The organism is Dysgonomonas sp. 511 (assembly GCF_010501105.1).
Lineage (GTDB): Bacteria > Bacteroidota > Bacteroidia > Bacteroidales > Dysgonomonadaceae > Dysgonomonas.
In genome coordinates, this window is the sequence record NZ_QVMQ01000001.1 from 1 (window position 1) to 57,671 (window position 57,671).

Below are 57,671 nucleotides of genomic sequence, written 5' to 3' on the forward strand. Positions count from 1 at the left end.
GCCTAAATTTGAAACGAGATACAAGAATAATTTCTCCACCAAGAAAATTCATTCTTTGTGGAGAAAACTATGAGGGAATTATTCAGTGAACCCTAATTATACAGCTTATTCTTTAACGGAGATAAACTCTCCTGCAAAATAAAATCGTGTAATTTACTATCTTTGCAAAAGATTCGATAAAAGAAATGCAAAAAAACAAACATATAGACAAAGAAATACAGGATGTAATTTCCGCAAAACTATCGGATAGCATATTCCATACAATATCGGATGTGGCCGATAGTATGCAGCTCGAATGCTATGTAATAGGCGGATATGTACGCGACATATTCCTCTACAGGCAGTCGAAAGACATCGACATCGTTACCGTAGGCAAAGGCATAGAACTCGCCCAGGCTGTAGCTCTGGCATTGGGAAGAAAGGCAAGGCTATCTGTATTCAAGAATTTCGGTACTGCACAAATAAAATACAAGGACACTGAAATAGAGTTTGTAGGTGCGCGAAAAGAATCGTACCAACGCGACTCGCGCAAACCGATAGTGGAAGACGGCACACTGGAAGACGACCAAAACAGGCGCGACTTTACGATAAATGCCCTGGCATTGTGCCTCAACAAAGACCGCTATGGCCAACTGATAGACCCTTTTGGCGGATTGCAGGATATGGAAAAGCTGACGATCCGCACACCGCTCGATCCGGATATTACATTCAGCGACGATCCTTTGCGTATGCTCAGGGCTATACGCTTTTCTTCGCAACTGGGTTTCGATATAGAGCCTGAAACTTTCGATGCCATTGCCCGCAACAAGGAGCGGATAGGAATCATCTCGAAGGAGCGGATTATAGACGAGTTGAATAAGATCGTACTATCGCCAAGGCCATCCGTAGGCTTCCTGCAACTCGACCAAACAGGGTTGCTATCAATCATCTTCCCCGAACTGGTAGCCCTCAAAGGTGCTGAAACGAAGGAAGGAATAGGACACAAAGACAATTTTCACCACTCCCTGATGGTGCTGGACAATATCGCCAAAAAGACAAACGACCTCTGGCTCAGGTGGGCTGCTATTTTGCACGATATTGCCAAGCCTGCAACCAAACGCTTCGACCCGAAAACAGGCTGGACTTTTCACAACCATAACTTCATCGGCGAGAAGATGATTCCGGGAATATTCCGCAAGATGAAACTGCCGCTAAATGAGAAGATGAAATATGTGCAGAAAATGGTAACCCTGCATATGCGCCCGCAGGCTCTTGTAGATGAAGAAATTACCGACTCGGCTGTACGCAGGTTGCTATTCGAGGCGGGAGACGATATAGAAGACCTGATGACGCTTTGCGAAGCCGATATAACATCCAAAAACCCGGCAAAAGTGCAGCGTTATATAAACAACTTCAAGCTAGTGCGCCAAAAGCTGAAAGACATAGAGGAGAAAGACCATATCCGCAATTTCCAACCACCGATAGGCGGGCAGGAGATAATGGATATATTCGGACTTGCTCCCGGATGCGAGGTCGGACGCCTGAAATCGTCTATCAAGGACGCGATACTGGAAGGAACGATTACAAATGATTATGATTCGGCATATGCGTACCTGCTGAAAAAAGCGGAAAAGATAGGGCTAAAACCTGTAAAATAAATAAAATCGACTAATGACTACAAAATCAATTATAGTAGCTGCCGACGAGGCGAATGCAATAGGCAAAGACAACAACCTGCTTTGCCATTTGCCAAACGACCTGAAATATTTTAAAGCAGTCACTAGCGGCTTTCCGGTAATCATGGGACGGAAGACTTTCGAGTCGTTGCCCAAAGGTGCTTTGCCCAACAGGCGGAATATCGTCGTTACACGCAACAAAGGCCTGAAGTTCGAAAACTGCGAAATAGCATCGACCATCGAAGAAGCGATTGAATTATGTAAATACGAAAAGCAAATATTCTTTATCGGTGGCGGCACTATATATAAAGAGGTGATAGATATTGCCGACAATATCTACCTTACCCGCATCCACCACACATTCGGAGGTACAGATACTTTTTTTCCTGAAGTAAATCCTAAAATATGGGAAATAGCTTATAAAGAAGACCATCCGGCTGACCAAAAGCACAAATATGCCTATAGTTTTATCCGTTTCGAGAAAATAAAAGGTTAATATTCTTGCTTATATAAAATAAAGATTCTATTTTTGCAACCCGAAACTGAAGACGAAATAATAACAGAATAATATATAAAGCGATGAAAAGAACTTTTCAACCATCTAACAGAAAGAGAAAAAACAAACATGGTTTTCGCTCAAGAATGGCTACTGCAAACGGACGCAGAGTATTGGCTTCTCGTAGAGGCAAAGGAAGAAAAAAACTAACAGTTTCTGACGAGTACAGCAAATAATCGCCCGTAAAAGATATTTTGCTACAGCAAACGAAGTAAGGATTAACATTAATTCTTACTTTTGTTGTTTATAGCTATAACAAAACTTTATAATATGGAACAACTCCACTGGTTCGACCTTGTTATCCTTATCATCATTGGGCTTACTCTCGTCAGGGGTGCATTTTCGGGATTTATCATGCAGGCTGCCACCCTTTTGGGAGTAATCTTAGGGGCTATTTTTGCAGGCAAGTTATCGGAAATAATAGCACCTAAACTAATGGAACTTGTCAATGCCTCGTCACATATCATCAGTCCGCTTTCCTACATCGTAGCATTTGTATTGATAATGATAGCACTTATATTTGCTGGAAAATTGCTGGAATCGGCTATCGACGCATTAAAAATGACCGCCCTCAACCGTTTGGCAGGGGCTATATTCTGTGCCGTAAAATGGCTTATCGTATTCAGTATAATTTTGAATATAGTTGTGGAGTTTGACCAAAACAGGCAACTGATAAAAGACGATGTGCGCGAGACTTCGGTTTCGTATCCCTATATAATGAAAATAGCGCAAACAGTTATTCCCTATCTGCGCTTCGACGATTATCCCGGATAGAACTTTATTTATCCGAATATTTTTCTACTACCCGCACCAGTTCTTCTTTTTTCACCAGCCCTTTTATGCGCTGTACCTCTTTTCCGTTTTTGTAAACAATGATTGTAGGCAGGGCTTCTATACCCATATCCGAAGCAAACTTCTTGTAGTTTTCCACATTCAGCTTCCCTATCCTCACCGTACCGCTATAGTCTTTGGCAACCTCTTCCAGCACAGGGGCAAGCATACGGCACGGGCGACACCATGCAGCCCAGAAATCGACAAGTACTATACCATTTTTTACCTCACTGCCATAATTGGAGGCCGACAGCGTAACTATTTCGGGCTTCCCCTCCTTTGCTTTAGCTCCTTGTGCGGCCAAAGGCGCAGAAGCGGATAAAAAAAGTATGGCAGACGCCGCAAATACAAATATTTTATTCTTCATAATTACTCTATAATTTTATTCCGGATGCAAATATAACAGCTAAAAAGATATAATAGACTACCCTAAGCCGCTATTTATTCTTTTTTAAAGAGTATAATAAATGAAAATCAACTATTTTTGTGTAACAAAAGGCAAAAACAATTAACAACTGAATGAACCCGGAACCTCAAATACTGGATCTCGATAAAGTTTTAATGGAAAAAGCTCCGGGCGTTTACAGCAAAACGCCCCGTTTCGTTATCAACTACCTGAAACGGAAAATACACCTGGACGAGTTGAACGAAATACTTACCATCTATGCCGGCAAGTACGGAGTAGATTTTATGACAGCAGTAGTCGGCTACTTCGGGCTTACATTAAAGGTTGAAGGACTAGAAAATATTCCGCAAGACGGACGCTATATATTTGCATCGAACCACCCGCTTGGAGGGCTCGACGGCATATGCCTGTCTGCCATACTAGGCGAACGGTACGACAAGAAAATAAAATATGTGGTCAACGATGTACTCTATTTCATCCGCAACCTACAACCTATATTCCTGCCTGTAAACAAATACGGACGGCAAACCAAAGCTGCTACAGCGATGTCGCAAGCTGCATACCAATCGGACGAACAGATTATAACCTTTCCCGCCGGGCTCTGCTCGCGCAAGGAGAACGGGGAAGTATACGACCTGCCGTGGCAAAAAAACTTCATACTAAAAGCCATTGAGCACAAGCGGGATATAGTTCCCATATACTTCGATGCCAAAAACTCGAATTTCTTTTATAGATTTGCAAACATAAGGAAACGGTTGGGCATTAAGTTCAATGTAGAATTGGTCTTCCTGCCCGACGAAATGTTCAAAAACAAGGGGCAGACCTTTACTGTAACCTTTGGCAAACCTATTCCATATACAACCTTCGACAACTCGAAAGACGCCCGGCAATGGGCTGATTTTGTAAAGGAACAGGCATACAACTTAAAAAATAAAACCAATCGATAGATGGAAACAATAATAGCCCCTGTTGATAAAAATATACTGAAAGCCGAACTGACAAAGGATAAATTCCTGAGACATACCAACAAGGCCAACAATGAGATTTACATAATCACGCATCACAACGCGCCAAACACCATGCGCGAGATAGGCCGGCTACGCGAAATAGCATTCCGCTACTATGGCGGAGGAACAGGCAAGTCGACCGACATCGACGAATACGACATAATGGACAATCCATACAAGCAACTCATTGTGTGGAACCCCGAAGCGGAAGAAATACTGGGAGGATACCGCTTTATATGCGGCCCCGATATCCGTTTCGACGAAAATGGAGAACCGATACTAGCCACCTCGCACCTGTTCAAGTTTTCCGACAGGTTTATAAAAGAATACCTGCCATACACATTCGAGTTGGGAAGGTCGTTCGTTACGCTCGAATACCAATCTACACGCGCCGGATCGAAAGGCATATTTGCCCTCGACAACCTGTGGGACGGGCTGGGCGCATTGTCTGTAGCCGATCCTTCGATGAAATATTTCTTCGGCAAGGTAACAATGTACGACACCTACAACACCGATGCCCGCGATATGATCCTTTATTTCCTCAGCAAGTATTTCCCCGACCACGAACGGCTTGTATGGCCCAAGCAGGAACTACAGATGGCAACAGACAAAAGGCAACTGTCGCGGCTGTTCAATGGCGAGACATTTAAAGTAGACTATAAAATACTGAATACAGCCGTCCGCAAATTGGGGCTCAACATTCCGCCTCTGGTAAATGCCTATATGAGCCTCTCGCCCCAGATGAAGATGTTTGGGACTGCCGTCAACGATGAGTTTGGCAATGTAGAAGAAACAGGCATCCTTATCAATAAGGACGAAATACTGGAAGAGAAAAAGAAACGGCACATAGAATCATACCTAAGGGATAAACCATCGAAACGTTTCCTGAAAAGGCTTCGCCAGATGGTAAACTGGAGCTGGAGCACATACGAAAACAGACCTAAAAAGAAAAAAAATGAAGGCTTATTTAGAATCACCCGTCGGAGTGATAGAAATAGAGGAGAATGACGGATATATAACATCTGTAATTTTTGTTGAAAAACGGCCTCAGCAAGAAAACCCTGAAAATGCGATACTGGACAAAGCCATTACGCAGCTACAGGAGTACTTTGCCGGCAACAGGAAACACTTCGAACTACCACTGAAACAACCGGGAACTGCATTTCAGCAAAAAGCATGGAACTACCTATCCACCATCCCCTACGGGGAAACCGTTTCGTACAAAACCGAAGCAATCGCGATAGGCTCGCCACGAGGGTCGAGAGCCGTAGGTTCTGCCAACGGCAAGAACAAACTTGTAATTGTTGTACCTTGCCACCGCGTAATAAACGAAAACGGCGAACTGGGCGGTTTTGCCTACGACATGGATATAAAACGCCACCTGCTGGAAATGGAGAAACATTATAATAAGAATATATAATGCTCGACCTATCGAAATACAATATCATACTCGCATCCAATTCGCCCCGCCGCAAGGAACTGCTAAACGGGCTGGATATAACATACGAAGTAAAAACACTGCCCGATATAGACGAATCGTACCCACCCTATCTGGAAACAAAAGACATTGCCGCTTATATAGCGCAAAAGAAAGCAAATGCCTATTGCAGCCAGATGCAGGATAACACATTGCTCATAACAGCCGACACGATAGTCGTACTCGACAATAAAGTCTACGGCAAGCCTGCAGATGAAGCTGAAGCCTGCCGGATGCTACGCGACCTGTCGGGAAAAACCCATCAGGTATCGACTGGCGTTTGCATAACTACGAAGAATAAGCAGTCGGTATTCAGCGTATCCTCCGATGTGCGTTTTGCCCACCTCGAAGACGAAGAAATAGAATATTATGTAAAGAAATATAAGCCTTTCGACAAGGCCGGAGCCTATGGCGTTCAGGAGTGGATAGGCTATGTTGCCGTAGAATATATATCCGGCTCTTATTTCAATATCATGGGGCTGCCCGTACAACGGCTGTATCAGGAATTGAAGAAGTTCTGATAAATCCCTATCTTTACCCGAATGAAAATAGTCGAAAACAATAGAACCTTGCTGCGCTACCTGTTTATTGTAGCAGCATTGGTTATTGTTTGCGGCTCGCTTGTCATCTCACACTTTCTGGTAAAAGACCTCTCGAAAGAAGAGCGCAATAAGATTGAAATTTGGGCTGAGGCAACCAAAGAAATGGCAAGCAACAGCGAGAGCTCCAACATGAATCTGGTAATACATATACTTACCGGCAACACAACCATACCTGTTATACTATACGACAAAAAGATAGATTACTTCACCTCCGTAAATATCAACCTGCCCGAAACTGACGAACAGGATTTCCTGAGGCAAAAAGCCCAATCATTCAGCAAAAAGCATGAACCCATCGCCATCGAGGTGGAAGAAATAGACCAGTATGTTTATTACGACGATTCGTACACGCTCAAACGCTTGCAAATGTACCCATACATTCAGGTTGGGGTATTGTTGATATTTATGATCACAGCATTTTTTGCCCTGTTCACCACCATGAGGATGGAACAAGACCGGCTCTGGGTAGGCCTTTCGAAAGAAACAGCACACCAACTGGGCACACCCATTTCGTCGCTGATGGCATGGATGGAATACCTGAAACTGAAAGATACGGACAAAGACATCGTTTCGGACATGGAAAAAGATGTGGGCCGCTTGGAAATGATATCCGACAGGTTTTCCAAAATAGGCTCTGTACCTTCTCTGGAAAAGAAAAATATTGCAGACGTCGTACAGCAAAGCGTGACTTATCTCGAAAAAAGAATATCGAAGAAAGTCAATATCGAATTGATATTCCCATCAGCCCCCATATATTCCAATATAAGCGAATCGCTGGTAAGCTGGGTGATAGAAAACCTGACTAAGAATGCAGTAGATGCCATGGAAGGACAAGGCGAAATCACCTACCACCTCTACCTGAAAGATGATACCATTTACCTCGAAATAAACGACACAGGCAAGGGACTGCCTAAATCGAAATTCAAAACCATCTTCAATCCCGGCTATACCACCAAAACACGCGGGTGGGGGCTCGGGCTATCATTAGCCAAACGCATCATAGAATCGTATCACGAGGGGAAAATATATGTAAAAGACTCGCAAATCGGCGCGGGAACTACTTTTTGCATTGAATTAAAAAATGCAAAATAGAATAAATCAATAATATATTATTTATACGGTTGGGATATATTCCCTATTTTTGTCGCAATTTGTCTAAACATTAACAAACATACACTATTTTATGACTAAGTTTTCAAGAGCTTTTTGGGTTGCAAATTCTGTGGAATTACTCGAAAGGCTGGCCTACTATGCGGTATTTATTGTAATAACCCTATACCTTTCCAATGTCTGGGGATTCTCGGATATAGAAGCCGGAGTTATTTCCGGTCTATTTTCCGCTTCATTGTATCTATTACCGACATTTACAGGAGCCTATGCCGACAAGATCGGCTTCCGTTCATCTATCATCTTAGCATTTACCCTGCTCACATTAGGCTATGCCGGACTGGGTATATTGCCCACCCTGCTGCAAAGTTCGGGACTGGTAAGCTATAGCATGACCACTACATTTACAGGGCTCGAAGACAGTCACCTCAGATGGAGTATTGCCCCTGTCCTTGTCCTGCTTGTGATAGGCGGCGCATTTATCAAAGCTGTAATATCGGGCACTGTAGCCCGCGAAACCACTTCCGAAAACCGTGCGCGGGGCTATTCCATCTTCTACATGATGGTAAACATCGGTGCATTTACCGGAAAAACCGTTGTAGACCCTCTACGCCGCAGCATGGGCGACGAAGGGTTGGTGTACCTCAACTTCTTTTCGGCAACAATGACTTTGCTGGCACTGGTTGCCGTACTCTTTTTCTACAAATCGGTAAAAACCGAAGGTCAGGGCAAAAGTTTCTCCGAAATAGGAAAAGCATTGCTGAAAGTATGTATGAACGGACGCCTCATTGCCCTGATATTAATCATAAGCGGGTTTTGGATGATACAAAGCCAACTGTATGCCACCATGCCCAAATACGTAATCCGCCTGATAGGCCAGGATGCCTCGCCGGGGTGGTATGCCAATGTAAATCCGCTGGTAGTCTTCCTGTGCGTAAATCTGGTGACTACTATTATGAAGAAATATACGGCTCTCAATTCGATGATGATAGGTATGCTTATAATACCCTTTTCGGCGCTTGTGATGTCGTTCGGCAACCTGTTTGGCGAAGAAAGCATACTTGGGTTGCACCCGGTAGCTTTTATGATGGTGATAGGTATTGCTATGCAGGCATTGGCAGAATGCTTTATATCGCCACGTTTCCTCGAATATTTCTCTTTGCAATCGCCTAAGGGAGAAGAAGGTTTATACTTAGGATTCAGCCACCTCCATTCGTTCTTCTCATACCTCTTTGCTTTCGGGCTTTCGGGTTTCCTTCTGGAAAAATACTGTCCCGATCCCCGCAATTTTGCATCAAAGGCAGAATATGCCGTTGCTACCGAACATGCACACTATATATGGTATGTATTTGTCGGCATCGGACTGGTTTCGGCTATAGCTTTGGTTATATACGGACAAGTAGTAAAACGGCTGGATGCAAAGAAAGTGGAAGCTTAGACACTCATCCACAATGATTTTACAATTGAAGAAGGCTGCCTAAAAAGTAATTTTTGATTTCTTTTTGATACCATTAATCGACTTTTCAGACAGCCTTCCTCTTTTTTCAGGAATGATTTGCCATTTTTCGAAACTTTGGACGACAAAATAACCCCTACGAGTTTATTAATCCCCAAACATCCGGCACAATACTTTTCAGAAGCAGGATAAAAGAAAGTTTCGCACAAACCCCATCCTTTTATTATCATATACGCGCTATTTTTTATATTTTTACATCGCAATTTCGAAAAAGCATTTTTAAGTATATGGCAGAAGAAGATATCAAACTACCCGAAGTAAATTATTCCGACGATGATATAAAAACCCTCGACTGGCAGGAGCATATCCGTCGTCGCCCTGGGATGTATATAGGTAAACTTGGCGATGGCACATCGGCCGACGATGGTATCTATGTATTACTGAAAGAAGTCCTCGACAACTCTATCGACGAGTATATGATGGGATTCGGTAAGACTATAGAAGTCACAATAGCCGACGGTGCGATCACGGTACGCGACCACGGGCGTGGGGTACCCCTCGGCAAAGTAAAAGATGTATCGTCGAAAATGAATACCGGGGCAAAATACGATTCCAAAGCATTCAAGAAGTCGGTAGGGTTGAACGGTGTCGGCATCAAAGCTGTCAACGCCCTGTCATCACGTTTCTACATACAAAGTTTCCGCGAAGGACAGACTGCTTCCGTCGAATATTCGAAAGCTATGGTAACCGCCGAGAATACCGTGCAGCCTACATCCGAAAAAAACGGAACGCTGATAGAGTTCATACCCGACGAAACTATTTTTATCAACTATAATTTCAGGGACGACTATGTAGAAAGCCTGCTGAAAAATTATGTGTTCCTGAATACCGGATTGACAATCGTTTACAACGGCAAAAAGTTCTTTTCGAAAAACGGGCTTGCCGACCTGCTCAACGAGAATATGACATCCGACCCGCTATATCCGATTATTCACCTCAAAGATGAAGATATAGAGGTAGTCATCACCCATACCGACCAGTATGGCGAAGAATACTACTCATTCGTAAACGGGCAGCATACCACACAGGGAGGAACCCACCAATCTGCTTTCCGCGAATCGCTGTCACGCGTAATAAAGGAATACTATACCAAGAATTTCGACTATGCCGATATACGCAGCGGAATAGTGGCGGCTATCAGCGTAAAGGTGGAAGAACCCGTATTCGAGTCGCAGACCAAAACGAAACTGGGATCGAAAGATATGGGTCCCGGAGGCCCTTCGGTTCAGAAATTTATAGGCGACTTCTTAAAAAAAGAACTGGACAACTACCTGCATAAGAATGCCGAAACATCGGAAATACTATTAAAAAAGATACTCGATTCGGAAAAGGAGCGCAAAGCCATTGCCGGAGTTACGAAACTGGCTCGCGAACGGGCTAAGAAAGCCAACCTTCACAACAAAAAGTTACGCGACTGCCGCATACACTACAACGATAGCAAGGGCGACAATCTCGACGATACCAGCATATTCATCACCGAGGGAGACTCGGCCAGCGGTTCTATTACCAAAAGCCGCAACCCAAACCTGCAAGCAGTATTCAGCCTTAGGGGAAAACCGCTGAACAGTTTTGGGCTTACCAAGAAGATCGTTTACGAGAATGAAGAATTTAACTTGTTGCAAGCAGCCCTGAACATTGAAGACGGGCTTGATAACCTGCGTTACAACAAGATAATAATAGCCACCGATGCCGACACCGACGGTATGCACATCCGGTTGCTGCTGCTAACGTTCTTCTTGCAGTTTTTCCCCGACCTGATAAAGAAAAACCACGTCTATATATTGCAAACCCCGCTTTTCCGTGTACGCAACAAGAAAGAAACGATCTATTGTTATACGGAGGAAGAACGCTTGTCTGCAATCAGCAAACTGGGTGCGAACCCCGAGATTACCCGGTTTAAAGGACTTGGAGAAATATCACCGGACGAGTTCCGCCATTTTATAGGGAAGGATATCCGCCTCGACAGGGTTTCGATGAAGAAGGAGGATTCTGTAAGCAATATGCTCAATTTCTATATGGGCAAGAACACGCCCGAAAGACAAGAGTTTATTATTGACAATCTGGTAGTGGAGGAAGATGACATTTAGTGCTTTGCCTGCATTAATCTGAAATTATAAACAAGCAATTAATAATGTTATAAAAAGGGTAACACCGGGCAATTTTGTTCCCAATCATTTATCTATATAGAGCCCCCTAAATCCCCGAAAGGGACTTTTGGGCAAAGCCGCAAAAAAGGGAAAAAAGTAACAATGATAAAACAGGCGAAAATGTGTTACTTTTGTTACTTTTTCCACCTCGCTCCCCGCTCTCGCCAAAGGGAGAGAAGGCTGCAAGCCATGACAAGAGAAAAAAAGTAACTCAACAAAACATGGAAAAATGTGTTACATGTGTTACTTTTTGGAGAGGTACAAATTACAATACAATATATGAACAACAATCCTAACGCAATTATACTTATTTCTTCGCCCGACCAACCGGGCCTGGTAGCTGCCGTAACCGACTTTATCAACGTCAACGGCGGTAATATTATCAATCTGGAGCAGCATGTCGACAAGCAAGAGAATGCCTTCTTTATGCGCATAGAATGGGATTTGACAAATTTCATCATTCCCCGCGAAAAGATCAGCGATTACTTCCAGACGATGTATGCCAACAAATATGATATGACATTCCGCCTCTACTTCAACGATTATACCCCGCGTATGGCCGTTTTCGTATCCAAGATGTCGCATTGCCTGTTCGATATACTGGCTCGCTACACTGCCGGAGAGTGGAATGTGGAAATCCCTTTGATAATAAGCAACCACGAAGACCTGCGATGGGTAGCCGAAAAGTTTGGCATCGAATACCATGTATTGAAACTAAACAAGAATAATAAAGACGAAATTGAAGCCAGGCAAATGGCTCTTCTGAAAGAGAAAGAGATAGATTTCATCGTCCTGGCGCGTTATATGCAGATATTGACAGACAGCTTCATCGAGGCTTATCCCAATAAGATAATCAATATACACCACTCTTTCCTTCCCGCATTCGTGGGTGCAAAACCATACCACGCTGCATTCGAAAGAGGTGTGAAAATAATCGGGGCAACAAGCCACTATGTAACCGCAGAGCTTGATGCCGGCCCGATTATAGAACAGGATATCACCCGCATAAGCCATCGCGACAGCATCAGCGACCTTGTGCACAAAGGGCAAGATTTGGAGAAGATTGTCTTATCCCATGCCATAGAATATCATCTCGGCCGGCGGGTTTTGGTATATAAAAATAAGACAATCCTGTTTTCTTGAAGAAAAGTGTTATAAAATATAGTGCAACAGGCACTTTATTAGCGGTGTTTTCTTACTTTTGTAAACGAGAAAAGCAAACCTTGAAAAACAATTAACTTATAATATTAATTTAAATATCGCCTTATGTTTAAAAATCATCCGAAGGGTCTGTTAGCCGCTTCATTGTCTAATATGGGAGAGCGTTTCGGCTTCTATATTATGATGGCAATCCTCACCCTATTCCTCATGTCGAAATTCGGGCTAGACAAATCAAATGCAGGAATAATCTATTCCGTATTTTACTTCTCCATATACGCCCTAGCCTTAGTGGGAGGGCTTATAGCCGACAAAACCAAAAAGTATAAAAGCACTATCCAGGTAGGTATTGTACTGATGGCTGTCGGTTATCTTCTTATCGCCATTCCAACCCCTACCCCTGTTCCAAATTTAGGATTATACCTTACACTTACTTGCCTTGGCTTATTTGTGATCGCTTTTGGCAACGGGTTGTTCAAAGGAAACCTGCAAGCGCTGGTAGGACAAATGTACGACAACGAAGAGTATGGAAAAATGAGGGATTCCGGTTTCTCCTTATTCTATATGTTTATCAATATAGGTGCAATATTCGCACCCCTCATTGCAGTAGGTGTCCGCAACTGGTGGCTCAAAATCAACGGATTTGTATATAACCCCGACCTTCCGGCTCTTTGCCATCAACACTTGGGTGGAACGCTTTCGGGCGACGCAGCAGAAAGATATACAACCCTGGCCTCGGAAGTGAGCCTTAACGGAGGAGCTGCTGATTTAACGGCTTTTGCCAATGAATACCTGGGCGTATTCAACACTGGTTTCCACTATGCCTTTGGGGTGGCCATTGTTGCCATGCTTATATCTTTTATAATTTACTCTATCAATAAGAAACGCTTCCCAGACCCGGCACTAAAGAAAGCTGTAGCAAAGGTTGATTCTGTTGGAACACAAACAGAAGAAAAAGTAATGGATCCGTCGGAAGTAAAGCAACGCCTTTATGCTTTGTTTGCAGTATTTGCTGTTGTTATTTTCTTCTGGTTCTCATTCCACCAAAACGGGCTGACCCTGACATATTTCGCGAATGAATATACAGACCTGAGCAAAATGAAGCTGGATTTGTTCGGACTGGTTACCTTGGAAGGTGCAGAATTGTTCCAATCCTTCAATCCGCTGTTTGTAGTATTCCTTACCCCCGTAGTACTTGCTGTGTTCGGATGGCTTCGCGCTAAAGGTAAAGAACCTTCCGCTCCGAAGAAAATTGCTATCGGTATGGGTATCGCCGCACTGGCTTATGTGGTTATGACGATAGGTTCTCTTGGGCTTCCTCTCAACTCGGAAGTAAAAGCAATGGGAGGATTGGCTGATGCCGCGCGCGTAACCCCGTTCCTGCTGATAGGTACATATCTGATTTTGACTATAGCCGAGCTGTTTATCAGCCCATTGGGCATCTCGTTCGTATCGAAGGTTGCACCTCCTCAATACCAGGGCATCATGCAAGGTTGCTGGCTGGGAGCTACAGCATTGGGCAACCAACTCCTGTTTATCGGAGCTATATTATACGAAAACATTCCGATCTGGGCTACGTGGGTCGTATTCGTTGCAGCCTGCTGCGTGTCCATGTTTACGATGCTGTTCATGCTGAAATGGCTCGAAAGAATTACGAAGTAGAAATATAAGAAACACTATAAACCGGCCCTGAACAACAACATTTTCAGGGCTGGCTTGTTATTAGAGTGACAATAAGCCAAGAAAAGAATCCGTAGCCTTAGGCGTCGGATATACACATTTATCAAAAAATCTTATCTTTGCGTCCAATATTTATTTCAACTATAAAACTATGAGGAAAACACTCATTATCATCCTGCTACTATCTTTCTCTGCAACAGCCATAAAATCGCAAGGATACGACAAGAATTGCTATTTTGGCTTTTCGTTCGAAGTCAGCCAGAACAAAAACTGGGGATTCGGCGAACTAATCATTACCGATGTTACCCCCAACTCGCCTGCCGAAAAAGCAGGGGTGAAGGTCAACGATATCATCATGGAGATAAACGGTAAAGCTACATACCTGCGCGATAACCAGACTATTGCAAACTGGCTGTTCGACGATATGTATGCGCCTACAGCGAAGTTTACCATCCGCAATATGAATACATACTTCAAGGAATATACACTGAACAGAGAATGTATTGCTATAGGGTCGATAAGCGAGCGCGATCTCTCCCGCATCTTTTCGTTCTACAGCCTCGAAGATACCAACGAACGAAACTTCTACCTTCCACTAGCCATAGAACCCGATAAGGATGTAGAGTTTACCGACTACCACTCGTTCGATTTCTACCTGGCCAAAGGAGAAGAAGTGCCGCCGATAGATGCAAAAATAACAGCCCTGCTCGAACAAGAATTATTGGCAAAAGGACTAGTACGCGATACCACCGATCCGGATATGCTGGTGCAGGTTTATTACAGCTATGTACCAAACCCACGGTTTACGGCATTGGTCAACCCCAGCTACTCATCATCTACATGGCGCTACGACAGCGACAAGAAAAGGATGGTAGAACTACCTATATTCGGGCAAAACGAACCGAATACCGAAACGGCCGCCCAGTTCATTGTAGAATATGGCTTTAGCATATACGACCGTAAATATATAGACACCACAAAACTGACACAAATATGGGATTGCAACATTACCGACTATCTGGCTTCGCGCTATCCGCTAGACAGGTATGTGGAGTTTCATACTCCATTGATGTTAAAGCAGTTCCCTTATTCAAACTCAAAGATCGGAGCAGAATATAAGGTAGAATTTAACCGGTACAATTACACCGGTATATATTACGATACCGAAAACCTGACTACGATAAAGGATATTGATGCCGGTTCGCCCGCATTCGAGGCCGGCCTGCGCCCCGGATACGTAATAAAGAAGATTGGCGGGAAGAAACTCGATTATACAAAAGACCAGTTATCGAACGGTTATAAGCACTTCATTGCCGAGACAATGAGTATGAGGGATAAATCGACACAATTTGCAAATGCAGAAGGTTTTACAGAGTGTATGTTATGGAATCCGGCCTACTATAGCGATATTGCCAAGAATTTCCAGAAGAGCAATTATTTTACTATATTTTCGTACTTGTATAATTTCCGTAACTATGTAAATATCAACAACAACGATAAGGCTATAACGATAGAAGCGTGGGACGGTATGCAAAACCGCATATTTAGGGTAACACCTCAAATACGCGAATCGGTTATTGTAAAAGCCTTATAAATAAATACATTATACGAAGTTTTGGGACAAAGGTTTAGCCATAATAGCAGAATCTTTGTCTTGATTTATTTATAATTATCATTCAAAATCCCTACCTTTGCGCCCAAATTCATTGTACGGCTATCATACGTAAACAATATTGATACAACAAAAGATATAAAATGATTACAGTTTCTAATTTAGGCATTCAGTTTGGCAAGAGAGTTTTATTTCAAGATGTGAATCTCAAATTTAGCAGCGGCAACTGCTATGGCATCATCGGTGCAAATGGAGCAGGAAAATCGACATTCCTCAAGATACTTAGCGGAGAAAAAGATGCAACTACCGGTACATTCTCATTAGGTTCGGGAGAAAGGCTTTCGGTACTATCGCAAGACCACTTTGCTTTCGACCATCAAACCGTAATGGACACGGTATTGCAAGGCCACGATGTGCTGTGGGATATAATGAAAGAAAAAGAAGTATTGTATGCTAAAGAAGATTTCTCGGATACCGATGGCATAAGAGCCTCGGAACTGGAAGAGAAATTTGCCGAATTAGAAGGTTGGAATGCCGAAAGCGATGCTGCAATCCTGCTCAACGGCTTAGGGATTCCCGATGCATTCCATTACCAGATGATGGGCGACATGAGCGGAAAACAAAAAGTACGTATATTGCTTGCACGTGCCCTATTTGGTAATCCTGACAACCTGCTGCTCGATGAGCCGACCAACGACCTTGATATAGAAACCGTGATGTGGCTGGAGAATTATCTGGCTAATGCAGAAAATACGATACTGGTAGTTTCGCACGACCGCCACTTCCTCGATTCGGTATGTACCCACACTGTAGATATAGACTTTGGCAAGGTTGCTATGTTTGCCGGCAACTATAGCTTCTGGTACGAGTCGAGCCAGCTTGCACTTCGCCAGCAACAACAACAGAACAAGAAGGCCGAAGAGAAGAAGAAAGAACTGGAAGAGTTTATCCGCAGGTTTAGTGCCAATGTAGCCAAATCGAAGCAGACTACCAGCCGGAAGAAGATGCTCGAAAAACTTAATATAGAGGAAATTAAACCATCTTCGCGCAGGTATCCGGGTATAATATTTACGCCAGACAGGGAACCGGGAAATAAAATACTGGAGGTCAACGGGCTTAGCAAGTCTGTAGAAGGAAAGGTGTTGTTCGACAATATTAATTTCAACATAGAAAAAGACGATAAGGTTATATTCTTGTCGAAAGATCCGCGGGCTATGACTGCCTTTTTCGAGATCATAAACGACTATGCGAAGCCTGACGCTGGCACATTTAGCTGGGGGCAAACAATTACAACTGCATACCTACCACTCGACAATGGCGATTACTTCAAAGATGATATAAACCTTATAGACTGGCTGTCTCAGTTTTCTGACGATACGAGCGAAATATATATTAAAGGCTTTTTGGGCAGGATGCTATTTTCCGGAGAAGAGGTTCTTAAAAACACCAAAGTATTATCGGGAGGTGAAAAAATGCGTTGTATGATAGCGCGTATGATGATGAAAAATGCCAATTGCCTGATACTGGATTCTCCGACAAATCACCTCGACCTGGAATCTATACAAGCATTCAATAATACATTGATAAACTTTAAAGGCAATGTCTTGATGTCGTCTCACGACCATGAGTTTATTCAGACTGTATGTAACAGGGTTATAGAACTTACGCCAAACGGAACAATTGATAAAATCATTGATTATGATGATTATATCACATCGGATGAGATAAAAGCATTGCGCGAGAAGATGTATAAATAAGGAGGATAATCAGCTTTATAAATCTGAAAAAGAGAGCATTAAAAAGCTCTCTTTTTTATCACCCTTCCCCAATGCGTCTTTTTAACACGAATAATTTTGATTGCTCCAATTTCATTCATATCTTTGCATTGAAGATAAATTAATGTGAAAGTGGAGAAAACAATTGAGTAATTAAGACCAAAAATAAAGGGGGAGTAATATGGTGTTCTGGGCATTAATTTTCCTCTGGTAACAAACCGTAAGTTTATACCAACCTTACAAACTATTCAAATAATTGCTTGTGAAAGTATTTCTTAGGATATTGAGTTACTGGAATGCTCCCCTTTTATCCTGTTTTTCTAAAGGTTAGGCTTCGCCATCGAGCATTGCATCTCTATAACCCAAGAAATATAAAATACCATCGAGCCCTACTGTCGACAAAGATTGTTTGGCATTCTCTTTGACTTTAGGCTTTGCATGGAAAGCAATTCCCAAACCGGCAATTCCCAACATTGGCAAATCATTAGCACCATCGCCGACTGCAACAGTCTGCTGTATATCAACTTTTTCTACCTGAGCAAGCAGCCGTAGAAGCTCTGCTTTACGCTTACCGTCTACAATATCCCCTACATAGTTGCCTGTCAACTTTCCATTTTCTATTTCCAGTTCGTTAGCATAAACATAGTCGAACCCGTACTTCTCTTTCAGATAATTACCGAAATAGGTAAATCCCCCTGATAAGATAGCCAGTTTGCATCCGCTCTTCTTCAATACACGGATAAGGCGGGTCATACCTTCTGTTATAGGCAAATTCTCGGCGATCTCTTTCATTACCGATTCATCAAGCCCTTTAAGCAATGAAACCCTTTGCTTGAAGCTTTCGGAGAAATCTATTTCGCCACGCATAGCCGATTCTGTAATAGCTTTTACCCGCTCGCCCACTCCGGCACGTTCTGCCAGTTCGTCTATCACTTCTGTTTGTATCAATGTAGAATCCATATCGAAACATACAAGGCGGCGCATACGGCGATACATACTTTCTACCTGAAAAGCAATGTCTATGCCCTGTTCGTCGGCAAGCTTCATAAATTCATGCTTCAATTCCTGAACATCGTCCACTGCACCTCTTATTGCAAGTTCGATACAAGATCTTCCCGGCCTGTCTGCTCCATTCAAAGGGACACGTCCGGTCAGGCGTATTATTTTCTCTATATTAAGCTTATATTTCTGGCTGATTTGTGCTACGGCCGATATCTGCTCGGGCTTTAATGTACGCCCCAGCAAGGTCACAATGTAGCGGTTTTTTATGCCTTGTGTACATACCCAACGGGAGTATTCTTCTTTGCTGATAGGCGAAAAACGGATTATAACGCCAATCTCTGTGGCTTTAAACAACAAATCTTTAATGACTTCTCCTGCATTAGAAGCCTCAAACATAATAGCAAGAGACAATGAATGATGAATATTTGCCTGGCCAATATCAAGTATATTTGCATTATGATTTGCTAAAACGGCTGTCAGCGCCGCTGTAACTCCAGGTTTATCTTCACCTGACAGGCTTGCTAATATTATTTCCGAATTTTCCATTGTAATTTCTAATAATCAGATTTCTTGATACTTTGTAATCAAGCGAGTAAAGCTTTTTCTGCTTTTTCTGCTTTTGCGAAATCGAACTGATCTATGATTTGCTGTTTTAGTATATTTATGCGGTCATTGCACAAGTTGCCAATACTACCTTCGTGCGTATGGGCTACTGTCTTATCGTGGGCGAAATTGCCTTTTTCTATTTCCAATCCTACATGTTTATAAGCATCGCGAAATGGCATTCCCTCCAAAACTAGGCGGTTTACTTCTTCGACACTGAATATAAGCAGGTACTTAGGGTCGTCTAGTATATTCCTATTTACCTCCAATTCGCTAACCATATGCCCCACCATATTCAGGCAATCGTTCACTTCTTCGAATGAAGGGATAAACTGTTCTTTTATGATTTGCAAGTCGCGGAAGTATCCTGAAGGCAGATTGTTTATAATCAAGGTAATATCGTTAGGTAAGGCTTGAAGTTTATTGCATTTTGCTCGCGTAAGTTCAAATACATCAGGATTTTTCTTATGGGGCATAATGCTTGATCCGGTTGTATATTCATCCGGCAATTTAATGAAACCAAAGTTTTGGCTATTGTACAAGCATGCGTCGTACGACAGTTTAGATAATGTACCTGCAATGGATGCAATGGCGAAAGAAACTATCCGTTCCATTTTCCCCCTGCCCATTTGCGCATATACTACATTATAGTCCATAGAATCGAATCCCAGCAAATCGGTGGTCATCTGGCGATTGAGAGGGAAAGACGAGCCATAGCCCGCCGCCGAACCTAGAGGGTTGCGATTGCAGACTTTATATGCTGCCAGAAGAACTTGCAGGTCGTCGACCAAACTTTCGGCATAGGCACCAAACCAAAGCCCGAAAGATGAAGGCATCGCTATCTGCAGGTGGGTGTATCCCGGCATCAACACATCCTTATATTTTTCACTCTGATCTATTAGAATATCTATAAGACGGGATACAGAATCGACAAGAATATGGATCTGATGGCGTGTAAATAATTTCAGGTCGACCAAAACCTGGTCATTGCGCGAACGTCCGCTATGTATTTTTTTCCCCACATCGCCTAGTTTGCGGGTAAGCATCAATTCTACTTGCGAATGAACATCTTCGATACCATCTTCTATTACAAATTTACCATCAACGGCAATCTCATATATTTGCTTCAGCTCTTTGGAAAGGAGCCTCAGTTCTTCCTGCTGCAGAAGCCCGACAGATTCGAGCATTGTTATATGAGCCATCGATCCTAAAACATCAAATGGAGCAAGATATACATCGAGCTCCCTGTCGCGTCCAACAGTATATGTTTCTACATCTTTATTTACCTGAACGCTCTTCTCCCAAAGTTTCATCGGTTATTCTTCTGTTCTGTTATTCAAAATTTCACGATACGGCAATGCAGCGAGCACTTCTACCACCTTATCTATTCCGGTCTGCAAGGGTTTGGAGACCATCGGCTTCAAAAAGGGATTTAGATCGGCTTGTATGGTAAGTTTCATTCTGGAATTGCCTTCGGAATCGGGCAATAGCTGTATCCACATCTTCACGTCGAAGGGCAATTGCTCTGCTTGGAATTTTATTGTTTTGTCAGGCTCTCTTTCTACTACAAGAAATCTGACTTGACCTATCGGGTCTACAGTTACGGTACAAGAATCTTTATCAAAAGAAAATCCCTTAATTTTATCCTGAGGTATCTTATCTTTTGCTAATTCCAGATTATTCAAATCGGACAAGACTGCAAATACATCCTTATTTTGATATGGTATAATCTTTATTTCACTGGTATATTCAGCCATCTCCTATATCTTATTTATTTCCAGTCTGCCGGAGCTTTACGCCATTCCTGAAGTGTTTCGAGGTCGGATTCGGCGATATAATCTATGCGCAACGCCTCGTCGAGCACAGCATCATAGTTGGTCAAAGTCAACAATTCGACTCCTGCTTGAGCAAACTTATCGGTTGCGATAGGAAATCCATATGTAAAATTGGCAACCATACCTACAACTTCCGATCCGTCTTTACGAATGGCTTCTACGGCCTTTAGGCTGCTCGACCCCGTAGATACAAGGTCTTCGACGACAACGACTTTGCTGCCTGGTTTAAGTTCGCCTTCTATTAGGTTTTCCAGTCCGTGATCTTTTGGTGTAGAACGTATATATATGAAAGGAAGCCCTAGTAAATCGGCGACCAATGCTCCGGGCGCAATGGCTCCGGTGGCAACGCCTGCTATGGCATCAACTTCTGTAAAATTTTCGAGAATAAGACGCGATAGTTCTGTCTTTATAAATGTGCGGATACGGGGGTATGATATCAACTTACGGTTATCGCAATATATTGGCGATTTCCACCCCGAGGCCCAAGTAAAGGGATTGGATGGTTGCAGTTTAATAGCTCTAATACTAAGGAGTTTTTCTGCTGTAAGCTTTTCTAATGTGCTGGTGCTCATATTTTTTTTTTCAAAATAACAACAATCTATTTTATCAGGCTACAAATATACGATTTATAGATAAAATAAAAGAAATTATAGCATAAAGAAATATATTTAAACTTGGAGTAAATAATAGAAACAAAGAGGAGCAATCTGAAAATCAGATTACTCCTCTAGTATAATAAAGCCGTATTGGTGGATATAGCCGAAACTCCATAAAACAGGATTTGAGTGCCTTGATCCCTTTGTAATCCACTGTGCGATGCAACCCGGAGGTGTGGCCCGCCATTAGAATCAAAAGCTTGTCTCGGATATTTGTATTAATTGATGAGTTTCCCAATCGACCAACACGACTTAAACTAATCTCCTTTAGCTAAATCAAAGTTATGCAAAAGAATTTTACTTTCCAAATATTGTATCAATAATTAACGTCTTTCTTCTTGGTGCTGCACCCGCATGTAGAACAGCCGCAGCCTTTTTTTTGTTCGTTTGCGGAGAAGAAAAAGTTGTATATTTTGTATATAATAATTATTGAGACAACCACTCCTATTAATCCGACAATTATTTCTTGAAACATAAGATCTTATTTTTATTGAGATTAAAGATAAAGAATAGTTACGCTTTTTCCAGTAGATAGACATATATAAAATGTTAACAAAAAAAGACCATTCAGTATTGAATGATCTTTTTTGTTATATCACAAGCTACACGATAAATCAATAATCTGCATTTTGATGTATATCTGGATTCACATCAATTTCAGCTTGGTCACTGGCACTTGATCTTTTCTGGTTATTGGAGTGTTAGGCAAATATCCCACACGATTAACTGTACTAGTACCCAAGTCTCTAATTATATCAAAGAAACGATGTCCTTCCCCAAATAACTCTTTACGTCTTTCTTTCATTACTAAATCAAGAGTAGCTGTAACATCTGTAGCTTCCGGATTAGCTCGTTTACGTATAGCATTCAGATAGGTAGAAGCATCTGATTTTCCTGTTCGAGAACCAGCTTCAGCTACAATTAAATACATATCAGATAGACGTATCACACGAGTGTTATTAACATAAACATTTCCATTCCTACCAGGATACTTATTTATAAAATAACCCATTGTGCCCGCATTGTCCAGTTGCTCAGCTTCCAATAACCCCAAACGAACATCTTTAGCGTCTTCTTTTAATATATCATGCAATTCTTTTGTTATAATAGAGGCATAATATCCATCAATGCTCCATACATACCCAATTCCTTCTCTATCAGCATTGTCCGTTTCTGAACTGTGGATTTCAAAGATAGATTCGGTAGTAAATTCTTGAGACCATGAATTCACATAATCTGCATTACCAATAAGAGAGTATCCTCCATTTGTAACTACATCTTTTGCTTCTTTATATGCATTTTCATAATCTCCCATATAGAGATAAACTCTGGCAAGCAAGGCTTTTGCAGCCCAGTAGCTCATCTTTCCATTTGTTTTGGTTTTATTCAACAAAACTTTTGAAGTACTTATACCTAATGCTTCCTTCAGATCACCCAAAATAAATGTATATGTTTGCTCAACTGTACTTCTTTGAGGCTTATCATTTTTCGAAAAGACCTTATCGGCGATGATTGCACCCCACGCACTCTTATTTTTAAGATATGGTTCCCCATATATTTTCAATACATCAAAGTGCATTAATGCTCTCAAAGCTAAGGCCTGCCCTCTTACGTCATCTAATGTTGTTTGTTCTTTCTCTGTACTTATCTTAACAGAACCTGCATCAATCTTCGTTATAAGGTTATTTACCCTATTCATATTTCTGTAAATATATTGCCAGAAAGAACCTCCATTTGTAGATGTCAACGCTGTAGCATGACCAAATGTAAATTGGCTATATGTACGTTGACCATTAAAAGTCGTAGCCATATCATCCCCCCTCACATCACCATAGGTGATCATGTCTGTTCCATAATAATAACGCGAAACAAAACCTGTATATACACCATTTAGTGCAGCTGTAGCTTCACCAACAGTGGTAACGGCTGTTTCATTTGGTATTTGGTCGCTAGGAGACACTTCTAGGAAATCGGAACATGCCGAAAACGAAATTAACCCCAACAAAATTGCGCCACTTAGCAATTTTTTTATATTATACATATCTATTATTTTTTAAAATTAAAAACTCAATTCCACTCCAAAAGTAACATCTTTGAGAGGAGGTAGTGCATATCCAACAATATAATCAGACGGAACTTCAGGATCGAAGTCTGCAGTTTTTCTCAAAGTCAATAAATTAGTAGCATTAACAATAAACCTTACAGACCCTAAATTAATTTTCTTTACAACATGCGTTGGCAAAGTATAGCTTAAAGATATATTTTTCAACCTAGCATGTGTTGAACTATGTATCCATTTTGACGAAGAGTAGTTTCCATAGGCATATCCAGTGATACGGCGTCCGACTCCTGTATCTCCCGATTTTCTCCATCTATTTTCATATTGTCCTATAGATGGCATATAACTGTAATTAAAGTCATACATACCATTAGTGTCTCGAATCCATCCCTCATCATAAAATCTACCACCCAAAGAGAATGACACTAGTGCCGAAAGTTCAAATCCTTTATAAGAGAAGGTGTTAGACCATCCTCCAGTTAAATCTGGATCTGCTTTATCGATTAGGACACGCTCGGCCAATGCTGGGTTTTCCGTGATATCCCGGGAAAGAGTTCCGTCGTCTTTTAATTTATTTGTATACCATTGTTCCGCTCCAGTTTCAGGATTAACTCCTGCATACTCCCTTGTATAGAAAGAATAATACGATTCTCCTGTCTTTGTTATAAACGGCAACCCGTCTCTACTCTTAATTTCCTGGTCCCCATACACTTTTGTTACTTTATTTGAATTATGAGCAAGGTTCAGTTTTGTATGCCAAAAGAAATCTTTATTATTAACGACATCAACACCTATTGAGATTTCAATACCTTTATTCGACATTTCGCCCAAGTTTGCCACATAGTTGACAAATCCGGTAGTATGAGAGACTGGAACCGTAGCAATCAGATCTTTTGATTTTTTATTGTATAAGTCTAACTCAAAAGACAAACGATTAAACAATCTAGCTTCGAGACCAAAGTCTAATGTATTGAATTTTTCCCATTTCAAGTCAGGATTAAATATTCTTGCTGGATATGTTCCTGGAGACCCCATATAACTGGCTGTCACATAATATGTATTTTGTGACGAATAATATGTCGAAGGTAGGTTTCCGGTTTCACCATATGAGGTTCTAAGTTTTAAATCATCAATAAATGTTAATGAAGACATAAACTTTTCAGCAGATACACGCCATGCACCCGATAGAGACCAGAATGTACCCCAGCGGTTATTCTCTCCAAAACGAGTACTACCGTCACGTCTCAAGCTAGCCGAAGCATAATACTTGTTATCATAATTATAATTTAATCGGGAAAGGACGGACAATATGCGGTCATTGTCCTTCACAGAGTAAGCTCCAGTAGGTGTTGCTGCACCAGCAAGTTCATATACTTGTGACGACGCATATCCTTGACCTACAGCTTGAATCATATCTTCGACTCTTTTTTCAACATCCCAGCCTATCAGCACATCAAAATTATGAACATCCTTAAAAGTTTTATCATATGACAAAATAGAAGATGAATATAATTTTCTGGATTCTGGCGTCATTTTAATAGTCAAACCACCTGCATTCGCACCATTCCTACCATCTTTTGACCATACAGTAGTTGATCTTACATTGTTATAATCATAACTCAATGTTTGTTTAAACTGCAAATTATCATAAATCTTGTACTGAGCCCAAAATGAAGCTCTTGCGCTAAACACGTCTAACAAATATTTATCGGTATTTAACGATTTAACTGGATTGGCCAAACCGCCAAGCATTGTTCCTTCATAAAAAGTACCATCGGCATTGTATATAGGTGTAGTCGGCGCCAGATAGTTTCTTGTTGCATAATAAGGGTTTGCATAAGCCCCACCTTCTGCTACACGGTTTTTCTTAACTTGTGCTATCGAAATATTCGCCCCCATTTTTAGATTGTCGGTTTCATGGCTTAAGTTTAATCGACCTGTGTATTGCTTAATCCATGAATTTTCAGCTTTACCTGATTCGTCAAGAGCACCTAGCGACGCAAAAAATTTAGTTTTATCATTACCACCCTCTATTGAGGCCTCATAGTTCTGAATAGTTCCTGTACTTTTAAACAAGGCATCCTCCCAATCAGAATATCCCCCTTCTGGTATAGGGTAAAACGCGTCGATGCGAGCTTGAGCACTAGCCATGGCATCTTCGTGAGATGCACCCCCATCTATTTGTTTATTATACCATGAATCTTTCATAACATCGCGGAATTGATCTCCATTAAGAACCTTCCGGCTTGTTACTGCCCAATCATTAAAACCAACCGAAGCTTTCAGAGAGACTCTTGTCTTTCCTGATTTACCACCTTTCGTAGTTATTATTATAACACCATTAGCACCGCGAGAACCATACATAGCAGATGCAGCAGCATCTTTTAGTATCGTTATTGACGCTATATCAGAAGTCCTGATCAAACTTGAAATACCCAAACTACCAGCCGAGCCACTAACTCCTGACACTGACATATTTTCTGGAACTACGGGAATCCCATCTATCACATACAAAGGTTCGTTAGATCCGTTAATAGACCCCATACCACGCAGTCGTATTGACTGTTGTGATCCTGGTTGCCCTGACGGAGATGTAATTGAAATACCTGGAGATATTCCCTGCATCGCTTTCTCAAAAGAGACAGCTGGCACATCCTTGATAGCATCTGACGTAACAACACTGGCTGCTCCTGTAAATGAAGCCTTTTGGGTTGTTCCATAAGGCACAGTTATCTCAACTGCACTCAACTCTGTCACGTTGTCCGCCATCGTCACTGTCATGCCTTGAACAGCCTTAACCTCTACGGTTTTCATCCCTACAAGGGTAAATACCAGCGTACTCTTTCCTTCCGGAACATTAATGGAATATTTACCATCTAAATCTGTCACAGTACCGATAGTAGTACCTTTTACCACAACAGAAGCACTAATCACAGGTTCTCCGTTACCGTCAACGACAATACCGTTAAACCGCGTCGTAGTTTGTGCCATAACAAGCCCTATGCTTATAAATAAGCAGGACAGAAAAAACACCATTCTTTTCTTCATACAAACACTATTTATTATAAAATATTAAAAACCAATGTTATATCTCCCATAACATTCAGACGCAAGTCTTATTTTTAGCATCTATTTATTTTTGGATACACAAAATTAAAAAAAATTGCGGAAATGACAAATTGCAACCGTAATGCCGCAAACAGCACAAATTGACAGAAAAACAGCCAAATACAGCAATAAAAACCACAAAAAAACCTCGCTACACCAAAACGAAACCTTATTCATGTGTCAAAAAGACAAAAAACAAGGTAAAATGGGAGCCTTTATTAATGCATTTTTTAACATTAAATTCTAAAAAAAAATAATTCAATGAAAGATTTCGCACCAGCCCTCACTCTCTCGATGCACCTTTTTTATACTCATTCTAAATAAAAAACGCTGTTTGTTTGTATATAATATGGCAAAAAATATCCATCTTTGCAACTGAAAATAAAAAGGATAAACTAATGATGTTATTATCTGACCTCAAAACCGGAGAGAGAGGCATTATTATAAAGGTAAACGGTAGCGGCGCATTTCGCAAACGGATACTGGAAATGGGATTTGTAAAAGGCAAAACCATTAAGGTTATACTGAATGCACCCTTGAAAGACCCTATCAAATACAAGATAATGGATTATGAAGTTTCGCTCCGTCGCAGTGAAGCAAAGCTTATCGAGGTAATCTATCCTGACCAACTCCAAAAGCAGGAAACTATTATAGAGAATTTCAGCTATCCACAAGAAGATAATAATCGAACAGAAAGTCTCGAACCCAATGCCACACCAAGTATTACCGGAAACAAAAAGGAGATAAAAGTAGCATTGGTAGGCAATCCGAATGCAGGCAAAACCTCTCTTTTCAATATTGCATCGGGAGCGCATGAACATGTTGGCAACTATGGAGGGGTTACGGTGGATGCAAAAGAAGGAAAATTCAAATACGGAGGATATACATTTATTATTGTCGACCTGCCAGGCACTTACTCCCTTTCTGCTTACACTCCGGAAGAGCTCTTCGTCAGAAAACAACTGGTAGAAGATCACCCTGACATAGTACTGAACATAGTAGCAGCCTCGAACCTCGAACGCAACCTGTACCTGACTACCGAGCTGATAGATATGGAAGTTCCGGCGGTTATAGCACTTAATATGTACGACGAATTGCAGGAAAGCGGCAGCGAGTTCGACTACAAGAGGCTATCAAAGATGATAGGTATCCCGATGGTTCCTACCGTTGCCCGTTCGGGAATGGGAATAGAAGACCTGTTCGATACTATCATCGACATCTTCGAAAAACGCGATACTATTTCGCGCAGGGTACATATATATTACGGCAATAGCATAGAGAATGCCATTAGTAAGATAAACATAAAGTTAAGCAAAACAGAAGTTGCCCATCTTGCATTTCCCCGCCGGTATATTTCCATCAAGTTGATAGAAAAAGATAAGGACATAGAGGAATATGTAGCATCTTTCCCCTACAGCAAGGAGATATTTGCACTCAGAGACAATGAGATAAAGAGCATTGAAGAAACCCTTGGCGAAGACACCGAATCGCTACTGACCAATGCCCGTTACGGCTTCATCGCCGGAGGACTGAAAGAAACATTGAAGGAAAAGACACAGGAGTCGGATCGCACACGTGTCATTGACGCTATTGTTACAAACAAGTATCTGGGCTTCCCTCTCTTTTTCCTTTTCATGTGGATAATGTTTGAATGTACTTTCCGGCTGGGCGGGTATCCGATGGGATGGATAGAAAGTGGCGTGGAATGGATTGGAAACCTCGTCAGGATAAGTATGCCCGAAGGAATGCTCAAAGACCTGATTGTAGACGGGATAATAGGGGGCGTAGGGGGCGTTATCGTATTCCTACCCAATATACTTATATTATATGCCTTCATTTCCTTTATGGAAGACTCGGGTTATATGTCACGCGCCGCATTCATCATGGATAAGGTAATGCACAAAATGGGATTGCATGGAAAATCATTTATCCCTCTGGTTATGGGATTTGGCTGCAATGTGCCGGCAATATTGGCTACACGTACCATCGAAAGCAGGAACAGCCGCATGATAACCATGTTGATAAATCCATTTATGTCTTGCAGTGCCCGGCTTCCGGTTTACCTGCTCTTTGTCGGCATCTTTTTCAAGTCGTATGCCAGTTTCGTTTTATTCGGGCTCTACTTCACAGGCATACTTATAGCTGTGATTTCAGCCCGCCTGTTTAAACGATTCCTCTTCCCTAAAGAAGATACACCTTTTGTAATGGAACTCCCTCCATACCGTATGCCTACGGCAAAAGCCGTGATGACACATATGTGGGACAAGTCACGCCAGTACCTCCGTAAAATGGGAGGAGTAATACTTATTGCATCCATTATAATATGGTTCTTAGGCTATTTCCCTCAGAACAAAGAGGCTGATGAAGCTTTCGACAAGCAACTGACCCAGATAGAAACTTCATTCGGCAACAAACATATAACGGGGGAACAAAAGGATGAGCAAATAGCCGAAATAGAAAACAGCCGCACTATGCTTCGTCAGGAAAATTCATATATAGGGCGAATCGGAAAGGCTATTGAACCTGCAATGCGGCCGCTTGGTTTCGACTGGAAGATAAGCGTAAGCCTGCTTACCGGAATGGCTGCTAAAGAAGTTGTAGTGAGCACCCTTAGTGTCTTATATACAGGCAACCCTGAAAACCATGAATCGCTGGAAACACGCCTGCTTAACGAAAAAGATGCTGATGGCAACAATACGTTTACCCCCTTGGTGGTGGTCAGCCTATTATTGTTTGTCTTAATATATTTCCCTTGTGTGGCTACAATAGCTGCTATAAAAGAAGAAGGTGGGTCGTGGAAATGGGGGCTATTCAGTGCCATATACACCACTATGCTTGCCTGGATTGTGTCGTTTGCCGTATACCAGATAGGTTCGCTCTTTTAGCAAGAGCATGATCTTCTGAAAAACAGAAAAAGCTTTCAGTACTGAAAGCTTTTCTTTTTCAAGGGTGAAAGACGGGGCTCGAACCCGCGACCTTCGGAACCACAATCCGACGCTCTAACCAACTGAGCTACGATCACCATATTTGCAATTGCGGTGCAAATATAGGCAAATTTCTTATAATAACAAGAAGTAAGATCAAAAAAATATATACTCTTTTACTTTATGCTTACAAAGATTAAGACCCGATAACCCCTATATTTAGGAATGAAAATGTATTTTTGCATCTATAAATTATCTTTTGCTACAAATGGATATCTTAAAAAACTATAGCTTTACATTACTCTTACTTTCCGGAATACTGCTCGGAGGCATATGCGGAGTCGTCTTTGGAGAAGATGCTTCTGTGGTGAAACCGATAGGCGATATTTTTCTCAACCTGATATTCGTCCTCATCGTTCCGCTCGTATTCCTTAGCATATCGTCCTCTATATGCAATATGAGGCAATCGAATATGGTGGGGAAAGTTATTCTCAATATCGTTCTGGTCTTTCTGGCTACCGCCGTCGTTTCAGCACTGCTGGCCTACGGCTTCATATCCATATACAACCCTTTAGGGGGAATACAACACTCAATATCGGATATTGGCTACATACCTCCTGTTGCCAATCAGCTATCGTCTGCTGAAGTGCTTGTGAAAACTTTTACCGTATCCGATTTTCTTCTGCTATTCACTAAATCAAACCTGCTGCCGCTGATCATATTCTCCATATTCTTCGGCTTGGCAACCTCTATGGTTGGCGAGAAGGGAAAGCCTGTCGTCTCGTTCCTGAATGCCGGAACCGAAGTTATACTCAAAATGATGAGCATAATAATGAAAGCCGCTCCTATAGGACTGGGCTGCTATTTCGCCGATACGGTAGGAAAACTAGGAGAGCAAATACTAAACGGGTATATGCAGGTATTCATCTTATTCCTGATACTTACCGGCATCTCGTTCTTCGGGTTGAACTCATTATATGCCCTATTAGCCGGAGGCAGGAAAGGCTTCTTTGCATTCTGGAAAAACATTCCCGCCCCTGCCCTCACGGCCATCGCCACATCTTCGAGTGCCGCCTGTATCCCCATCAATATAGAAAGTAGTAAGCGGATGGGCGTACCAGCCTCCATCGCCGAAACTGTAATCCCTCTGGGTACGAACATACACAAAGACGGTTCGATAATGGGAGGCGTCATTAAAATAATATTCCTGTTCACCATATTCGGGCAAACGATGCCAATGCCCAACGTCTTTGTTATTATAGGCATGGCCTTGCTGGTCGGCGCAGTAATGGGCGCAATACCAAGCGGAGGAATGACCGGAGAGCTGCTCATATGCTCCGTATTCGGTTTTTCTCCCGAATTAGCAGGCACTATATTAATAATAAGTACCATCATCGATATTCCCGCCACCTTGCTCAACTCTACAGGCAATGTTGTGTGTGCCATGTTGGTTGCACGGTTGAGCGAGGGCAAGAACCGGACCAAGAATCATAAAAGTATTCCATCTAAACAATAACATTCTATGAACTTTAAACTGATTACAATATCAATAGCCCTATTGTTCTGCATAATAGCCAAAAGCCAGAACAACCCTTCACTTCCCAGACTACACGAGCAAACAGATAAAGAGTTCGTAGATCTGAGAGCAAAAAAGAACCCGCTGATAGGCGTATCGGCTACACGAGGCAGCAAAGGCGGCTCGGTTATCTCAGGCACATATATACAGGCCATACTCAAAGCCGGAGGAACACCCATCGTGATTCCCGTTATGACAGACGGCGTTGTACTAAGGGATATAGTAAAGCAACTCGACGGGCTGATAATAACAGGCGGTGATGACATTGCTCCTTCTTATTACAACGAAAAGGAGATACCCAAAGTAAACGAGATAGATTCTATACGCGACATCTACGACTTTGTACTGCTCAAGCTGGCTGCCGACCGCAACATTCCTATCCTTGGCATCTGCCGCGGCATGCAGTTGATAAATGTAGCTTATGGTGGAAGCCTCTATCAAGACATACCATTACAGGCAAAAAGCGACATAGAGCATAAGCAAAAGCAGCCACGCGATATAGTAACGCACGATGTCTCGATAGATGCAGGTTCCAAGCTGGCTTCGATATTGGGTGTGACCAATGTGCATACCAACAGCTACCACCATCAGGGAGTGAAAAAAGTGGCTCCCGGATTTAGGGCTACAGCTAAGGCTTCCGACGGTATGGTCGAAGCTATTGAAGCATATCCCAACCGCAATATCATTGCTGTAGAATGGCATCCCGAAGTACAGGCAGCAGCAGGAGATACAACAATGCTGAAACTGTTCTCATTCTTTATGGGCGAGGCCGACCTGTTCCGCAGAGCGAAAGAACTCCATAAGCAGATCTTGTCTGTCGATACCCATTGCGATACCCCCTTAGAATTTAAGAAAGCAGGTTTCGATATAGGCAAAAGAGAGAGCAATCAGGTAAACCTTCCTAAAATGGAAGAAGGGATGCTCGATGCTATTTTTTTCGCCGCATATACCGCACAAGGCCTCCGCGACAAGGTTTCGAGCCAGAAAACCGTCGACAAGATAGAAGGACTGATAAAAGGCATCCATTCGCAAGTGGAAAAGAATAAAGACCTCTGCGAAATAGCCTATACCGCCGACGACCTTAGGAGAATCAAAGAAGAAGGCAAAAAAGCAATCTTTATCGGCATAGAAAACGGATATGGCATAGGCAAGGACATTGCCAATATAGCAAGGTTCAAAAAGATGGGCGTTAATTATATCACCCTCTGCCATACCAAAGACAACGACATCTGCGATACCTCAAGCAAATCGAACCACGAATGGAACGGACTCAGTCCATTTGGCAAGCAGGTGGTAAAAGAGATGAACCGCCTGGGAGTGATGATAGATGTATCGCACGCAGGAGAGAAAACTTTTTGGGATGTAATCGAACTATCCGAACAACCTATCATTGCTTCACACTCGTCGGCACAAGCCCTTTGCTATCACGACCGCAACCTTACGGATAAGCAAATGCAGGCTATAACTAAAAACGGCGGCGTAGTACAAATCTGCCTTGTAGACCTCTTCATCAACAAGGACAGGAAGAAAGCCAGCCTGCAAGATGCTATCGACCATATAGACCACGCTGTTAAAGTGGCAGGAATAGATCATGTAGGCATTGCATCCGATTTCGATGGCGGCGGTGGACTGATTGGCTGCGATGGAAGCAACGATATGATAAACATCACCATGAAACTAATGGAAAGAGGCTACACCAACGAACAGATCGGGAAAATATGGGGTGGTAACTTCCTCCGTGTGATGAATACCGTTCAACAGAATGCCAAGGATACCACAACCAATTAATAGCAACCTGTAGCAAAGGGGGTTACGTAACAAGACAGAGATATTTCAAAGACCATTCAAATGTTAATTTTTTTAGAGGTATTGGCAAAAAGGGGCTATTTGGTTAGCATAATTTATAAAAAATATGTTTTATAATATGTTTTTTAATTTGGCAGGAGCATTCAAAAGTCGTTCCTTTGTATCGATAACCAAACAATCTTTATTTTACCTTAAGCCTAATACCTAATTTGACTCACACATAAGAGGAGGTTTTGATTCAAAAGCCTCCTCTTATGTATTTCAGGCCTTCTGATATTTCACTGCTGTCCAGTCTGTGATAAGAGGTATATCTTCCACATAGAAGCCACTCATATACAAATACCCGCCATCGTTGAGAACCGAAGCATATGCAGGAATATCGTTCAGCAATATATTACGGTTTATATTCGCCAATATAATATCGAAAGACTTATCCCCCAGCAACTCCGCTCCTCCAATCTCTACGGAAACATTATCCACACTATTGAGTTTCAGGTTTTCCATCGCATTGTCGTACGCCCATTGGTCTATATCTATTGCCTCGATAGGGTTCGCTCCTCGCATGGAAGCCAATATAGCCAATATAGCTGTTCCCGTTCCCATATCCAACAACGATTTTCCGGCAAAATCATCTTTCAGTATCTCCCTTATCATCAGTTCGGTGGTCTGGTGATGCCCCGTACCAAAAGCCATTTTAGGATCTATATAGATATTGTATTCGTATGTTGCCGGAACTTTATGGAATGTACTCTGAATGATGCACTTGTCATCTATAGTCAATGGTTGGAAATAGTTCTTCTCCCACTCTTCGTTCCAATTCTGTTCTTCTATACTCTTGAATGTATAGCTAATCTGTGCTTCTAATGGAAAATCGGCTAAAAGCTGATCCAAAGCAGCTATATCGAAAACATCGCTTTGAATATAGGCCAATGTACCGTCCTCATCTTCTACAAAACTTTCGAATCCCAGTTCGGCTATAGAAGCTGAGAGGATACTGTTTACAATCTCATTGTTAGGAACGCAGGTGAATTTGACTTCAATATATTTCATAATATCTGTTTTTCGGCAAAGGTACATTTTTCTATCCTGTAATATATCCACATACCGGAAGATAATCCCTCCTTATTTCAATATACGTTCTATCTGCTCCAGTTCGTCAAGTGTAAAATCCCTATTCTCCGTAGCTTTCAGATTATCTTTCAGCTGATTGAGCGAACTTGTACCTACGATAACGGAAGTCACGTGCTTATTTTGCAAAAGCCACGCCAGAGCCATTTCTGCCAATGTCTGTCCCCGTTGCTGAGCCAATATATTCAATGCCTTTACTCTTTCTATCACTTGCGGGGTAATTTCATCCTCCTGCAAAAAGCCGTGGCTCTTATGGGCACGCGAGGTTTCGGGAATACCATTCAGGTATTTATTGGTAAGAAGCCCCTGCGCTAATGGAGAGAATGCAATGAACCCGACACCATACCTTTCGTTGAGCGACATATGCTCAGCTTCCGGCTCACGAGCAAACATGCTGTACCTGTCTTGATAGATAAGGCAAGGAACATGCTGCGCTTTTAAGAACTCATAAGCTTCGGCGGCTTTCCGTGGCGGGTATTTCGATATACCGATATACAAGGCCTTCCCTTGCCGCACGATATCCACCAAAGCCTGCATGGTTTCTTCTATCGGTGTATGAGGGTCGTAACGGTGCGAATAGAAAATATCAAAATACTCCAGCCCTGTCCGCTTCAAGCTCTGGTCTATACTCGCCATAATATATTTGCGCGAGCCTCCGTCGCCATAAGGGCCATCCCACATCAGGTGTCCGGCTTTGGACGAAATAATAAGCTCGTCGCGATGATTTTTCAACTCTTTAGCCAACACTTTCCCAAAGTTTGTTTCGGCACTTCCGGGAGGAGGCCCGTAGTTGTTTGCCAGATCGAAATGGGTAACCCCCTTCTCGAAAGCGTACAGAATCATAGACGTAGCTACATCAAAATTGTCTACATCGCCAAAGTTGTGCCACAAACCCAATGATATTTCGGGTAGTTGCAATCCGCTATTGCCACAAAAATTATACTTCATATGCTTAAAATATTATTATATTACCTGTTACTTTCAACAATAAAGCACAAATATTAGTTTATTACAAATCAAAGAATTATTTTACTTTCGCCAAATAAAAAGTAACAAAAGTAACAGCTTTTTACCCGTTTTTCCGTGTTACTTTTTCCTTCTGATTCTAACACTATCACCTATTATAAAGATAAATTTCCTGCCTCTTTATTCAGATTATTGCAATATAATGCATTTTTCTATTACAAGGAAAAGAACAATGACACTTTACCAAAATTAATTTATAACTTTGTTGTTTTGGTAGTTTTTGGCATGAAAGAACGTGTAGTTGTAAAAATAGGCAGTCAGGTGCTTACCCGCAAGGATGGCACATTGGATGTTACACAAATGTCGGCATTGGTAGACCAGATAGCCGAACTCAATAAGAGCGGGGTAGAAATCATCCTTGTCTCGTCGGGAGCTGTGGCTTCGGGAAAGTCGGAAGTAAAAGCAAAAGCCAAACTCGACACCGTATCGGCGCGGCAACTTTATTCTTCGGTGGGGCAGGTCAAGCTTATCAACCGTTATTCCGATCTGTTTCGCCAGCATGGCATAGTCTGCGGGCAGATACTTGCCACAAAGGAAGATTTTTCCACGCGCCGCCATTACCTTAATCAGCGCAACTGTATGTCGGTGATGCTCGACAACAAGGTGATGCCCATTGTAAATGAGAACGATGCGATATCGGTCAATGGACTTATGTTTACCGACAACGACGAACTTTCGGGGTTGGTAGCCACTATGATGGGGTGTAATAAACTTATCATATTGAGCAATATCAATGGTATATATACAGGAAATCCTTCCGACCCTGCCTCCGAACTGATAAGGGAAATAGATACCAAAAACGGTAAAAACAACATAGAAGACTGCATACAAACGTCTAAGTCATCTACCGGGCGTGGTGGCATGACTACCAAATACAATATTGCCCGCAAAGTGGCCGAAGAGGGAATCGAAGTCATAATAGCCAATGGCAGGACAAGCCATATATTAGTCGATCTGATTGGCAAAAAAGATGTACCTTCCACGCGCTTTGTAGCTTCGCCCAAAGCCGCCAATAGCCTAAAAAAATGGATTGCCCACTCCGAAGGATTTGCCAAGGGTGAAATACATGTCAATCAGGGTGCAAGCGAAGCCCTGCTGGGCGAAAAGGCTGTAAGCCTGCTACCTATAGGAATCACAAAAATAATTGGTAACTTTGAGGCAGACGATATTGTACGCATCATAGACCACCTCGGCAAACAAATAGGGATAGGCCGTACGGCTTACAATAGCGAAAAAGCAAACGAAATAATAGGTAAAAGCAATAAGAAAGCTGTTATTCATTACGATTATTTATATATTGAAAAATAAAAATGGACGATTATCACCAGAGTATCTTCCAAACGGTAGCCGACGCTACCCGTAGCCTTAGCCTGCTGGAAGAAAAAGACATTAACGCAATACTCGAAGCTATTGCAAAGGAAACCGAGTCGAAAATGCACTATATCCTTGCCGAAAACCAGAAGGATCTTCAGCGCATGGATGCAGGCAATCCTAAATACGACCGTCTTTTACTCAACGAGCAGCGGATAAAGGATATTGTAAAAGATATACGCAATGTGGCGGCATTACCTTCGCCCGTGGGTAAAACCTTGATGCAGAAAACTCTTCCCAATGGTTTACATCTTTCTAAAGTTACTGTACCTTTTGGCGTGATCGGTATAATATATGAAGCCCGTCCGAATGTAAGTTTCGATGTGTTCTCCCTCTGTCTGAAATCGGGGAATGCCTGTGTGCTGAAAGGCGGATCGGATGCCCGTTTTTCGAACGAAGCGATAATAGATATTATAAGGACTGTGCTGGACGAAAATGGGGTGAATCCCAATGTCTGTACCTTGCTGCCAAACGAACGAGCAGCCACGGACGAATTGCTCAATGCACGCAAATATGTAGACCTGATAATACCGCGCGGAGGCAGGCAACTGATCGACTATGTGCGCGAGAATGCACGCATACCTGTAATAGAAACAGGGGCAGGCGTTTGCCATACATATTTCCACAAAGACGGCGATTTGCATAAGGGCAAGAATATCATCACCAATGCCAAGACCCGTAAGGTAAGCGTATGTAATTCGCTTGACTGCCTTGTCATAGACAAAGACAGGCTTGTCGATCTGCCGTTCTTATGCGAAGATCTGGCAAAAAAGGATGTAATAATATACGCCGATAAACAGGCGTACGAAGTGCTATTTCCTAGCTATCCTTACGACCAGTTGAAAAATGCCGACGAAAGCAGTTTTGGCACCGAGTTTCTCGATTATAAGATGGCTGTTAAGACCGTTTACGGAATAGATGAAGCAATCGACCATATTTCACAATACAGTTCGAGACATAGCGAGGCTATAGTTAGCGAAGACAGGGACGCCGTAAAACTATTCGAAAGAGTGATAGATGCAGCTTGTATCTATGCCAATACATCGACAGCGTTTACCGATGGCGCACAATTCGGCTTAGGAGCCGAAATCGGAATCAGTACACAAAAAATGCACGCCCGCGGACCAATGGCTTTGGAAGAACTATGCACATACAAATGGATTGTAGAAGGCGATGGGCAGATAAGAAATTGATAATGAAAAAGAAGAAGAAAGCAAAAGGCAGGATAACCATAGAAGACTATATAAAAGCGGTAAAGAAAGCAGACAGGGATAATGAACTTTCGCAATCTGCCGGATGGAAGCGTACCACCGAAATCCATAAGAATAAGAAAGCGTACGACCGCAAGAGGGATAAGAAAGATTTAGAAAAAGGATAACGACAAAACTTATGGGCAGAAATATAACACTCGATTATTTTAAGTTTGTCTTGAGTATTCTAGTTATTACTATCCATTTCAAACTACTCTATGAGCCCGGATTGGCTTATTGGTTGGTTTCGGAAGGGGTTGCCCGCATGGCTGTTCCTTGCTTTTTTATTATCAACGGTTATTATTTTGCCCCGAAACTGGGTGACTGGAAAGCCGTAAGGAAGTATCTGCTTCACTTGCTTGTCATTTATACTACATGGTTTATCATTTATCTGCGGCCTTATTACAAGCTCGATCATTTATCTATATTTACCAATGTTGGACTGGATGCTCTCTTAAAAGAATACTTCTTTGGTTTTTTCCATCTTTGGTATCTTCCGGCAGCTATTGTTGGCATCGCATTACTGGTCTTGCTGAAAAAGACATTGAGGAAAGATATAATCTTATTAGTACTGGCCTTCATCTTGTTTGTAGCCGGCTATTTCATCGAATATGTCAGGGATATCAATTACCATTATGCACGCAACGGCTTGTTTATAGGCTTCCCTTTTGTTATGCTTGGGTATTATATCCGAGTAAAGCAATTACATGAAAAGATAAAAAAAGAGCACCTGTATATCTTGTGCTCATTAGGGTTTTTGTGTCTGATTGCAGAATCGTATATAGGTTACGGCACAATGTTTATCCGCGATCTTTATGTTTCTCTTATAGTGGTCTGCCCCTCGGCATTCATGCTTGTTTTGGCATTGTCGAAATATAGTACGAGCGATAGTAAATTGCAGCTCTATTTCAGCCAGTTGCCATCAGCCATATATTTTGTACATATGTATGTCTTGTTCAGGGTATGGGCAGGCAGGGGCGAAACGGTTATTCCGCTACTTGAGTTTATATTGATTGTATTTTTATCCATCCTTGCCTCTTTTGTTATTATCTTTATAAATAAACGCATAAAAATATTCTTATAATGAAAACATATACAAATGTAAAAGACCTAGGCGACTTACAAACCGCTGTAAAGGAAGCCCTGGAAATAAAGAAAAACCGTTATGCTTATAAGCATCTGGGAGAAAATAAAACACTGCTGATGGTATTTTTCAATTCCAGCCTGCGCACACGCCTGAGCACACAGAAAGCGGGCATGAACCTCGGCATGAACACGATGGTGCTCGATATCAATCAGGGAGCATGGAAGCTGGAGACCGAGCGTGGCGTAATAATGGACGGCGACAAGTCGGAACATATACTCGAAGCCATACCTGTAATGGGTAGCTATTGCGACATAATAGGTGTACGCGCTTTTGCCCAATTCGAAAATAAAGAAGACGACTATCAGGAAAAGATATTGAATCAATTTATTAAATATTCAGGAAAACCAGTATTTAGCATGGAGGCTGCTACAGGCCACCCTTTGCAGGCATTCGCCGACCTGATAACCATAGAAGAATATAAAAAGACGGCACGCCCTAAGGTGGTAATGACATGGGCGCCACATCCGAAAGCTTTGCCGCAGGCTGTGCCTAACTCCTTTGCTGATTTTATGAATGAGGCCGACGTGGATTTTGTTATCACACATCCCGAAGGCTACGAGCTCGATCCGAAATTTGTACGTGGCGCACGCGTCGAATACAATCAGGACAAAGCACTTGAAGGAGCCGATTTTGTCTATGCCAAGAACTGGGCTGCATATGCCGACCCCAATTATGGCAAAATATTAAGCAAAGATATGTCGTGGACAGTAACTACGCAGAAGATGGCATTGACCAATAATGCTTATTTTATGCACTGCCTGCCGGTGCGCCGCAATATGATTGTGAGCGACGACGTGATCGAAAGCCCACAGTCGATAGTGATACCCGAAGCTGCTAACAGGGAGATATCGGCGCAGACCGTATTGAAAAGAATGCTGGAAAGCCTGTAAACAGGCCACGGTATAAAAACAAAGAAAGCTCTGAAATATCAGGGCTTTCTTGTTTTCTTTGATAAGCTTGAAACTAATTATTTCGCAGCGTCAATTGATTTTTTACGGAATTCTTTAAGAGCTTTCTCTATTTCGAGAGAAACTTTTCTTGCACGTTGACCTGCGGCCTTGTTTCCGTTTTCAATTTGAGCTTTTGCATCTTTAGCGAAGCCTTCGAAATCATTTTGTAATTTTTCTACTAAATTTTTCATGTTTGTTTCTATTTTAAAAAATTTGAACAAAGGTAATCTATTTTATTTAACAAAATAAAGAGAGTTTGGTTTAAATGTAAAGAAATATCAGGAAAAAAATATGTATTTTTCTTTAAGTTTCCCTTTTGTATGGCTATTTCTCCCCTTTTATATCTTTTTATAGATGGACGGGCTGTATTTTTTACCTGATAATTGTAATATCTTTGTGTCTCATTAAGTTTTGTTCCATGCAAAAAGATTTGGATTTTCGAGTTTCGCCTCAACAGGCATCTGACCCAGATAGTCTTAAGAAGATATTTTCGGCACAAGCCGGGGTGTCGGTAAATGATATAACCTCCATGCGTATCCTGCGGCGCTCTATTGATGCCCGCCAACGCAATATTGTTGTCAACCTGCGGATAAGGGGCTATATCAACGAAGAGCAGCAAGAGCCGGCTTTTCAGAGCACCTATTACCCCAATGTAGGAAATGCACCTTCGGCTATAGTGGTCGGTGCAGGCCCGGCAGGACTGTTCGCTGCCTTGCGCCTGATAGAACTCGGTATTCGCCCCGTGGTAGTAGAGCGGGGGAAAAACGTGCGCGACCGCAAGCGCGATACAGCATTGATGAACAGGGAGCATCTGGTTAATCCCGAATCTAACTACTGTTTTGGCGAGGGGGGAGCAGGCGCATATTCCGACGGGAAACTATATACCCGCAGCAAGAAGCGTGGCAATGTGGACAAGATACTCAATGTCTTCTGCCAACATGGAGCCGATGCTTCTATCTTAGTAGATGCCCATCCGCATATCGGAACGGACAAATTGCCCGGAATAATAGAAAAAATGCGTGTGCAAATAATCCACTCGGGGGGAGAAGTCCATTTTCAGACCCGGATGGATAAACTTATTATAGAAGATGGAGAAGTAAAAGGCATAGAAACCAATACCGGGCAGATATTCCACGGGCAGGTTATCCTAGCCACAGGGCATTCGGCACGCGATGTATATTATATGCTTCACGAGCAGGATGTAGCAATAGAGGCCAAAGGCTTGGCTGTCGGTTTTCGTGTAGAGCATTCGGCGCACCTGATCGACCAGATTCAGTATCACAATGAGCAGGGCCGGGGCGATTATCTTCCCGCAGCAGAGTATAGCTTTGTAGTACAGGCTGGCGACCGCGGGGTTTATTCATTCTGTATGTGCCCCGGGGGAACGATTGTTCCATCCGCCAGTGGGCCGCGGCAGGTGGTTGTAAACGGAATGTCGGCATCTAACCGTGGTGCGCGTTGGTCAAATTCGGGCGTGGTGGTCGAGATACATCCGGAGGATTTTCCCGAGTATGCAAAATACGGCGAGCTGTCTCTCCTGAAATTTGTGGAAGATATAGAAGAACAGGCATGGATACACGGAGGCAAGACTCAGGTAGCTCCTGCACAACGGATGTACGATTTTGTAAATGGCAGGAAAAGTAACTCCTTGCCGCCAACCTCTTATGCTCCCGGAGTAATATCGTCTCCTTTGCACGAATGGATGCCACGGTTTGTAGTGTCGCGATTGCAGGAAGCTTTCCGCAAGGTGGGAAAAAATTATAAAGGGTACCTGACAAACGAAGCTGTACTGATAGCCGTAGAAAGCCGTACATCTTCGCCTGTGCGGATAGTACGCGACAGGGAAACATTGCAGCATCCTCAGATAAAAGGACTCTTCCCTTGCGGCGAAGGTGCCGGTTATGCAGGAGGGATAGTGTCGGCCGCTATGGATGGCGAACGGTGCGCCGAGGCTTTGTCCGGCTACTTATCTGCGTATACTCAATAAACAAAGGTGTCCTTCATTACTTTTGGGACACCTTCATTTTTCACCCTTTAGCCCAAATGGACAGGTTTCGCCCTTTTACAAGGAACAATCCGTCCCCATTTTCATCTATCACCACTGTTTGTTCAATGCTACCGGTTATGTCAATCCAGGTTTCTCCTTTGCGGTCTTTACCCACATTCATTTTCTTGTCGCCGTCTTCATCGTTCGAGATTAAGAAAGCTAACCCGGAATCTGCATGTTCCTTATCTCCCATTCTCACAAAGCCTACTGTGCAAGGATGGTCGAAGTAATTCGTTTGCTCTCCATAGGCATATTGGCATCTGGCTTTCAGTATAATATCGATAATCAGCCTGTGAGGCGATTCCTTATCTTTTATTTTATAATAATCTCCATAAAACAGGCAAGGATAACCATCTTTCATCAGCAGGATCAGTCCGTATGCCAGAGGCTTGAACCAATCTTGTATTTGCGATTCGAGCGAACTGCCCGCCTGCGAGTCGTGGTTGTCGACAAAGGTTACAGCTTCTTCGGGGTGGGATATAAATAATGCGTTGTCGAACAGTGTTTGCATATCGTAATCTTTCCCTTTTTGCGAAGCTTCCCATAGGTTGTAATGCAAAGGGACATCGAAGAGGTCGACAGTATTGTCCACCACTTCAAGATAGTTTTCTAGTTTTTTGCGATCTCCGCTCCAGTATTCTCCTACTGCATAAAAGTCTTTGCCCCGCTTAGCCCTTATGGTTTCTACGAATTGTTTTACAAACTGGTCTTTCATATGCTTGATAGCATCGAGGCGCATACCGTCGAGGTTCAATTCTTCGGATACCCATAAGCCCCAACTATTTAGTTCCTTTATCACTTCGGGATGGTTGAGGTCTATATCATTTCCCAAAAGGAAATCGTAGTTGCCGTTTTCATCATCTACACCGCTGCTCCAGTCCTTATTTTCCCCCATAATCTTGAATACACCGCTTCGCTTTTTTGCATCGTCGAAACCTACTCCCGAAAAGTGGTACCAGTGCCATTTGAAGCCGGAATATTTTCCGCTCCGCCCTTTGAACTGATAGCCTGTCCAGCCTTGTATCTCAAATGCGTCTCCCAGTTCTTTAGTACGGTCTTTGGGATCGACTTCCTTCACCATGAATTTTTCGGTGTAGTCGCCTTCCGATTTGTGGTTCATTACAGTATCCAGATAGACAGAAATCTTGTATCTATGCAATTCTTCTATCATCTCTTTTAGTTCCTGCTTTGTCCCGTATTTAGTTCTTACAGTGTTGTTTTGTTCAAATTCGCCAAGGTCGTACAGGTCGTAGGTGGCATACCCCTCGTCTTGTTGTTCGTCGGCTTTATATGCCGGAGGAATCCACACGGCAGTTATTCCTATTTCGTGCAGATGCTTTGCATCGTCTTTCAGTTGTTTCCACAAGTTTCCGTCATTTGGCAGATTCCATTCGAAATACTGCATCATTACTCCATTTTTCATTTCTTCGGGTTTGATCTTCATACTCTTATTGCCTGCTGAGAAGGCGACAGATAATTAACGCCTTTTGGCGAATAAATGTTTATTCTATTGTAAAGTAAAAGAAATATACGTTAAATTTGTAATTCAGGCAGATGTATTTATCTTTATACTTTAATTTTTAAACACTAAACACAAAGCATATTATGGCATTATTTAAATCGGGTAACCCTTCGTTCAAGAATGCCTACGATAAAGTAGGTCAAGCTACAGATTCGAGCCAGGCTATGACAGTCAACGGCGCTATCGGCAAAACAGGAATACTCCTAGCCTGTGTGGCAGTAGGAGCTATTATTACATGGAATATGGTTTCGAGCCTGACATTTTCGGGCATGGTTATGCCACTTTTTTGGGGTGGACTTATTGGCGCATTGATAGTGAGTATTATAATTGTAGTTAAGAAAGAATCGGCTCCTTATCTGTCGCCTGTATATGCAATTCTCGAAGGCTTGGCACTAGGTGGTATATCTGCTATACTGAACGCTTCTTATCCGGGTATCGCTTTGCAAGCCATCTCGTTGACATTCATTGTAGCTACAGTAATGCTCCTATTATATCGCTTCAGGATAATTCAAGCTACCCAACGCTTCAAAAGCATTATTTTTGTAGCAACGGCAGGTATTGCAGTTTTCTACTTAGGTAGTTTTATCCTGTCGTTTTTCGGTGTGACTTCGCCGATGTATCTGGCTTCTCCATTGGGAATAGGTATCAGTGTTTTTGTCGTGATCATTGCAGCATTGAACCTTATTATCGACTTCGATTTTATAGAACAAGGAGCAGAATACCAAGCACCTAAATATATGGAATGGTACGGTGCTTTCGGGCTAATGGTTACATTGGTATGGTTGTATATCGAAATTCTTCGCCTGTTGGCTAAACTTGCCGCAAGCAGCAGATAAGTAATAGATTTCTCATCCGGAGAAAAGAAGAAGCCGCAAGATTTTAAGTCTTGCGGCTTTTCTATATGCTCGATAAATTTATATCAGCTATTATGCGTTAACTTTAGCCATGTGAGCGATCAGTTCAAGCATTTTAGTAGAGAATCCCCACTCATTGTCGTACCAGCTAACAACTTTTACGAAAGTTGGGCTAAGTTGGATACCTGCTTTAGCATCGAAGATAGAAGTGCGAGGGTCACCGATAAAGTCAGAAGAAACTACTGCATCTTCAGTATATCCAAGAACACCTTTCAATTCGCCTTCCGAAGCTTCTTTCATTGCTTTACAGATATCTTCGTAAGAAGTTTCTTTAGCAAGACGGGCAGTAAGGTCAACTACAGAAACGTCGAGTGTAGGAACACGCATAGACATACCTGTAAGTTTACCGTTAAGCTCAGGGATAACTTTACCTACAGCCTTAGCAGCACCTGTAGAAGAAGGGATGATGTTGCCGGCAGCAGCACGTCCACCTCTCCAGTCTTTAGCTGAAGGTCCGTCTACAGTTTTTTGAGTAGCTGTAGTAGCGTGTACTGTAGTCATCAAAGCTTCTACGATACCGAACTTGTCGTTCAATACTTTAGCGATAGGAGCAAGACAGTTTGTAGTACAAGAAGCGTTAGAAACGAATTGCTCGCCTTTTTCATATTTGTCGTGGTTTACACCGCAAACGAACATACGAGTGTCGTCTTTCGAAGGACCAGACATTACTACATATTTAGCACCAGCGTCGATGTGACCTTGAGCCTTAGGTTTTTCAAGGAAAAGACCTGTAGATTCAACGATATATTCTGCGCCTATTTCGTTCCATTTCAAGTCAGCAGGATTTCTTTCAGAAGTTACACGGATAGCGTTTCCGTTAACCACCAATTTACCATCTTTTACTTCAACAGTTCCATTGAATTTTCCGTGAACAGTGTCATATTTAAGCATATATGCCATATATTCAACGTCGATAAGGTCGTTGATACCAACAACTTGAATGTCGCTTCTGCTTTGTGCTGCACGGAAAACAAGACGTCCGATACGTCCAAAACCGTTAATACCTACTTTAATCATTTTGTTTTAATTTTTATTTGGTTAAAAAATCGAGTTAATCCAAGCTTAAAAACTTTCCGCAAACTTACGTTTTATGTTATAAAACATCATCTCAGAAAAGCCATACAAAAGTAACAAAATTATTTAATATCCGGTTTATCAAGTTAGTTATTTTTAGCACAAAATATCTGTTTTTTACATTGATAATCACGTTTTTGTCTGTTTTGTAAGGTGGAGTTTGCTTTTTGCTTGTATCCGGTTTTTAAGATAAAACAGGCAAGCTATATGTAGCCTGCCTGTCTCTTGTATAATGATTTGGAACGAATTACATCATTCCACCCATTCCACCACCCATAGGAGGCATTGGAGCAGGATTATCTTCTTTCTTATCTGCTATGATGCATTCTGTAGTAAGGAACATGCCGGCTATAGAAGCGGCATTTTCGAGGGCTACGCGAGTTACCTTAGCAGGGTCGATAACGCCTGATGCGTTCAGATTTTCGTACTTGTCGGCACGCGCATTGTAGCCATAGTCGGCTTTGCCTTCGCGTACTTTTTGCACTACTACAGCACCTTCTTTTCCGCTGTTGGCAACAATCTGGCGAAGAGGCTCTTCGATAGCACGTTTTACGATTTCGATACCTGTTGTCTCATCTTCGTTTTCGCCTTTCATATTTTCAAGGGCGTCGATAGCACGGATGTATGCTACACCACCTCCCGGAACTGTACCTTCTTCGATAGCAGCACGTGTTGCCGAAAGGGCATCTTCTACGCGGTCTTTCTTTTCTTTCATTTCCACTTCCGAAGGAGCGCCTACATAAAGAACTGCAACACCACCGGCCAGTTTAGCAAGGCGTTCCTGCAATTTCTCACGGTCGTAGTCGGAAGTAGTTTTTTCCATCTGCGAACGGATTTGTCCCACGCGAGCAGAGATAGCAGCTTTGTCGCCTGCACCGTTTACAATAGTTGTATTATCTTTGTTTACAGTGATTTTGTCGGCAGTACCAAGCATTTCTAATGTAGCTGCTTCGAGAGAAAGGCCTCTTTCTTCCGAGATTACTGTACCACCTGTAAGGATAGCGATATCTTCAAGCATTTCTTTGCGGCGGTCGCCAAATCCAGGGGCTTTAACAGCACAGATTTTAAGACCTGCGCGAAGGCGGTTAACTACAAGTGTGGTCAATGCTTCGGAGTCTATATCTTCTGCGATGATAAGCAACGAACGTCCCGATTTTAGAGAAGCTTCGAGGATAGGAAGGATATCTTTCAGTACAGATATTTTCTTATCGTGAATCAAGATATAAGGGTTTTCAAGATCGGCTTCCATCTTCTCTGTATCTGTAACGAAGTAAGGAGATATATATCCTCTGTCGAATTGCATACCTTCTACTACATCTACGTAAGTATCAGTTCCTTTAGCTTCTTCTACAGTGATTACTCCTTCTTTCTTCACCTTGCCCATAGCTTCTGCAATCAGCTTACCGATAGTTTCGTCGCCGTTGGCAGATATTTTAGCTACGTTTTCTATTTTGCTGAGGTCGTCGCCTACTGTTACCGATTGTTCTTTGATGTTTTCTACCACTTTGGCTACAGCCTTATCGATACCGCGTTTCAAATCCATTGGGTTTGCTCCGGCAGTCACGTTTTTAAGACCTACGCTAACGATCGATTGTGCCAATACTGTAGCAGTAGTTGTACCGTCACCGGCATCGTCATTGGTTTTAGACGCTACTTCTTTTACCAGCTGTGCTCCCATATTTTGGAAAGCTTCTTCCAGTTCTATTTCTTTGGCAACAGTTACACCGTCTTTTGTGATGTGTGGCGCACCAAATTTCTTCTCGATGATTACGTTGCGGCCTTTTGGTCCGAGTGTTACTTTCACAGCGTTAGCCAATGCATCGACGCCTTTTTTTAGCTCATCGCGAGCATCAATATTGAATTTTATTTCTTTAGCCATTTTGTTTTTTAAGCTTTTAGTTAATAGCCTTTAGCTTTAGCTATTAGTATTTGTTAAACTATATTTTTCTAACTCGTTTACTTGTATCTTGTCTACTTTGTATTTATGATTAGATAATCGCAAGTACATCAGACTGACGCATGATAAGGTACGATTCGCCATCGAACTCTATTTCTGTGCCTGCATATTTGCCGTAAAGCACATTGTCGCCTGCTTTCAATACCATTTCTTCGTCTTTGGTTCCGCCACCTACTGCAACAACTTCACCTTTTAGTGGTTTTTCTTTTGCTGTATCAGGAATGATGATGCCTCCCACGCTTTTTTCTTCGGCCGCAGCCGGCTTAATAAGCACTCTGTCTGCTAATGGTTTGATACTCATGATTTTTAAGTTTTTAAATTGTTAGTATATAATTTTTTATAAAATATTCTCTGTATAGAGCTTAGCGAAATGTGTGCCAAAAAATATTTCTGTCAAAAAAGCAGGATGAAAGTATCCGTGAACTGACAAGACGTCATTCGTGTTATTATAGTTGATAGCAGCATGGAAGATGGCTGCCAGATACAAGTTTGCAGTATTTTTAATATATTTATGCGCAATATTGGTTTCAGTATTTTTTAGGTTTTCTTTAGGCAATACAAATACAGTTTTATGAAAGACTCGATATTAAGGGAGGTAACCCCTCTTTCCAAAAGAGATTGTTTTATGATATTCTCGCGGGTGAAACAACATTTTACCTTCCCGATACACGTACATACCGAATTTGAATTGAATTTCATAGAAAACGGAGGCGGGGCAAAGCGTGTCGTAGGCGACAGCATAGAGGTGATCGACGATCTGGAACTGACATTAGTTACCGGTTCGAATCTCGAACATGGCTGGCTCGACCACAAATGCAGTTCGAAAGAGATCAAAGAGATAACAATTCAGTTTCATGGCGATCTGTTCAATGAAGAATTGTTGCAGAAAAACCAGTTCCGCACCGTAAAAGAGATGTTCGAAAAAGCTGTTTATGGAGTAACTTTCTCCAAAGAGGCAATAATGAATATCAAAGAACGCCTGTATAAGCTGGCTCAGGAATCGCAAGGCGCTCATTCGGTGCTAAAGCTTTTAGGGATACTTTACGACCTATCGTTGTCTCCTGTGCGCGAACTATCGAGCCGGGCATTTTACGAAAAGGAGCAACGTTACGATAGCCGCCGTATCGAGCGCGCATATAATTATATGCAGGCAAACTACAATAAGGAGATACGCCTGAGCGATGTAGCCAACGTTGTCGGAATGACAGAGGTTGCTTTCAGTCGTTTTATCAAACAGCGTACAGGACGCAATTTTATTGATTCGCTAAACGACATACGGCTTGGGCATGCTGCACGTATGTTGATAGATACAACACATAGCGTTGCGGAAATAAGCATTGATTGCGGATTTAATAATTTATCGAATTTTAACAGGATTTTCAAAAAGAAAAAGGGCTGTACGCCTCGTGAATTCAGGGAGAATTATAAAGAATCTAAATTTTTCGTATAATAATACTATTTTATCAAGATTGCAATACTTTCTTAACCCAAATCTTTTTCCAATTATATTTTATTGAAATAATCAATTATGAAAATTGATTATTATCACATCTTTTCACCCCCATCAAAAAGCTTATTGTCAAACAATTAACACACGCCCCATTACATACCCTCTAATATATACATATAATTTGCGACAAAAAAGTATCACTATAAGATAATAATGTATTTGTTATATTTTATTATCACAAATACATTTGTATTATCAATTTTACCATCGAAAAAATTATTATTCTATAACCATCAAAAATACTAATCAAAATAATAATAGAAGCCTTAAATTATGAAAAGAATCCTTTATTTATTGTTTCTGATATGTTTGGCTCCGTGTGCTTTTGCACAAAGTATTCAAATATCGGGAAAAGTAACAGATGCACTGGATGGGTCTCCTATGCCGGGCGTAACAGTTCAGACACAGACAAAAGTTGCTGTGATGACTGATGTAGACGGGAATTATACCATAACTGCGAACAGGGGCGATATGCTCACATTCTCTTTTATAGGTATGACTCCCCAATCTGTAAAAGTGGGATCGGAGTCTGTTATCAACATTGTGATGAAAGAAGACAATGTGGCGCTAGACGAAGTAGTTGTAGTAGGATACGGAACCATGAAGAAAAGCGACCTTACAGGAGCCGTTGCAAGCGTTTCGGGCGACAGGCTGAAAGAATCCATCGTTACCAATGTAGACCAGATTCTTCAAGGACGCGTAGCCGGAGTACAGGTGCAATCTAACTCGGGAGCACCGGGCGCAGCCACTTCGATACGCGTACGTGGTATCACATCTATCAATGGCAGCAACGAGCCACTTTATATTATCGACGGCATCCCTGTTTCGGGAGCCGGCACTGGTGTTGCAGGGTTCGATTGGTCGGGAGGATCGAACGGGCAGAATGTGGTGAATCCGTTGGCATCTATCGCACCGGGAGATATCGTATCTATGGATGTATTGAAAGACGCTTCCGCATCAGCTATTTATGGAGCTGCCGGTGCGAATGGTGTGGTTATCGTTACTACCAAACGCGGTAGTAAAGGGCGTATGAATATCAGCTACGACGGTAGTGTATCGCTACAAGTGCGTGCCGGAAGCCTGGATATGATGAACCTGCGTGAATTTGGCACATACCAACAGCAACTTTACAACGAAGGCTTTTTGCCAAATGTAGATCAGGCATATCTCGACCCTTCGCTATTGGGCAAGGGTACCGACTGGCAGGATGCAGTAACCAAAGATGCGTGGATGCACAACCATAATTTTTCGATGAGTGGTGGTACCGACAAAACTCAATACCTCGTTTCGCTGGGATATACAAGCCAGGACGGAATTTTGATTAATTCCGATTTCGAGCGTTTTACAACGAGAATGAACTTTGACAATGAGTTTAATAAATATATAAAAATAGGAGCTTCATTATCTTATTCGCGTACCAAAGAATCAATTATCAATAATGATGGTATCAATGGCGTAGTTATGCAAGCTTCGCTGATGTCGCCGGCTGTTCCGGTGTACGACTTCGATGGCAATTATGCAGGACCCGAAACCGTAAATGGTTCTTCAATCTACAATCCTGTGGCTTTGACCAACGACCAGATCAACTCGCTGCTTCGTCAGCGTGTTATGGCAAATGTATATGCCTTATTGACCTTTAACAAAAACCTGAATTTCCGTTCCGAATTCAGTACGGATATCAGCAATAATGTAAACAAAGGCTTTAAACCCAGCTACGAATACGGACAATTGAAAAACGAAGATATTTCGATTATGCAAAAAGAAGACCACAGTACGTACTGGTTGTGGAAAAACTATGCAACATACAATCAAAACTTCGGAAAACACGGACTCAACTTCATGGCGGGAACAGAAGCTTCCAAATCTTCATGGAACGGAACACAGTTGGTAAAAAATCAACTTTCGTCGAATACCATACATGTAATAGGGCCGGATGGTAAATTTGTATCCAACAACGGATGGAAGGATGCTGCCACCACAGTCTCTGTTTTTGGCCGTGCCAATTACAACTTCGCCGATCGTTACCTGCTTACTGCTACTCTTCGTGCCGATGCGTCATCTAAGTTCGGGGCGAACAACCGTTGGGGGTATTTCCCTTCATTTGCAGGAGCCTGGCGTGTATCGAGCGAGAAATTTATGGAAGGTGCCCAAAGTTGGTTGTCGAATCTGAAACTCCGTCTGGGATACGGACAAGTAGGAAATTCCAATATAGATACTTATCAATATGGTTCCACCATGCAGGCATTCCCTTCTGCTTTTGGTACAGCTTATCGTATGTCGAATAATGCAAACCCCGATTTGAAATGGGAAGCATCGGTACAATACAACGGCGGATTGGACATAGGCTTATTTAATAATCGCGTAAACCTTACATTCGATGCGTATTATAAAACAACAAAAGATTTGTTGCTCCGCCCGTCGGTGTCGCCGGTACTGGGAGGCTCGGGCTGGACTGACATCATGACTCCTTATATGAATATCGGCAAGGTGGACAACCGAGGGATTGATATAGAACTGAATACTCACAATATAAAAGGAAGAGATTTCAACTGGAACTCAAACATCACTTTCTCTTTGAACAGGAATAAGGTGAAGGCTATGGACGACATGGACACGCCTATCTATGGCAAGCTCGACTGGTATGCAGGTTTCCAGACTGTTTCTAAAATAATGGTCGGCCAGCCCGTAGGAGTGTTCTATGGCTATATCACAGACGGTCTGTATGCCGATGCCGAAGACTTGAGAAACAGTGCCCTTCCCGAAGGTGTGGATATACACCGTACTACAGGCACATGGGTGGGCGATGTGAAGTTTAAAGACATAAGTGGCCCTAACGGTGTTCCCGATGGAATTATCAACGAATACGATCAGACTATCATCGGCGATCCTAACCCTGATTTCACATTTGGGTTCAGCAATACGTTCTCATACAAAAACTGGGATTTAGGCATCGGCTTGACCGGTTCTGTAGGTGCAGATATACTGAACTATGTACGTGTGAAGACCGAAGGCTTGGTGTCTCAGTGGGACAACCAGTCGTCTACAGTTCTTAAACGTGCCCGCATCGGATATTATGACAACAATAACGCCAACGTGACGGATATCAACAACAGCTACATTATCAATCCGGGCGCAAGCCTTCCTCGCTGGAGTGGAAACGACATCAATGGTAACAACCGGATGAGCGACCGTTGGATAGAGGACGGCAGCTACCTACGGATACAAAATATTTCGCTAGGATACAACCTGCCTGCAAAATGGCTGAAGAAAGTAGGAATGGCTAGTTGCAAGGTATATTTCAATGCACAGAACGTTTACACTTTTACAAACTATTCGGGACTCGATCCTGAGATTGGGTCATACAATCAGCAAGCAGGCTTATCCAATGTAGATATGGGACGTTATCCTTCCCCTCGTGTATTCACTTTCGGAACAAATATTACTTTCTAAGTAATTGTTTAAATTTTATTGGTATTCTGTTATGAGTTATTTTAAGATGGACTTTTGGTTTTTTACTAGCAGGTTTAGCGGGCTAAACCAAGAGGAAAAAGCAAAAAAGATACCCGAAAGAACCATAAAGAGAATACCAAAGGATGAAAAATAGTTATATGTGAAATAGTTCCGATAAAATTTGAACAATTACTAAATATATAAGGAAAAAAAGACATGAAAAAAATTAAAAATATAATCAAAACGATTTGTCTTTCTTCTCTCATTCTGGGAGCAACATCCTGCGACGATTTCCTGACAGTGGTGCCGGAAGATAAATTGGTGTTGGAAAACTACTATACATCCGAAGACGCTGTCAATGCCAATACAGCTTCGTTGTATAGTGGATTTGTTTGGCAGGATTTCAGCATGAACTTCATGTGGATGGCGGGCGACGAACTTGCAGGCGACTTATTCTATACATACGATCAGGAAGGACAGTTTTACTACATGACTTTCCAAAACGGGAATACATATCTTACACAAGGATGGAACGGGCTGTTCCGTGTAATCTCTTATTGCAACAATATCATCAATGGTATGCCCGATGCAGCAAGAAGCAATGGAGTGTCCGAAAGTGTAATAAACAGGGCTTTGGGCGAAGCGCGTTGCATCCGTGGTATCGCTTACTACCTATTGACGGAATACTGGCAGGATGTACCTATTATCACCAACAATAATATCCCTAGCGATCAGGTAATACGTCACAAACAAGCCAGTGTATATGAATTTGCACGTCAGGATTTGGAATTTGCAAGAAACAATTTGCCGGCGAAAGCATTTCAGGCAGGCCGTTGCTCCAAATATACAGCTACAGGAATGTTGGCAAAGCTCCATCTTACTATGGCGTCGCATCTGTCGGATGCTTCTTCTTCCGAAAACTTCACAAAAGCTAAATCATACGCAGCCGAAGTGATCAACGAAAGCGGACTGAAATTATACGACGATCTTTCTACGATGTTTTACCCTACAGGAAACAACAAGGACGAATCCCTGTTTGCCATACAATGTACAAACGATGGATATGGTTATGGTAATCCGCGCAACGTTTCATTGTCTCGCAATGCTTTGATTACGCTGGGTTCTTCATGGGGTGCAGGTAAAGGGCCTACCCTTAGCCTGCAGGAAGCTTTCGATGCAAGAGATCTTCGCCGTTATTATACATATATGCGCAACGACGATGCCTATAGCAATTTGGGCGGTGGTGGCTATACATACAAGAATTTTTCTGAAGATGAAACTACTGAAGCAGCTAACGAAATGCTGGCACATGTAAGGAAGTATGTAATTGGAGCTAATGCCGATTGCGACGGGCTGGCTGGCGTATCTAATCAGGATGCCGCAAACAATCTTTACATCCTGCGTCTTGCAGATGTGTACTTATGTTATGTTGAGGCATGTATCGGTTCGGGTACTTCTACAGCCGATGCCCTTGCCCTGGATGTGTATAAACAAGTACGCGCCCGTGCAGGATTCACTGCCGATGTTTCATCTGTAACATACGACGAATTGATTAAAGAACGCCGTGTAGAATTTGCTTTCGAAAGCATTAACTTCTTTGATATCAAACGTATGGGCTACAGAGACATGAGCAAGGCTTTGGCATATCTGAACGGAATGGAACGCCATCGCCACTATATAACCAATGGCAGCTATACATGGCAGGAAAGAAATGCAGCAGGGGCTTACCATACAGGTTTCACGTCTGTTGATCCGGCCGACGACCCTACAGGCAAAGGTTCTATTTTCTATCTCAACAAGAATGCTTCTGTGATAACAATAACAGAAAAGAATCTGGTATTGCCGGTTCCGGCTGAAACGATAACAAAAACTCCTTCGATCACTCAGGAGCCTGTCGATTATCCATTTTAACCTTTTAGCTTATCGATTATGAAAAAATATATATTCAATATAATTATTATACTATCGGCTTTCGCTGCATTCACCTCGTGTTCCGACGATGACGACAATGGAGGCTCGGGCAAAACCCCGGTAGTAAGATATGTGCGGCCTACCGATGCTACAAAGTCTGACTCGTTGCTCGACAAAGCTTATCTGGGAAGCCAGATAGCGATTATAGGTGAAAACCTGTCGAAAGTGAACAAGATATACTTTAATGACCAGAAAGCGAAGCTTAATCCCAATTTTGTGACCGACAATGCAATCATAGTTACTATTCCGGCCGGTATTCCCGGCGAGAAAGAAGACTTGATTAAGTTATATACCAACAACGATTCGTGTTACTACACGTTCGAAACATTAGTGCCTGCACCATCTCCTCGAAGTATGACCTACGAGTATGTAGCAGACGGAGAACTGGCATACATTCAGGGGCTTTACTTTATACACGAAGATGCCAACCCGCTCACTGTCGTATTCCCGGGCAATCTCGAAGCTGAAGTCGTAAGCCACGACATCAACAACCTTGTAGTACGAGTACCTTCCGGCGCACAAAGCGGCCCATTGAAAGTAACTTCGGTATATGGTACGGGCGAAAGCTATTTCGATTTCCGCGACCAGCGTAATATAATCCTCGATTTCGACACTAGATACCCTGACGGTGAATTTTGGCATGGATGGCACGGAGGTACAGGTTATGGAACCGAAGGCGGGGCTAACGGGCAATACTTGATCCTCGCGGGAGAAGTAACCGTGAGTGCAGAAGGAAATACATCGACAAGCGATCCTCTTTTCTGCTACGATCGTTGGACATATCGCCAAACCGATCCCGACTTTTTCGATGCAGGCAATCTGGAAAACTATGCCCTAAAATTTGAAGTGAATGTGCAAAACTGGTCGGCAGGGGCTCTACAGGTAATATTTACAGGAGCATCGGAATCTTGGATGAACTGGCAGGAAACTTCCAACGGTGGTAATCCTAACGAAAATGCGAAATGGAGCGAATCTTATCCTCGCGCTATGTGGATGCCATGGACAGAAACCGGAGAATATTCTACCGAAGGATGGATTACTGTGACTATCCCTATGACAGACGTCAAATATGGAATGAATGGTGCTACGGTCAATACAAATTCATCAGGCCATTACTCAGGAGTCACATTGTTTGTCGGAGGTAGTGCCGCAATAGGTACTACATGTAACCCGACTTTCCATATCGACAATGTACGTGTTGTAAAAGCTCAACGATAACGATTAAAAACAGAAAAGATGAAGTTTACAAAAATATATAACAGATTTATATTGATGATGCTGGCTATACTTGCCATCTCATTTACAGCATGCTCCGACGACGACGATAGTTCCGGCTCTGTAGTGCTCGAAGCCTATGGCCCCAGTCCTGCATTGCGTGGCGGCCAGCTTACATTTGTTGGCAAGAACATGGACAAGGTAACAAAAGTTATACTGCCCGACAATATTGAAATTACTGATATCGAAGTAGTAAGTAGCGAACGGATAAAAGTAACAATCCCTCAGAATGCCGCCGAAGGCTATGTACAGATTGTTACACCGAATGGAATACTCACATCCAAAACATTACTTACTTATACCGAACCTATTACTATCACAAGTCTGTCTCCATCTCCTGTAAAACCGGGTGAAACACTCACTATAGAGGGTGATTACCTGAACCTGATGAAAAAGGTAATCTTTGCAGAGGATGTTGAAGTGGCGAATGAAGATTTCATTACATGGGAACGTTCGAAAATAGAGCTTGTTGTTCCTGCCGAAGCCCGTACAGGTAAAATAACCTTGTCGGATATGGCTACTATTCCTGTAGAATTGGAATCGGAGATGGAATTGCAGGTAGTTCTTCCTTCGGTAAATCAGATAGTAGATTTGACAGATAAGAAACCGGGTGATAAAATTACGGTTACAGGTAAAGATTTAGACTTGGTAGAATATGTTGTATTACCCAATGGCGCAGCAGGCGATACTGTCGATTTCGAAGTGCAAAACGACCAATTGTCGTTCACCCTTTCTCCTACTGTTGCCAATGGCGCTATTGTTATGATTCCGGCTTCCGGTGTACACGTTACGGTTGCCAATATAGGAATGGCTGTTCCTGCCGAACTGGTGGCCACTCCTGCCTCCGATATTAAAGCAAGCACAGTGATAACAATCACCGGAAAGAATATGGACTTGGTGACTACAGTTACATTCCCAGGGGTAAGCGATCCTGCAACACCATCGTCTCAAAGCACTACCGAAATTAAGGTAACTGCCCCTGATGGTACAACCAGCGGAAACCTTACATTAAATACTGCCAGCGGAAATACGGCGACTGTTGCTATCACTACATTGAAGCCTGCGGTTACTTCCTATAGCCCGTCTTCTGTAGCAGCAGGCAGCGATGTCACTATAAATGGAACAAATCTCGACCTTGTAGCGAAAGTTACATTCGGAGGTGGCAAAACAGTAGAAGTAACACCGGGTGCGGCAACAGCCATTACGGTGGCGATTCCTGTCGACGCCGAAACGGGCGAACTCACCTTGACTATGACAAATGGCGAAACTGTAAAAAGCCAGTCGTTGACAATAACCAAACCCGAATTTTGTTACATTCCGGTACTTCCGGGTTCGGACACAGATATTGCTCCAGGGTCTATATTAGCGATTGAAGTTCAAAACGAAAATAAGTTGACAGGAGTAAAAGTGAATGGATCTACTGTTCAGTATATCCTTCAGGGCACATTGCTCAATGTAGCTATACCGACCAACGCACTAGGAGATACTCAACTTACACTAACGTCTTCCAATGGCGAGATTACTTATGATATTTATGTAAAAGGTGCAGGCCCTATAATCACCTCTGTGTGGTCGGGAGTGCAAGACATGGGCGGATGGTCTGGCTCTGTACAGATTGCAAATACTCAGTTCGGTTCTGTTGAAGTAGGTGATATAATCAAGGTAACCGTAGATCCGTCTTCTCTGGCAGCCGATTCGCAGGGATCTCTCAAAACCGGTTCGTCGGGTTGGCCGGCAATAGCACCGGGTACTGAATATTTCAATATATCAGGCGATTTTACCCTAGAGGTTACTCAGGATATCAAAGCCGCGCTTCAATCTACCGGATTGATTGTATCAGGCCAGAAATATATCGCCACAGATGTTTCGTTTCTACGCTATTAACTTTTAGAAAAACAACTACAGGCTTGCCCGTGAAGCAATGCTACAGGGCAAGCCTTCGAAAACCGCTATAAATCGACATTGATTATGAATAAAATAC

General features: G+C 42.4%; 46 protein-coding genes and 1 tRNA gene (1 of these 47 running past the window's edge). 31 read left to right on the forward strand and 16 right to left on the reverse strand.

The window, feature by feature from the left end:
* Nucleotides 1-185: 185 nt before the first annotated feature.
* The 4 genes from D0T57_RS00005 to D0T57_RS00020 all read left to right on the forward strand — a co-directional run bounded on the left by D0T57_RS00005 (nt 186) and on the right by D0T57_RS00020 (nt 2,985).
* Nucleotides 186-1,637, forward strand: a complete 1,452-nt coding sequence (locus D0T57_RS00005; RefSeq protein ID WP_163269580.1) for a CCA tRNA nucleotidyltransferase — start codon at nt 186-188, stop codon at nt 1,635-1,637.
* A gap of 13 nt (nt 1,638-1,650) precedes the next feature.
* Nucleotides 1,651-2,151 carry a dihydrofolate reductase gene (locus D0T57_RS00010; RefSeq protein WP_163269582.1) on the forward strand — a complete coding sequence of 167 codons (501 nt, stop codon included), beginning with the start codon at nt 1,651-1,653 and terminating at the stop codon, nt 2,149-2,151.
* An 83-nt stretch (nt 2,152-2,234) separates the two neighbouring features.
* Nucleotides 2,235-2,387 (forward strand): 50S ribosomal protein L34, encoded by a 153-nt coding sequence (gene rpmH / locus D0T57_RS00015; RefSeq protein WP_082206785.1) that lies wholly within the window; start codon nt 2,235-2,237, stop codon nt 2,385-2,387.
* A gap of 94 nt (nt 2,388-2,481) precedes the next feature.
* The gene (locus D0T57_RS00020) at nt 2,482-2,985 is read left to right on the forward strand and encodes a CvpA family protein (RefSeq protein ID WP_163269584.1); all 504 of its coding nucleotides are present in this window, start codon (nt 2,482-2,484) and stop codon (nt 2,983-2,985) included.
* A gap of 4 nt (nt 2,986-2,989) precedes the next feature.
* Here the strand turns inward: D0T57_RS00020 and trxA are convergent, their stop codons facing one another.
* Complete coding sequence (trxA, locus tag D0T57_RS00025) at nt 2,990-3,409, reverse strand: thioredoxin (RefSeq protein WP_163269586.1); 420 nt, start codon at nt 3,407-3,409, stop codon at nt 2,990-2,992.
* Between the two features lie 152 nt (nt 3,410-3,561).
* Here trxA and D0T57_RS00030 point away from each other — a divergent pair, with 152 nt between their 5' ends.
* The 6 genes from D0T57_RS00030 (at nt 3,562) to D0T57_RS00055 (ending at nt 9,079) form a co-directional block, all read left to right on the forward strand.
* Nucleotides 3,562-4,395: a 1-acyl-sn-glycerol-3-phosphate acyltransferase gene (locus tag D0T57_RS00030; RefSeq protein WP_163269588.1), complete on the forward strand. Its 834-nt coding sequence runs from the start codon at nt 3,562-3,564 to the stop codon at nt 4,393-4,395.
* Nucleotides 4,396-5,463, forward strand: a complete 1,068-nt coding sequence (locus D0T57_RS00035; RefSeq protein WP_163269590.1) for a GNAT family N-acetyltransferase — start codon at nt 4,396-4,398, stop codon at nt 5,461-5,463.
* A complete protein-coding gene (locus D0T57_RS00040; protein ID WP_163269592.1) occupies nt 5,411-5,875 on the forward strand; it encodes a methylated-DNA--[protein]-cysteine S-methyltransferase in 465 nt (154 codons plus the stop codon). The genes D0T57_RS00035 and D0T57_RS00040 overlap by 53 nt, the downstream gene beginning before the upstream one ends.
* A complete protein-coding gene (locus D0T57_RS00045) occupies nt 5,875-6,453 on the forward strand; it encodes a Maf-like protein (protein WP_163269594.1) in 579 nt (192 codons plus the stop codon). Before D0T57_RS00040 ends, D0T57_RS00045 begins: the two co-directional genes overlap by 1 nt.
* A gap of 21 nt (nt 6,454-6,474) precedes the next feature.
* Nucleotides 6,475-7,626, forward strand: a complete 1,152-nt coding sequence (locus tag D0T57_RS00050; RefSeq protein WP_163269596.1) for a HAMP domain-containing sensor histidine kinase — start codon at nt 6,475-6,477, stop codon at nt 7,624-7,626.
* A gap of 91 nt (nt 7,627-7,717) precedes the next feature.
* Complete coding sequence (locus D0T57_RS00055; RefSeq protein WP_163269598.1) at nt 7,718-9,079, forward strand: MFS transporter; 1,362 nt, start codon at nt 7,718-7,720, stop codon at nt 9,077-9,079.
* Here the strand turns inward: D0T57_RS00055 and D0T57_RS00060 are convergent.
* Entirely contained in the window at nt 9,076-9,327 is a 252-nt protein-coding gene (locus D0T57_RS00060) for a hypothetical protein (protein ID WP_163269600.1), read from the reverse strand. The genes D0T57_RS00055 and D0T57_RS00060 overlap by 4 nt on opposite strands.
* 57 nt (nt 9,328-9,384) lie before the next feature.
* Here D0T57_RS00060 and D0T57_RS00065 point away from each other — a divergent pair, with 57 nt between their 5' ends.
* The 5 genes from D0T57_RS00065 (at nt 9,385) to D0T57_RS00085 (ending at nt 17,511) form a co-directional block, all read left to right on the forward strand.
* Nucleotides 9,385-11,244, forward strand: a complete 1,860-nt coding sequence (locus D0T57_RS00065) for a DNA topoisomerase IV subunit B (protein ID WP_163269602.1) — start codon at nt 9,385-9,387, stop codon at nt 11,242-11,244.
* A gap of 339 nt (nt 11,245-11,583) precedes the next feature.
* Nucleotides 11,584-12,447 (forward strand): formyltetrahydrofolate deformylase, encoded by an 864-nt coding sequence (gene purU / locus D0T57_RS00070; RefSeq protein WP_163269604.1) that lies wholly within the window; start codon nt 11,584-11,586, stop codon nt 12,445-12,447.
* Between the two features lie 123 nt (nt 12,448-12,570).
* Nucleotides 12,571-14,124, forward strand: coding sequence for a peptide MFS transporter (locus D0T57_RS00075; RefSeq protein WP_163269606.1), 1,554 nt, complete (start codon nt 12,571-12,573; stop codon nt 14,122-14,124).
* Between the two features lie 169 nt (nt 14,125-14,293).
* Entirely contained in the window at nt 14,294-15,736 is a 1,443-nt protein-coding gene (locus D0T57_RS00080; protein WP_163269608.1) for a PDZ domain-containing protein, read from the forward strand.
* Between the two features lie 161 nt (nt 15,737-15,897).
* On the forward strand, nt 15,898-17,511 hold the full coding sequence (locus D0T57_RS00085) for an ABC-F family ATP-binding cassette domain-containing protein (RefSeq protein ID WP_163269610.1): 1,614 nt from the start codon (nt 15,898-15,900) through the stop codon (nt 17,509-17,511).
* A 345-nt stretch (nt 17,512-17,856) separates the two neighbouring features.
* On the opposite strand, the gene serB is transcribed toward D0T57_RS00085, so the two are convergent.
* The 6 genes from serB to D0T57_RS00115 all read right to left on the reverse strand — a co-directional run bounded on the left by serB (nt 17,857) and on the right by D0T57_RS00115 (nt 26,732).
* Nucleotides 17,857-19,077 carry a phosphoserine phosphatase SerB gene (gene serB / locus D0T57_RS00090; RefSeq protein WP_163269612.1) on the reverse strand — a complete coding sequence of 407 codons (1,221 nt, stop codon included), beginning with the start codon at nt 19,075-19,077 and terminating at the stop codon, nt 17,857-17,859.
* Nucleotides 19,078-19,115: 38 nt separating this feature from the next.
* Complete coding sequence (gene argH, locus D0T57_RS00095; RefSeq protein WP_163269614.1) at nt 19,116-20,447, reverse strand: argininosuccinate lyase; 1,332 nt, start codon at nt 20,445-20,447, stop codon at nt 19,116-19,118.
* Nucleotides 20,448-20,450: 3 nt separating this feature from the next.
* Nucleotides 20,451-20,891 (reverse strand): SRPBCC family protein, encoded by a 441-nt coding sequence (locus tag D0T57_RS00100; protein WP_163269616.1) that lies wholly within the window; start codon nt 20,889-20,891, stop codon nt 20,451-20,453.
* A 14-nt stretch (nt 20,892-20,905) separates the two neighbouring features.
* Nucleotides 20,906-21,541 carry an orotate phosphoribosyltransferase gene (gene pyrE, locus D0T57_RS00105; protein ID WP_163269618.1) on the reverse strand — a complete coding sequence of 212 codons (636 nt, stop codon included), beginning with the start codon at nt 21,539-21,541 and terminating at the stop codon, nt 20,906-20,908.
* 730 nt (nt 21,542-22,271) lie between these two features.
* Nucleotides 22,272-23,666: a RagB/SusD family nutrient uptake outer membrane protein gene (locus D0T57_RS00110; protein WP_163269620.1), complete on the reverse strand. Its 1,395-nt coding sequence runs from the start codon at nt 23,664-23,666 to the stop codon at nt 22,272-22,274.
* A gap of 18 nt (nt 23,667-23,684) precedes the next feature.
* The gene (locus tag D0T57_RS00115; protein ID WP_163269622.1) at nt 23,685-26,732 is read right to left on the reverse strand and encodes a TonB-dependent receptor; all 3,048 of its coding nucleotides are present in this window, start codon (nt 26,730-26,732) and stop codon (nt 23,685-23,687) included.
* A 461-nt stretch (nt 26,733-27,193) separates the two neighbouring features.
* On the opposite strand from D0T57_RS00115, the gene feoB reads away from it, so the two are divergent.
* On the forward strand, nt 27,194-29,677 hold the full coding sequence (gene feoB, locus D0T57_RS00120) for a ferrous iron transport protein B (RefSeq protein WP_163269979.1): 2,484 nt from the start codon (nt 27,194-27,196) through the stop codon (nt 29,675-29,677).
* A 62-nt stretch (nt 29,678-29,739) separates the two neighbouring features.
* On the opposite strand, the gene D0T57_RS00125 is transcribed toward feoB, so the two are convergent.
* A tRNA-His gene (locus tag D0T57_RS00125) sits at nt 29,740-29,815 on the reverse strand.
* A 169-nt stretch (nt 29,816-29,984) separates the two neighbouring features.
* Between D0T57_RS00125 and D0T57_RS00130 the strand changes: the two genes are divergently transcribed.
* Nucleotides 29,985-31,232, forward strand: a complete 1,248-nt coding sequence (locus D0T57_RS00130; protein ID WP_163269624.1) for a dicarboxylate/amino acid:cation symporter — start codon at nt 29,985-29,987, stop codon at nt 31,230-31,232.
* 6 nt (nt 31,233-31,238) lie between these two features.
* Nucleotides 31,239-33,080 carry a gamma-glutamyl-gamma-aminobutyrate hydrolase family protein gene (locus D0T57_RS00135; RefSeq protein WP_163269626.1) on the forward strand — a complete coding sequence of 614 codons (1,842 nt, stop codon included), beginning with the start codon at nt 31,239-31,241 and terminating at the stop codon, nt 33,078-33,080.
* Nucleotides 33,081-33,359: 279 nt separating this feature from the next.
* Here the strand turns inward: D0T57_RS00135 and prmA are convergent, their stop codons facing one another.
* Both prmA and D0T57_RS00145 read right to left on the reverse strand, forming a co-directional pair.
* Complete coding sequence (prmA, locus tag D0T57_RS00140; protein WP_163269628.1) at nt 33,360-34,148, reverse strand: 50S ribosomal protein L11 methyltransferase; 789 nt, start codon at nt 34,146-34,148, stop codon at nt 33,360-33,362.
* A gap of 72 nt (nt 34,149-34,220) precedes the next feature.
* On the reverse strand, nt 34,221-35,174 hold the full coding sequence (locus D0T57_RS00145) for an aldo/keto reductase (protein ID WP_163269630.1): 954 nt from the start codon (nt 35,172-35,174) through the stop codon (nt 34,221-34,223).
* Nucleotides 35,175-35,477: 303 nt separating this feature from the next.
* Between D0T57_RS00145 and proB the strand changes: the two genes are divergently transcribed.
* Genes proB through D0T57_RS00170 form a run of 5 tightly spaced genes read left to right on the forward strand, consistent with a single transcriptional unit; the run spans nt 35,478 to nt 39,910 of the window.
* On the forward strand, nt 35,478-36,560 hold the full coding sequence (gene proB, locus D0T57_RS00150) for a glutamate 5-kinase (RefSeq protein ID WP_163269632.1): 1,083 nt from the start codon (nt 35,478-35,480) through the stop codon (nt 36,558-36,560).
* Nucleotides 36,561-36,562: 2 nt separating this feature from the next.
* Nucleotides 36,563-37,816: a glutamate-5-semialdehyde dehydrogenase gene (locus tag D0T57_RS00155; protein WP_163269634.1), complete on the forward strand. Its 1,254-nt coding sequence runs from the start codon at nt 36,563-36,565 to the stop codon at nt 37,814-37,816.
* A 2-nt stretch (nt 37,817-37,818) separates the two neighbouring features.
* The gene (locus D0T57_RS00160; protein WP_163269636.1) at nt 37,819-38,001 is read left to right on the forward strand and encodes a hypothetical protein; all 183 of its coding nucleotides are present in this window, start codon (nt 37,819-37,821) and stop codon (nt 37,999-38,001) included.
* Nucleotides 38,002-38,012: 11 nt separating this feature from the next.
* Nucleotides 38,013-38,957 carry an acyltransferase family protein gene (locus D0T57_RS00165; protein ID WP_163269638.1) on the forward strand — a complete coding sequence of 315 codons (945 nt, stop codon included), beginning with the start codon at nt 38,013-38,015 and terminating at the stop codon, nt 38,955-38,957.
* Nucleotides 38,957-39,910 (forward strand): N-acetylornithine carbamoyltransferase, encoded by a 954-nt coding sequence (locus D0T57_RS00170; RefSeq protein WP_163269640.1) that lies wholly within the window; start codon nt 38,957-38,959, stop codon nt 39,908-39,910. Before D0T57_RS00165 ends, D0T57_RS00170 begins: the two co-directional genes overlap by 1 nt.
* Nucleotides 39,911-39,987: 77 nt before the next feature.
* On the opposite strand, the gene D0T57_RS00175 is transcribed toward D0T57_RS00170, so the two are convergent.
* Nucleotides 39,988-40,161, reverse strand: a complete 174-nt coding sequence (locus D0T57_RS00175) for a histone H1 (protein WP_163269642.1) — start codon at nt 40,159-40,161, stop codon at nt 39,988-39,990.
* Nucleotides 40,162-40,388: 227 nt separating this feature from the next.
* On the opposite strand from D0T57_RS00175, the gene D0T57_RS00180 reads away from it, so the two are divergent.
* A complete protein-coding gene (locus D0T57_RS00180; protein ID WP_163269645.1) occupies nt 40,389-41,957 on the forward strand; it encodes an NAD(P)/FAD-dependent oxidoreductase in 1,569 nt (522 codons plus the stop codon).
* 40 nt (nt 41,958-41,997) lie between these two features.
* On the opposite strand, the gene D0T57_RS00185 is transcribed toward D0T57_RS00180, so the two are convergent.
* A complete protein-coding gene (locus D0T57_RS00185; RefSeq protein WP_163269981.1) occupies nt 41,998-43,440 on the reverse strand; it encodes an alpha-amylase in 1,443 nt (480 codons plus the stop codon).
* A gap of 182 nt (nt 43,441-43,622) precedes the next feature.
* Here D0T57_RS00185 and D0T57_RS00190 point away from each other — a divergent pair, with 182 nt between their 5' ends.
* Entirely contained in the window at nt 43,623-44,375 is a 753-nt protein-coding gene (locus D0T57_RS00190) for a Bax inhibitor-1/YccA family protein (RefSeq protein WP_163269647.1), read from the forward strand.
* A 90-nt stretch (nt 44,376-44,465) separates the two neighbouring features.
* Here the strand turns inward: D0T57_RS00190 and gap are convergent, their stop codons facing one another.
* The 3 genes from gap to D0T57_RS00205 all read right to left on the reverse strand — a co-directional run bounded on the left by gap (nt 44,466) and on the right by D0T57_RS00205 (nt 47,785).
* A complete protein-coding gene (gene gap, locus D0T57_RS00195; protein ID WP_163269648.1) occupies nt 44,466-45,470 on the reverse strand; it encodes a type I glyceraldehyde-3-phosphate dehydrogenase in 1,005 nt (334 codons plus the stop codon).
* A 304-nt stretch (nt 45,471-45,774) separates the two neighbouring features.
* A complete protein-coding gene (gene groL / locus D0T57_RS00200; protein ID WP_163269650.1) occupies nt 45,775-47,406 on the reverse strand; it encodes a chaperonin GroEL in 1,632 nt (543 codons plus the stop codon).
* Between the two features lie 109 nt (nt 47,407-47,515).
* Complete coding sequence (locus tag D0T57_RS00205; protein WP_163269652.1) at nt 47,516-47,785, reverse strand: co-chaperone GroES; 270 nt, start codon at nt 47,783-47,785, stop codon at nt 47,516-47,518.
* A gap of 270 nt (nt 47,786-48,055) precedes the next feature.
* Between D0T57_RS00205 and D0T57_RS00210 the strand changes: the two genes are divergently transcribed.
* The 6 genes from D0T57_RS00210 to D0T57_RS00235 form a co-directional block, all read left to right on the forward strand.
* The gene (locus tag D0T57_RS00210; protein ID WP_163269654.1) at nt 48,056-48,934 is read left to right on the forward strand and encodes an AraC family transcriptional regulator; all 879 of its coding nucleotides are present in this window, start codon (nt 48,056-48,058) and stop codon (nt 48,932-48,934) included.
* A 333-nt stretch (nt 48,935-49,267) separates the two neighbouring features.
* The gene (locus D0T57_RS00215) at nt 49,268-52,444 is read left to right on the forward strand and encodes a TonB-dependent receptor (protein WP_163269656.1); all 3,177 of its coding nucleotides are present in this window, start codon (nt 49,268-49,270) and stop codon (nt 52,442-52,444) included.
* A 216-nt stretch (nt 52,445-52,660) separates the two neighbouring features.
* Nucleotides 52,661-54,355: a RagB/SusD family nutrient uptake outer membrane protein gene (locus tag D0T57_RS00220; protein WP_163269658.1), complete on the forward strand. Its 1,695-nt coding sequence runs from the start codon at nt 52,661-52,663 to the stop codon at nt 54,353-54,355.
* 18 nt (nt 54,356-54,373) lie between these two features.
* Complete coding sequence (locus D0T57_RS00225) at nt 54,374-55,633, forward strand: glycan-binding surface protein (RefSeq protein WP_163269660.1); 1,260 nt, start codon at nt 54,374-54,376, stop codon at nt 55,631-55,633.
* 18 nt (nt 55,634-55,651) lie between these two features.
* Nucleotides 55,652-57,574: an IPT/TIG domain-containing protein gene (locus tag D0T57_RS00230; RefSeq protein ID WP_163269662.1), complete on the forward strand. Its 1,923-nt coding sequence runs from the start codon at nt 55,652-55,654 to the stop codon at nt 57,572-57,574.
* 84 nt (nt 57,575-57,658) lie between these two features.
* Nucleotides 57,659-57,671, forward strand: the 5' end (the start) of a protein-coding gene (locus tag D0T57_RS00235; protein ID WP_163269664.1) for a glycosyl hydrolase. Its footprint extends 1,652 nt past the window's final position; 13 of the gene's 1,665 nt are visible here — the first part of the coding sequence; the start codon lies at nt 57,659-57,661; its stop codon lies off the right edge, out of view.

Bases quoted from the DNA above. Each gene is read 5' to 3' on its own strand.
- D0T57_RS00005 (WP_163269580.1), top strand. From the start codon at position 186: ATGCAAAAAAACAAACATATAGACAAAGAAATACAGGATGTAATTTCC.
- D0T57_RS00010 (WP_163269582.1), top strand. From the start codon at position 1,651: ATGACTACAAAATCAATTATAGTAGCTGCCGACGAGGCGAATGCAATA.
- rpmH (WP_082206785.1), top strand. From the start codon at position 2,235: ATGAAAAGAACTTTTCAACCATCTAACAGAAAGAGAAAAAACAAACAT.
- D0T57_RS00020 (WP_163269584.1), top strand. From the start codon at position 2,482: ATGGAACAACTCCACTGGTTCGACCTTGTTATCCTTATCATCATTGGG.
- trxA (WP_163269586.1), bottom strand. From the start codon at position 3,409: ATGAAGAATAAAATATTTGTATTTGCGGCGTCTGCCATACTTTTTTTA.
- D0T57_RS00030 (WP_163269588.1), top strand. From the start codon at position 3,562: ATGAACCCGGAACCTCAAATACTGGATCTCGATAAAGTTTTAATGGAA.
- D0T57_RS00035 (WP_163269590.1), top strand. From the start codon at position 4,396: ATGGAAACAATAATAGCCCCTGTTGATAAAAATATACTGAAAGCCGAA.
- D0T57_RS00040 (WP_163269592.1), top strand. From the start codon at position 5,411: ATGAAGGCTTATTTAGAATCACCCGTCGGAGTGATAGAAATAGAGGAG.
- D0T57_RS00045 (WP_163269594.1), top strand. From the start codon at position 5,875: ATGCTCGACCTATCGAAATACAATATCATACTCGCATCCAATTCGCCC.
- D0T57_RS00050 (WP_163269596.1), top strand. From the start codon at position 6,475: ATGAAAATAGTCGAAAACAATAGAACCTTGCTGCGCTACCTGTTTATT.
- D0T57_RS00055 (WP_163269598.1), top strand. From the start codon at position 7,718: ATGACTAAGTTTTCAAGAGCTTTTTGGGTTGCAAATTCTGTGGAATTA.
- D0T57_RS00060 (WP_163269600.1), bottom strand. From the start codon at position 9,327: ATGATAATAAAAGGATGGGGTTTGTGCGAAACTTTCTTTTATCCTGCT.
- D0T57_RS00065 (WP_163269602.1), top strand. From the start codon at position 9,385: ATGGCAGAAGAAGATATCAAACTACCCGAAGTAAATTATTCCGACGAT.
- purU (WP_163269604.1), top strand. From the start codon at position 11,584: ATGAACAACAATCCTAACGCAATTATACTTATTTCTTCGCCCGACCAA.
- D0T57_RS00075 (WP_163269606.1), top strand. From the start codon at position 12,571: ATGTTTAAAAATCATCCGAAGGGTCTGTTAGCCGCTTCATTGTCTAAT.
- D0T57_RS00080 (WP_163269608.1), top strand. From the start codon at position 14,294: ATGAGGAAAACACTCATTATCATCCTGCTACTATCTTTCTCTGCAACA.
- D0T57_RS00085 (WP_163269610.1), top strand. From the start codon at position 15,898: ATGATTACAGTTTCTAATTTAGGCATTCAGTTTGGCAAGAGAGTTTTA.
- serB (WP_163269612.1), bottom strand. From the start codon at position 19,077: ATGGAAAATTCGGAAATAATATTAGCAAGCCTGTCAGGTGAAGATAAA.
- argH (WP_163269614.1), bottom strand. From the start codon at position 20,447: ATGAAACTTTGGGAGAAGAGCGTTCAGGTAAATAAAGATGTAGAAACA.
- D0T57_RS00100 (WP_163269616.1), bottom strand. From the start codon at position 20,891: ATGGCTGAATATACCAGTGAAATAAAGATTATACCATATCAAAATAAG.
- pyrE (WP_163269618.1), bottom strand. From the start codon at position 21,541: ATGAGCACCAGCACATTAGAAAAGCTTACAGCAGAAAAACTCCTTAGT.
- D0T57_RS00110 (WP_163269620.1), bottom strand. From the start codon at position 23,666: ATGTATAATATAAAAAAATTGCTAAGTGGCGCAATTTTGTTGGGGTTA.
- D0T57_RS00115 (WP_163269622.1), bottom strand. From the start codon at position 26,732: ATGAAGAAAAGAATGGTGTTTTTTCTGTCCTGCTTATTTATAAGCATA.
- feoB (WP_163269979.1), top strand. From the start codon at position 27,194: ATGTTATTATCTGACCTCAAAACCGGAGAGAGAGGCATTATTATAAAG.
- D0T57_RS00130 (WP_163269624.1), top strand. From the start codon at position 29,985: ATGGATATCTTAAAAAACTATAGCTTTACATTACTCTTACTTTCCGGA.
- D0T57_RS00135 (WP_163269626.1), top strand. From the start codon at position 31,239: ATGAACTTTAAACTGATTACAATATCAATAGCCCTATTGTTCTGCATA.
- prmA (WP_163269628.1), bottom strand. From the start codon at position 34,148: ATGAAATATATTGAAGTCAAATTCACCTGCGTTCCTAACAATGAGATT.
- D0T57_RS00145 (WP_163269630.1), bottom strand. From the start codon at position 35,174: ATGAAGTATAATTTTTGTGGCAATAGCGGATTGCAACTACCCGAAATA.
- proB (WP_163269632.1), top strand. From the start codon at position 35,478: ATGAAAGAACGTGTAGTTGTAAAAATAGGCAGTCAGGTGCTTACCCGC.
- D0T57_RS00155 (WP_163269634.1), top strand. From the start codon at position 36,563: ATGGACGATTATCACCAGAGTATCTTCCAAACGGTAGCCGACGCTACC.
- D0T57_RS00160 (WP_163269636.1), top strand. From the start codon at position 37,819: ATGAAAAAGAAGAAGAAAGCAAAAGGCAGGATAACCATAGAAGACTAT.
- D0T57_RS00165 (WP_163269638.1), top strand. From the start codon at position 38,013: ATGGGCAGAAATATAACACTCGATTATTTTAAGTTTGTCTTGAGTATT.
- D0T57_RS00170 (WP_163269640.1), top strand. From the start codon at position 38,957: ATGAAAACATATACAAATGTAAAAGACCTAGGCGACTTACAAACCGCT.
- D0T57_RS00175 (WP_163269642.1), bottom strand. From the start codon at position 40,161: ATGAAAAATTTAGTAGAAAAATTACAAAATGATTTCGAAGGCTTCGCT.
- D0T57_RS00180 (WP_163269645.1), top strand. From the start codon at position 40,389: ATGCAAAAAGATTTGGATTTTCGAGTTTCGCCTCAACAGGCATCTGAC.
- D0T57_RS00185 (WP_163269981.1), bottom strand. From the start codon at position 43,440: ATGAAAAATGGAGTAATGATGCAGTATTTCGAATGGAATCTGCCAAAT.
- D0T57_RS00190 (WP_163269647.1), top strand. From the start codon at position 43,623: ATGGCATTATTTAAATCGGGTAACCCTTCGTTCAAGAATGCCTACGAT.
- gap (WP_163269648.1), bottom strand. From the start codon at position 45,470: ATGATTAAAGTAGGTATTAACGGTTTTGGACGTATCGGACGTCTTGTT.
- groL (WP_163269650.1), bottom strand. From the start codon at position 47,406: ATGGCTAAAGAAATAAAATTCAATATTGATGCTCGCGATGAGCTAAAA.
- D0T57_RS00205 (WP_163269652.1), bottom strand. From the start codon at position 47,785: ATGAGTATCAAACCATTAGCAGACAGAGTGCTTATTAAGCCGGCTGCG.
- D0T57_RS00210 (WP_163269654.1), top strand. From the start codon at position 48,056: ATGAAAGACTCGATATTAAGGGAGGTAACCCCTCTTTCCAAAAGAGAT.
- D0T57_RS00215 (WP_163269656.1), top strand. From the start codon at position 49,268: ATGAAAAGAATCCTTTATTTATTGTTTCTGATATGTTTGGCTCCGTGT.
- D0T57_RS00220 (WP_163269658.1), top strand. From the start codon at position 52,661: ATGAAAAAAATTAAAAATATAATCAAAACGATTTGTCTTTCTTCTCTC.
- D0T57_RS00225 (WP_163269660.1), top strand. From the start codon at position 54,374: ATGAAAAAATATATATTCAATATAATTATTATACTATCGGCTTTCGCT.
- D0T57_RS00230 (WP_163269662.1), top strand. From the start codon at position 55,652: ATGAAGTTTACAAAAATATATAACAGATTTATATTGATGATGCTGGCT.